The sequence below is a fragment of the Streptomyces sp. NPDC014727 genome (assembly GCF_043083485.1).
Lineage (GTDB): Bacteria > Actinomycetota > Actinomycetes > Streptomycetales > Streptomycetaceae > Streptomyces.
The window spans coordinates 1-42470 of record NZ_JBIBYR010000045.1 but is presented as its reverse complement, the minus strand read 5'-3'; the positions used below and the strand labels follow the sequence as shown (position 1 = coordinate 42470).

General features: G+C 70.4%; 35 protein-coding genes and 1 pseudogene. 13 read left to right on the top strand and 23 right to left on the bottom strand.

Translation table 11 applies throughout. The annotated features are described in order from the left end of the window. Window positions 1-213 precede the first annotated feature (213 nt). The 6 genes from ACF1B9_RS36160 to ACF1B9_RS36135 form a co-directional block, all read right to left on the bottom strand. On the bottom strand, window positions 214-816 hold the full coding sequence (locus ACF1B9_RS36160) for a hypothetical protein (protein ID WP_391746576.1): 603 nt from the start codon (window positions 814-816) through the stop codon (window positions 214-216). A gap of 106 nt (window positions 817-922) precedes the next feature. Further along, window positions 923-5017 carry a hypothetical protein gene (locus ACF1B9_RS36155; RefSeq protein ID WP_391746575.1) on the bottom strand — a complete coding sequence of 1365 codons (4095 nt, stop codon included), beginning with the start codon at window positions 5015-5017 and terminating at the stop codon, window positions 923-925. Window positions 5018-5026: 9 nt separating this feature from the next. Further along, the gene (locus ACF1B9_RS36150; RefSeq protein WP_391746574.1) at window positions 5027-5902 is read right to left on the bottom strand and encodes a carbohydrate ABC transporter permease; all 876 of its coding nucleotides are present in this window, start codon (window positions 5900-5902) and stop codon (window positions 5027-5029) included. After that, window positions 5899-6858, bottom strand: a complete 960-nt coding sequence (locus tag ACF1B9_RS36145) for a carbohydrate ABC transporter permease (protein ID WP_391746573.1) — start codon at window positions 6856-6858, stop codon at window positions 5899-5901. Before ACF1B9_RS36145 ends, ACF1B9_RS36150 begins: the two co-directional genes overlap by 4 nt. Continuing rightward, window positions 6855-8162, bottom strand: a complete 1308-nt coding sequence (locus ACF1B9_RS36140) for an ABC transporter substrate-binding protein (protein WP_391746572.1) — start codon at window positions 8160-8162, stop codon at window positions 6855-6857. Before ACF1B9_RS36140 ends, ACF1B9_RS36145 begins: the two co-directional genes overlap by 4 nt. After that, the gene (locus ACF1B9_RS36135) at window positions 8159-11101 is read right to left on the bottom strand and encodes a family 78 glycoside hydrolase catalytic domain (RefSeq protein WP_391746571.1); all 2943 of its coding nucleotides are present in this window, start codon (window positions 11099-11101) and stop codon (window positions 8159-8161) included. Before ACF1B9_RS36135 ends, ACF1B9_RS36140 begins: the two co-directional genes overlap by 4 nt. 360 nt (window positions 11102-11461) lie before the next feature. Between ACF1B9_RS36135 and ACF1B9_RS36130 the strand changes: the two genes are divergently transcribed. Further along, window positions 11462-12994: an alkaline phosphatase D family protein gene (locus tag ACF1B9_RS36130; protein ID WP_391746570.1), complete on the top strand. Its 1533-nt coding sequence runs from the start codon at window positions 11462-11464 to the stop codon at window positions 12992-12994. A 115-nt stretch (window positions 12995-13109) separates the two neighbouring features. Here the strand turns inward: ACF1B9_RS36130 and ACF1B9_RS36125 are convergent. After that, window positions 13110-14210 (bottom strand): annotated as a pseudogene (locus ACF1B9_RS36125) (cellulose binding domain-containing protein); the annotation flags it as partial. Window positions 14211-14898: 688 nt separating this feature from the next. Between ACF1B9_RS36125 and ACF1B9_RS36120 the strand changes: the two are divergent. Next, the gene (locus ACF1B9_RS36120; RefSeq protein ID WP_391746569.1) at window positions 14899-15294 is read left to right on the top strand and encodes an SSI family serine proteinase inhibitor; all 396 of its coding nucleotides are present in this window, start codon (window positions 14899-14901) and stop codon (window positions 15292-15294) included. 34 nt (window positions 15295-15328) lie between these two features. On the opposite strand, the gene ACF1B9_RS36115 is transcribed toward ACF1B9_RS36120, so the two are convergent. From ACF1B9_RS36115 to ACF1B9_RS36095, 5 genes are all read right to left on the bottom strand, one after another. Beyond that, window positions 15329-15487: a hypothetical protein gene (locus tag ACF1B9_RS36115; protein ID WP_351084817.1), complete on the bottom strand. Its 159-nt coding sequence runs from the start codon at window positions 15485-15487 to the stop codon at window positions 15329-15331. A 66-nt stretch (window positions 15488-15553) separates the two neighbouring features. Further along, a complete protein-coding gene (locus ACF1B9_RS36110; protein WP_351084815.1) occupies window positions 15554-16504 on the bottom strand; it encodes a cytochrome c oxidase assembly protein in 951 nt (316 codons plus the stop codon). A 112-nt stretch (window positions 16505-16616) separates the two neighbouring features. Then, the gene (locus ACF1B9_RS36105; protein ID WP_391746568.1) at window positions 16617-17645 is read right to left on the bottom strand and encodes a 6-phosphofructokinase; all 1029 of its coding nucleotides are present in this window, start codon (window positions 17643-17645) and stop codon (window positions 16617-16619) included. A gap of 143 nt (window positions 17646-17788) precedes the next feature. After that, window positions 17789-18517, bottom strand: a complete 729-nt coding sequence (locus ACF1B9_RS36100; RefSeq protein WP_391746567.1) for a type 1 glutamine amidotransferase — start codon at window positions 18515-18517, stop codon at window positions 17789-17791. 34 nt (window positions 18518-18551) lie between these two features. Further along, window positions 18552-19790, bottom strand: a complete 1239-nt coding sequence (locus tag ACF1B9_RS36095) for a MurT ligase domain-containing protein (RefSeq protein WP_351084807.1) — start codon at window positions 19788-19790, stop codon at window positions 18552-18554. 114 nt (window positions 19791-19904) lie between these two features. On the opposite strand from ACF1B9_RS36095, the gene def reads away from it, so the two are divergent. After that, a complete protein-coding gene (def, locus tag ACF1B9_RS36090; RefSeq protein WP_391746566.1) occupies window positions 19905-20450 on the top strand; it encodes a peptide deformylase in 546 nt (181 codons plus the stop codon). Between the two features lie 12 nt (window positions 20451-20462). Here def and ACF1B9_RS36085 read toward each other — a convergent pair whose 3' ends face one another. Next, a complete protein-coding gene (locus tag ACF1B9_RS36085) occupies window positions 20463-21113 on the bottom strand; it encodes a TetR family transcriptional regulator (protein WP_376221062.1) in 651 nt (216 codons plus the stop codon). 175 nt (window positions 21114-21288) lie between these two features. Here ACF1B9_RS36085 and ACF1B9_RS36080 point away from each other — a divergent pair, with 175 nt between their 5' ends. Continuing rightward, window positions 21289-22515: an acyl-CoA dehydrogenase family protein gene (locus ACF1B9_RS36080; RefSeq protein ID WP_391746565.1), complete on the top strand. Its 1227-nt coding sequence runs from the start codon at window positions 21289-21291 to the stop codon at window positions 22513-22515. A 201-nt stretch (window positions 22516-22716) separates the two neighbouring features. On the opposite strand, the gene ACF1B9_RS36075 is transcribed toward ACF1B9_RS36080, so the two are convergent. The 3 genes from ACF1B9_RS36075 to ACF1B9_RS36065 form a co-directional block, all read right to left on the bottom strand. Beyond that, window positions 22717-23205 (bottom strand): glutathione peroxidase, encoded by a 489-nt coding sequence (locus ACF1B9_RS36075; protein WP_391746564.1) that lies wholly within the window; start codon window positions 23203-23205, stop codon window positions 22717-22719. A 116-nt stretch (window positions 23206-23321) separates the two neighbouring features. Further along, window positions 23322-23900, bottom strand: coding sequence for a GNAT family N-acetyltransferase (locus ACF1B9_RS36070; protein WP_391746563.1), 579 nt, complete (start codon window positions 23898-23900; stop codon window positions 23322-23324). Between the two features lie 49 nt (window positions 23901-23949). Next, window positions 23950-24531: a helix-turn-helix domain-containing protein gene (locus tag ACF1B9_RS36065; protein WP_391746562.1), complete on the bottom strand. Its 582-nt coding sequence runs from the start codon at window positions 24529-24531 to the stop codon at window positions 23950-23952. 157 nt (window positions 24532-24688) lie between these two features. On the opposite strand from ACF1B9_RS36065, the gene ACF1B9_RS36060 reads away from it, so the two are divergent. From ACF1B9_RS36060 to ACF1B9_RS36050, 3 genes are all read left to right on the top strand, one after another. Then, window positions 24689-25126 carry a hypothetical protein gene (locus tag ACF1B9_RS36060; protein ID WP_391746561.1) on the top strand — a complete coding sequence of 146 codons (438 nt, stop codon included), beginning with the start codon at window positions 24689-24691 and terminating at the stop codon, window positions 25124-25126. Between the two features lie 486 nt (window positions 25127-25612). After that, the gene (locus ACF1B9_RS36055) at window positions 25613-26056 is read left to right on the top strand and encodes a DUF6325 family protein (RefSeq protein ID WP_391746560.1); all 444 of its coding nucleotides are present in this window, start codon (window positions 25613-25615) and stop codon (window positions 26054-26056) included. 87 nt (window positions 26057-26143) lie between these two features. Continuing rightward, window positions 26144-26440 (top strand): SHOCT domain-containing protein, encoded by a 297-nt coding sequence (locus tag ACF1B9_RS36050; protein WP_391746559.1) that lies wholly within the window; start codon window positions 26144-26146, stop codon window positions 26438-26440. 34 nt (window positions 26441-26474) lie between these two features. Here ACF1B9_RS36050 and ACF1B9_RS36045 read toward each other — a convergent pair whose 3' ends face one another. Continuing rightward, window positions 26475-26747 carry a hypothetical protein gene (locus ACF1B9_RS36045; RefSeq protein ID WP_391746558.1) on the bottom strand — a complete coding sequence of 91 codons (273 nt, stop codon included), beginning with the start codon at window positions 26745-26747 and terminating at the stop codon, window positions 26475-26477. Between the two features lie 83 nt (window positions 26748-26830). On the opposite strand from ACF1B9_RS36045, the gene ACF1B9_RS36040 reads away from it, so the two are divergent. Beyond that, on the top strand, window positions 26831-27070 hold the full coding sequence (locus ACF1B9_RS36040) for a DUF6011 domain-containing protein (protein ID WP_391746557.1): 240 nt from the start codon (window positions 26831-26833) through the stop codon (window positions 27068-27070). 12 nt (window positions 27071-27082) lie between these two features. On the opposite strand, the gene ACF1B9_RS36035 is transcribed toward ACF1B9_RS36040, so the two are convergent. Both ACF1B9_RS36035 and ACF1B9_RS36030 read right to left on the bottom strand, forming a co-directional pair. Further along, window positions 27083-27955 (bottom strand): acyl-CoA thioesterase, encoded by an 873-nt coding sequence (locus ACF1B9_RS36035; protein ID WP_391746556.1) that lies wholly within the window; start codon window positions 27953-27955, stop codon window positions 27083-27085. Between the two features lie 49 nt (window positions 27956-28004). Next, window positions 28005-30578, bottom strand: a complete 2574-nt coding sequence (locus tag ACF1B9_RS36030) for a DEAD/DEAH box helicase (protein ID WP_391746555.1) — start codon at window positions 30576-30578, stop codon at window positions 28005-28007. 78 nt (window positions 30579-30656) lie between these two features. Between ACF1B9_RS36030 and ACF1B9_RS36025 the strand changes: the two genes are divergently transcribed. Further along, on the top strand, window positions 30657-31448 hold the full coding sequence (locus ACF1B9_RS36025) for a metal-dependent hydrolase (protein WP_391746554.1): 792 nt from the start codon (window positions 30657-30659) through the stop codon (window positions 31446-31448). 28 nt (window positions 31449-31476) lie between these two features. On the opposite strand, the gene ACF1B9_RS36020 is transcribed toward ACF1B9_RS36025, so the two are convergent. Further along, window positions 31477-32535, bottom strand: a complete 1059-nt coding sequence (locus ACF1B9_RS36020; RefSeq protein WP_391746553.1) for a LacI family DNA-binding transcriptional regulator — start codon at window positions 32533-32535, stop codon at window positions 31477-31479. Window positions 32536-32650: 115 nt separating this feature from the next. Between ACF1B9_RS36020 and ACF1B9_RS36015 the strand changes: the two genes are divergently transcribed. The 4 genes from ACF1B9_RS36015 to ACF1B9_RS36000 are packed head-to-tail and all read left to right on the top strand — an operon-like array spanning window position 32651 to window position 36662. Further along, window positions 32651-33946, top strand: coding sequence for an extracellular solute-binding protein (locus tag ACF1B9_RS36015; RefSeq protein WP_391746552.1), 1296 nt, complete (start codon window positions 32651-32653; stop codon window positions 33944-33946). Then, window positions 33943-34854, top strand: coding sequence for a carbohydrate ABC transporter permease (locus tag ACF1B9_RS36010; RefSeq protein ID WP_391746551.1), 912 nt, complete (start codon window positions 33943-33945; stop codon window positions 34852-34854). Before ACF1B9_RS36015 ends, ACF1B9_RS36010 begins: the two co-directional genes overlap by 4 nt. A gap of 4 nt (window positions 34855-34858) precedes the next feature. Beyond that, window positions 34859-35722: a carbohydrate ABC transporter permease gene (locus tag ACF1B9_RS36005; protein ID WP_391746550.1), complete on the top strand. Its 864-nt coding sequence runs from the start codon at window positions 34859-34861 to the stop codon at window positions 35720-35722. Between the two features lie 55 nt (window positions 35723-35777). Next, window positions 35778-36662 carry a nucleoside hydrolase gene (locus ACF1B9_RS36000; protein WP_391746549.1) on the top strand — a complete coding sequence of 295 codons (885 nt, stop codon included), beginning with the start codon at window positions 35778-35780 and terminating at the stop codon, window positions 36660-36662. 287 nt (window positions 36663-36949) lie between these two features. Here the strand turns inward: ACF1B9_RS36000 and ACF1B9_RS35995 are convergent, their stop codons facing one another. The 3 genes from ACF1B9_RS35995 to ACF1B9_RS35985 form a co-directional block, all read right to left on the bottom strand. Next, entirely contained in the window at window positions 36950-38731 is a 1782-nt protein-coding gene (locus ACF1B9_RS35995) for an ABC transporter ATP-binding protein (RefSeq protein ID WP_391746548.1), read from the bottom strand. Then, entirely contained in the window at window positions 38728-40623 is a 1896-nt protein-coding gene (locus ACF1B9_RS35990; RefSeq protein ID WP_391746547.1) for an ABC transporter transmembrane domain-containing protein, read from the bottom strand. The genes ACF1B9_RS35995 and ACF1B9_RS35990 overlap by 4 nt, the downstream gene beginning before the upstream one ends. 140 nt (window positions 40624-40763) lie before the next feature. After that, complete coding sequence (locus ACF1B9_RS35985) at window positions 40764-42218, bottom strand: Gfo/Idh/MocA family protein (RefSeq protein WP_391746546.1); 1455 nt, start codon at window positions 42216-42218, stop codon at window positions 40764-40766. Window positions 42219-42470 lie beyond the last annotated feature (252 nt).

Sequence of the window (42470 nt, the reverse complement as noted above, 5' to 3'; positions counted from 1 at the left end):
ACCAGCGATACGCGGTCTGCGGATGCACACCCTGCGTCTTCGCCCACTCCGTCAGATTCACGCCCTGACAACGACACTCACTCGCACATGGTTACCCTCACCTACCCGACCTCGATGCCCAGCAGTTGAAAACCCCTCCCGCGCTGAGAACGCCGGGTCGGAACACGTGGGCGGATTCGTGCCGGATCGCGGCAGGCGCCTCGAAGAGGCAGCTCATTCGTGGCTCGCGATGCCCTCCGCGACGGGAGCGAACAGGACTTCCCAGTTGCCCGGCAGATGCCGCACCGCGGCGCCGAGGTGGAAGCGGGCCACTGCCCACTCGTCGGGCCGGGCCCGAGGTCCATGCTCCTGGACCGCCCGCAGGCACTGGTCGATGAACTCCGAGTCCTCTTCATCCAGACCCAGTCGCTCGCATGCTCGTTCCGCCTCTGGAGACTCCTCGAACCAGTCGTCCCAGCCGGTGGCCGCGCCCAAGAGGTAGAGCAGGTGGCTCTCAGGGGCCGGCAAGGCACTGCGCAGGCCTTCGGTGGTGAATTCGCACTCCGCGACCCCTGCCAGGTCCGAGCTCCCGGTTGCCGCGGCGACCAGACTCGCCCAGTGGTTCTTGTCATGCGTGCCGGTCGTCTGTCGCATGTGTTCGCTCGCGAAGGCCGCCATCGCCTCCGGGTCGTCGATCAGCGGTGACAGGACGATGTCGCTGCTGTAGTCGAAGCCGAAGTAGTAGCGACGCCCATCGAGTACGAGCGACTCGATACCGCCGACATGGGCGATCCGTCCGGGCAGAGGATCGAAGCGCTGGGCAGATTTCCCTTCCATGGGCACGACCGTAGCGACCGCCACTGACATTCCCCCGGCCGCCGCGGTGGAGGAAGCGCCGGGTACGCCGCTGCCCGCGTTGCTGGGCATGGGCTCCACGACGGTGTCACATCCGCGCCTCGCCCTCCGCGCGACCACCGGTTCGCAGCCGGACGGGACCCAGCAGTCCGCTGACCCGCTGCCCGGGGAAGACGAAGTGGGTCGGGCTCGCCGCGTCCAGGTGAGGTGCCAGCGTCCCGAACACGGTGATGTCGAGGGTGTTGGCCCCGGGCCCGACCAGACCCGTCAGATCGAACACGTACGGGGAACACACCCGCACCCCGGCCGCGACGTCACCGACGCGCACCTCCGCCGTCCCCCGGACCCGTCCGAGATCCAGCGAAACGGCCCCGTCCGCGACGCCTGCGGGCACGTTCACCGATCGGCGGTACCGCACCCCGCCGCTGTACTCGGCGAGGCCGCGCGTCTCCCAGTCGCCGAGGCGAATCCTCCCGGGGCCGACCTCGCAGCGCACCGGACCGGCCAGGGCGGCGCCTCCCTCGCGACCGGGAAGCGTCCGGACACGCAGGGCCGCGGTCCGAGGGCCGGAGGGTGCACCGGTCTTGAGGTCGACCGTGATGGTCCGCATGTCCCGGGCGTCGATGGCGGTGACCACCACATCGCACTCGGAGCCGTCCACGAAGACCGTCGCCTCGCCGTACACGCGGACCGTCAGCCCGACCGCTCCGGGAGGCAGTTCCCACCACAGCCACTCGACCGCTCCCCGGCGCCCCGGTACGGCGAACCGGACCGGCACCACCGTGCCGTCGTCCGCATCCGGGTCCAGCCACGCGGCGCCCGGCAGCGGATGGGGCCGGCGACGCAGATACAGGGCGGCCGGGTCACCCGCCGGCTCGCGACGCACCGCGACCGGCACGCGTCCCCGCCCGCTCCCGGCCCACCACCGGGCATCGCTGTGCAGGGTCGCGACCCGGTCGCCGTTCCCGTCGTCGAAGGCCGCGTCCACCAGGACCGCGCGGTCGCCGCCGCCCGACGCATCGACCGTGATGTCGTTGTCACCGATGCGCAGAGCCGCCGTCACGTCATGCCGTCGCACGCGGGGCACCGTGTGTTCGGCGTACGGATCGAACCCGCCCTGCCTGCCCACGACATGTCCATTGACGCGCAGGAGGCAGGGCACCCGCGCGGCGACCTGGACGACGGCCCGGACGGGGAGGGCCGCCAGACGCAGTGTCGTGCCCATCGTCCCGGCAGCGTGAATCCACTCCGGGCGTCGGTAGCGCCCCGGATCGCGTACGAAGGCCATATGCGCCCGCAGTTCGCAGTCCTGATCAGGGGTCAGTTCCAGTTCGAGCAGATGGCGGCCCGACTCCACTCGCAGCGGGCCCATCGCGAGGTGGCCCCCGTCGTCCAGGGCGACGGGCGCACCGTCGATCCGGACCCGCTTCGCCGCCGCGGCACCGACCGCGAGATGTCCGTCGAAGTCCTCGTCGAGGAACAACTCCGTGCACAGCAGCGCCATCCGTCCGGCGGCCGAGGGGCCGATGAGTACGAACTCCTCCGGCACATGTCCCTTGGGCCCCAGCACGGCACGGTGGACAGGGTCCTTGCGCACTCCCAGGGTGTCGGACCACGCGAGGGCCGACGCGCCGTCGGTTTTGGCGCCGTCGCGGAGCAGCAGCGCGTGCGGACCGAAGGTCGCGTGGACCGTGTCCCCGGCCTGCTCGTCGGCTCGGCCCGGCATGGCCCAGCCCTCCCGTACGCCGTCCTCCCCGGCCGCTTCCACCCGGTGCCGGAAGGTCCGGCACTCGGTGACGGCCGGGCCGCCGGGCGGGCCGGTGGCGGGCCGGGCGAAGTCGCCCCAGGTGTTGTCGAGGGTCGGGACGAGTGTCATGTCCCACTCCGCTTCCGGAGGGATCCCGATGGTGACGGCGGCCGCCGCGACACCGGGTGCCTTGGACACCTCGGTCGGGGCCGCCTCCGGGGCGCGGTCCGGAAACACCAGCAACGCCGCGGGCCCCCGGTCGAAGGGCACGTCGACCTCGACGTATCCGGCGTCGTCGTCGACGGGCCGTACCGGCAACGTCCGGGGCGTACCGCCGAAGGGGTCGACGAGGAGGGCCGGGCCCACCGCGTCCGGCACCCGCACCCGTACCCGTGCGCGGCGCGCGTAGCGGTCGGGGTCGAAGTCGTACCGGGCATCCAGCCAGCCCAGTGCGGCACCGCGCTCGTCGGGTGCCGCGACGGCCGCCCGGGTGGCCCGTGGGGATCCCGCGGTCAGGAACACGACCGTGGCGCCCTCCGCGCGACGCGCGAGTGCGGGGACCGGAGCCCGGACCACCGGGTGCGGTCCCGTGAGCGCGGCGGCCAGTGAACCCGCCGGATCGTCCGTTCCGGTGGCGAAGAGGGCCCTGCCGTCCGCGAAGCACGCGCGCAGCTCGGCCGGCACCGTGTCCGGGCCGGGGCCGACGACGTGTTCGGGGAGGGCGCCAACCGCGATCAACGTCCCACCGGCCCGGACGAATTCGACGAGACGCCGTGCCGTCTCCTGTTCCAGGACCGTGCACGCGGGCAGCACGACCGTGGTGTACGCCTCGTTCGCGACCCTCAGCCGCACGTCGCCGTCACAGGTCGCGACCCGGGCGCGTGCCAAGGACGTGTCGTCGATGACGTCGGCGTCGAGGCCGAGTCGGTCCATGAGGCCCGGACGGGTGCGGAACCAGGCCATGTCGCCGACGAGTTCCAGATACGTCGCCTGGGCCCGCCTCGCCGCGTCCGTGATTCCGTCCGGCGCGGTACCGGCCTGGGCCGTGGTGGTCGGCAGCAGGATCGCGGTGTCGCACAGATGGCGGCCGAGGCTCAGGATCGCGCACAGCCGGGTCACGGCATCGGCGAAGACACGATGGTGGCGCCAGTACGGCTGACGCCAGTCGGTCGCGGGCGGTGCCCACTCCCACCAGCTGCCCTTGGTCGTGTAGTAGACGGCGTGCGGGTTGTAGAGAGTCGCTCCGGCGCGGAGCCACGGCAGCAGCCAGTCGAACGTCTCCTCCGGCGTGCCGCCCCAGCCGGTGGAGTGGAAGGCCTCGATCCAGGTGCGGGGGCGGCCGTGGAGATGGGCGAGCGAGGAGTGGATGCGGGCGTCCCCGTGGTGGTCGGAGCCGGGGGCCGAGAACCAACGGTGCGTGCGGGCGTAGTCGGCGTACAACTGCACGCCGGCGACGGGGTGTCCGGCACGCGCCGGGTCCTGCTGGTCGCAGCCGATGAGCAGGCCGTGCCGGTCGTGCCAGGCGGCCAGCGGCCGGAAGAACGCCTCCTCGGCCAGTTCGGCGCGGGTCACCTGGTAGTCGCGCCGGACCCGGTGGGCGTCCGCATCCGTGCTGTCGTCGTACAGGGTGTCGAGCCGTGCGGTGATGTCGTAGCCGCGCAGACGGAGAAAGGCGTCGGCGAAACCGGGGGACCAGGTGGGCAGGGACGGCAGCTCGTCCTGGAACGAGCCGACGACGACGGTACCCAGCCGGTCGCCCAGCCGGCGCTCGAACTCCCCGTGCACCCGGTCCAGCAGCGCCGCACACGCCCGGGTGCCGAGGTAGTCGAAGCCGAGCGGCACATGATGATGGAGAGTCAGGCGCCACCGGCCCGCGCCCGGCGCCCGTACCACCCCGTCGTCCACCGAGACCGGGACCGCCGGGCCGACGATCCGGCCGGCGGCGTCGACCGGTTCGGCGCGGCCCGCCAGCGGGCGTCCGTCCGGGGGACACCGCAGCACTGCGGTCGGCATCGCCGCGGAATCGACGACGGCACACAGTCGGACGAGCCGACGGCCGGCGTGCGCGGGGTGTTCGTCGACCAGACGCGCCTGCAGGTCCGCGCCGGAGAAGCCGAGCTGGTCGTAGAACCACAGGCTGACGCCGAGTTCGCCGGCGTCGTCGCACACGCCGTCGAGCAGATCCCACCACGCGTCGGACATGAAAGGCGGGTCGTCGGCGTCGGAGCCGAACAGGGGGCCCGACGGCGCCAGATTGAGGAGCACGAGGTTGTGCACGCCGCCTTCCGCGAACCGTTCCAGCTGGGTCCGCAGCCGTGTGCGGTCGAGCCGTTCCCCGCTCCACCACCAGATGGCCGTGGGCGAGAAGGCAGGCGGGGGTTCCGCGAGGATCGCGGCGATGCTCGGGGGGAGCGACGGATGCACCGGGTGTGTCATGAGATGTCCTCAGCCCTTGAGACCGCCCGCGAAGCCCTTGATCACATAACGCTGGAGAAGTACGAACACCACCAGGATCGGCAGCGCCGCCAGTACCAGTCCGGCGAAGACGAGGCCGTAGTCGGAGACGTACTGACCGACGAACGCGAACACACCGACGGGCACGGTCTCCTTGTCGGAGCCGCCCAGGTACAGCAGTGGGGTGAAGAAGTCGTTCCAGACGAACACGGCGTTCAGGATGATCACAGTGCCGGTGATCGGGCGCAGCAGGGGAAAGACGATCCGGGTGAACGCCTGCCGGTGGTTGCAGCCGTCGATGAGCGCGGCCTGTGCGTAGTCCTGCGGCAGAGCCCGGATGAATCCCGTGTAGAGGAAGACGGTGAAGGGCAGTTGGATGCCGGTGTAGAAGAACACCATGCCCTGGTACGTGCCCAGCCAGCCCAGGTCGTCGACGAGTTCGTAGAGCGGAATCATGCCGAGCTGGAAGGGCAGCACGATGCCCAGCAGGAAGAGGATGTACACCCCGTAGCCGAGGCCGCGGGCGCGGCGCGCGAGGCAGTAGGCCCCCGTGGAACCCAGGACGACGAGCAGCAGCAGACTCGCGACGGTGATGATCGTGCTGTTGAGCAGGGCGGGTCCCAGGGACGCGGAGGACCAGGCATGGCCGAAGTTGGCGAAAGTGGGCGGGGAGGGGAGCGAGAGGGGGGAGTCCGAGATCTGCCGGGGGTCCTTCATCGCCAGGGTGATCAGGGCGTACACCGGGAACAGGAACACCACGGCGACCGCGATCATGACCAGTTCGAGGACGTATCGCCCGTAGCGCGGTCGGCGCCCTGCGCGCTCGGGTTTCCGTCCCACGGGTCCTCGGGGCGGTGCGGTGCTCACGCGGTGACCTCCCTCGCGCGCAGATGATGGAGCTGGACCAGCGAGACCGCGGCGACGAACAACGCGAGGACGAGAGCGACGGCGGTGCTGTAGCCGAACTTCCCGTACACGAAAGCTTCCTTGTACAGCACGGTCGACAGCGTCTCGCTCGCGGTGCCGGGGCCGCCGTTGGTGGCGGCGTAGACCTGGTCGAAGAGCTTGAGACCGCCGATGGTGGACAGCATGAGGTTGATCGTCAGGGCCGGGGCCAGCAGCGGCCAGGTGACATGGCGGAAGCGCTGCCAGGAATCGGCGCCGTCGATCCTCGCGGCCTCGTGGAGTTCGGCCGGGACGCCCTGGAGACCGGCGAGGAAGACGACCATCGAGTAGCCGGCGTACTGCCACACGACCATCGCCGCGACGGACCACAGGGCGAGCGAGGGATCGCCGAGCCAGTCCTGACGCAGACCGCCGAGTCCGATCGCACCGAGGACGCCGTTGAGGCCCGCGCCGTTCTCGGGGTTGTAGACGTACTTCCACAGGATCGCGACCATGACGGGGCTGACGACGGCGGGCGCGAAGAAGATCAGCCGCAGCAGTGCGCGCGACCTGATGTGGGTGTGGACGCCGAGCGCGAGCAACAGGCCGACGCCGTTCTGGACGACGACCACGGCGATGGTGAGCAGCAGGGTGTTGCCGACGGACTCCAGGGCCCGGCCGTCGTCGAGCAGGGTGCGGAAGTTGTCCAGCCCGATGAAGGAGAAGCCGCCGATGCCGGACCAGTCGGTGAAGGCGTACATCACCCCGGCAAGGCTGGGGTACAGGACGACGACGCCGTACACGACGAGCGCCGGGACCACGAAGATCCACGGCGGGGTGGAGTGATCGCGGTGCCGGACGCGGCGGACCGGTTCGGCGGGCGGGGCCGCGACCTTGCCGGCCGTGCCGGGGACCGGCCTCTCGGAGGTCCTCGTCACGACTTCTTCCCGTAGGCCTCGTCCATCTGTCCCAGCGCGCCGTCGACATCCGTCCTGCCCGCGAGCAGGTTCTGTACGGCGGCGAAATGGGCAGGCTGCACCTCGGCGTTGGGCCAGCTCTGGTCCATGAACGGGACGGCCCGGTTGTCGTCGATGACGGGCAGGAAGCCGTCGAGGACGGGGTCGATCCTCGTCGACGCGTCGCGCTTGAACGGGATCGCGGCCACGGACTGCGCCCAGCGGTCGACGTTCTTCTGTTCCCCGAGGAATTCGATGAAGGCCTTCGCCCCGGCTGCCTTCTTGGACCGCGCGGAGACACCGAGACCGACGACGATGCCGGCCGGGATCCACAGACGCGCCGCGTCGTCACCGCCGGGGAACGGGAACATGCCGAGATCGTCCGGTGTCCCGGTGGCCTGCCGGAAGTTGGCGAGCACGGCGGAGACCTGGACCGCCATGGCCGCCTTGCCGCTCGCGACCATCGAGGTCTGCTGCTCGTACGTCGTCCCGTTGGGGTTGTCGTTGAAGAAGCCCCGGCGCTGCAACTCCTTGTACTTGCCCATCGCGTCGGCCCACCCGGAGCCGCGGAAATGAGCCCTTCCCGCGGCCATCTCGGCGTCGAAGCCGGGGTTCTTCGCGTAGACCGCGTTGGGCACCAGTGCGTAGGTGATCAGCTGGGTGACCCAGGGAGTCTGTGCGCCGAGCGCGATCGGGATCACGCCCTTGGCCTTCAACCTGGCGCAGACGTCCAGCAGTTCGCCCCACGTCCCGGGCGGCCGGACCCCGGCCTTGGCGAAGGCCTTCTTGTTGTAGATCGCGCCGATGACGCTGCTGCCCGCCGAATACAGATACGTCTTGCCCTGGTACCGGTACGCCGGATGGAAGTTCGCCGGGACCTCCTCGGTCCACGGCTGGCCGCTGAGGTCGGCGAGCAGCCCGTCCTTGGCCAGCTCGACCATGGACATGGCACTGCCGCTGCCCGGATAGAGCACATGCACATCGGGGGCGTTGCCCCCGGCGAGCTGGGTGCGCACCACCGTCTGTACCTGGTCCGTGGGGGCGAAGGAGGTGGAGAACCCGTCGCCGGGACGGGACGTGCGGTACAGCCCGACGAGCTCCTCGATCGGCTTCTGCTGGTCGGCGACGCCGACGATGCGCAGCTTGCCGGAGGCTCCGCTCGAATCGGAGCAGGCCGTCAGCGCGGGGGGAAGAGCGGCGAGTGCCGCGACCCCGCCCCCGATCCGGAGGAATCCCCGGCGTCCGACCGTGCTCCGGCCCGCCTGGCTGTGAGAACCCGTCGTCATGGTGTGTCCTCCTCGTGCGAACGGGCGAACGATGGTTTCGCCGCCGGTCCTGGTGTACGTGGGCTCGGGGTGGGCGACGGTCGAAGACATTCCGCGTGCGGCGTCCCGGCGGGGCCGTCGGCCGGCGGACAGGCCGCGGTGAAGCGGTAGACGCCCGAGGACACGCGATAGAGAACGTGGTCGGGGCGGGTCGCGATCAACGTGACGTGGGGGTCGTCGGCGCTCGGGACCGCCTCCGATTCATGGACCGAGCAGGGGTCCGTGGTCGGCACGTGCACGTCGGCGACGGCGCCGGGCGGCACCCGTACGCGCAGGGTGAGCCGGTCGCCGTTCCTTTCCCAGGCCACCTCGACGGTGCCGCGGACCGATGCGTGACGGGCGCTCGCGTGTCGCAGGGAGCCGGGACGGGGCCGTACCCGCAGATGGCGGTATCCGGTGGAGTCCGGTGCCTGGTCCAGGCCCGCGACACCGCGGTAGAGCCATTCGCCGATCGAGCCGAGCGCGTAGTGGTTGAAGGAGTTCATCGACGGAGCACGGAACCCCGCCCCGGGTGTCCACCCGTCCCAGCGTTCCCAGATCGTGGTGGCGCCGTGCCGCAGCGGGAACCGCCACGAGGGGACGTCGTCGCGGCGCAGAAGAGCATGGGCGAGATCGGCCCGGCCGTGCGCGTCGAGGACGGGCGCGGCGAGCGCGACCCCGAGAAAGCCGGTCAGCAGGGCGGGACCGGCCGACTCGATGAGTTCGGCGAGGCGGCGCGCGGCGGGGTCGACCAGCTCCGCAGGCAGCAACTCGAAGCCCAGCGCGAGGAGATATCCGCTCTGGGTGTCTCCAGCGACACGCACGGCGGGGAGCCCGTCGAGGCCCCGGTCCACGGTGACGAAATGCTCGGTGAACGCGTGGCGGATGTCGTCGGCCAGCCGGTGATAGTGGTTCCCGGCCTCGTTCCGCCCCAGGACATCGGCCGCCCGCGCCGTGAGGCGGGCACTGTGCGCGAAGTAGGCCGTGGCGACGACGTCGCGCGGGGTGGGGGTGCCGGGGGCGAGCCAGTCGGAGAAGTGCGGACCCACCCGCCTGCGCCAGACCAGTTCCGTGTTGTGACGATGAATCAGGTCGACCCAGGCGCACATGCCGGCCAGCGCCCGTTCGAGGAACCGCGGGTCGTCGTAGGTGCGGTAGAGGTGCCACGGGATGATCACACCCGCGTCGCCCCAGCCGGGCGCTCCTTCGTCGGCGACCCCCACGAGGCGCGGGGCGACATTGGTGAAGCCGCCGTCGGGCGTACGGGCGTCATCGACATCGCGCAGCCACTTCGTGAAGAACGCGGCGACGTCGGCGTTCAGCGCGGCCGTGGGCAGGAACACCTGCGCGTCGGCCAGCCAGCCGAGCCGCTCGTCACGTTGCGGACAGTCCGTGGGCACACTGACGAAGTTCGAGCGCTGTCCCCACGCCACGCAGTCGTGGAGTTGTCGGAGCTCGGCGTCCGAGCAGTCGAATTCGCCCGCCCACGGGGTGTCGCTGTGCAGAGCCACGGCGACGACATCGGACTCGGTCAGCTCGGGGACGCCACTGATCTCGGCATAACGGAAGCCGTGATACGTGAAGCGTGGTTCGAACACGATGTCGCGGCGGCCGTCCCCGACGAGCACATCGGTCGCGGCGGCGGTGCGCAGATTGGCCGTGTACAGGCGATGCGAGGCGTCCAGCGCCTCGGCGTGCCGGATCACCACCCGGGCCCCGGGGGCCAGTCGGGCGATCCGCAGCCGCACCCGTCCGGCGAGGTTCTGGCCGAAGTCGACGAGATGGGTGTCCGGTGACGTTCGGGTGACCGAGCACGGGCGCAGTTCGGCCATCGCCCGTACGGGCTCGTCCACGGACGCCACGAGCAATCGGTGATCGGTGCCCGTGATCAGGGCCGGGGGCCATCCGGAGTCGTCGAACCCGGGCAGCTCCCAGCCGTCGGCCGCGTGCCGCAGGTCATGGCACTCGCCCATCAGCAGATCCGCGTGACGGACGACTCCCGTGCCGGTGCGCCAGCTGTCGTCGGTGACGATCGCGGTACTGCGGCCGTCCGGGCCGGTGAGGTGGAGTTCGGCCAGGAACTGGGGGAACGAGCCGTAGTGGGCTCCGGCCCTGCGCGGTTCGAAGCCCACGAATCCGCTCCACCAGCCGTCGGCGAGGGTCGCGGCGAGAACGTTCTCCCCCTCACGCAGCAACTCGCCCACGTCGTACGTCTGGTACTGGACGCGTCTGCGGTAATCGGTCCAGCCGGGTGCGAGTTCGGCGTCACCGACCCGAACGCCGTTGAGCCGGACCTCGTACAGGCCGCGCGCACTGACATGGAGCCGGGCGCGTGTGCCGGGCGAGCCGGTGAAGGTGCGCCGCAGCACGGGGCACGGGGAGAGCCCGTGGTCGTCGAGGGCGAACTCGCCCTCGGTGGGGGCGTCCATGACGTCGACCCGATGCGGGTCGTGAGTGATCCACGACGCCCGCCATGCCCCCGCGTCGGTGAAGGCCGTCTCGAACCAGGACGTCGCCTCGGTGGGCGCGGAGGGGCCGCCCCGCCAGACGGAGACCCGCCAGTGATAGCGCGTGCGGCCCCGGAGCGCGGGGCCGGCGTACTGGACGGCGATCGCGCCGGGGTCGGACACCCGTCCCGTGTCCCAGAGGAGTTGACCGCCTTCGTCCAGGTTCTCGGGGTGTTCGGCGACATGGACCCGATAGGCCACGGGGTCGTCCCCGCGGTGCTCGGAGGCCAGCCGCCAGGAGAGCAGGGGTGCCGGTTCGTCGATCCCGAGCGGGGTGGCGCGGTGCTCGCACCGCAGGCCGAAGGGCCGCAGCGCCCGGTTTCCGGGAGTGTCGGCCGCTGTGCCCCCGGCGGGGCCGGGGGCGGACACGTCCGCCGCCGAGGAACCGGACACGAGCACGTCCTTCCGTCGCACCGATTTTCCTCATGTGAAATCTAACGTTAATTCTGTGGCGTGGAGACTATGAGGCCCCCTCAGAGGTGTCAAGGGTGCTGCCGACCCCTCCCTCGGTCGCCTCGAAGAAGGGGGATGTATCCCCAACTAACCGACTGTGAACGGCATTGTGACCACCCGCGTGTGGTCTTGTGGCACGCGATTCCCCTGTGATATTCAGCCTGTGATTACCACATGGGTGGACGTGAAATCACGTGCCGATCCCACCTCGTACCGGACGGGATCCCGCCCGACGAAGGGACGAGTCTCATGCCAATGAACAGTGGGCCAGGCGGCGCCGGAGGGTTCAAGAGACGGGCGATGCTCGGTGGAACGGTCGGGATGGCACTTGCCGCGGCCGGCCTGTCGGCGGGCAGTGCCTGGGGTGACACGCCCTTCCACGAGGACCCGTTCACCCTGGGAGTCGCCTCCGGCGATCCTTGGCCCGACGGATTCGTGCTGTGGACCCGCCTCGCGCCCCAGCCCCTGGCTCCCGACGGCGCCGGAGGCATGCCGCCGTACTCCGTCGACGTCCAGTGGGAGGTCGCCCGCGACGAACGCTTCCGTTCCGTCGTACGCCGGGGCCGCACCCGCGCGGTGCCCGAGCTCGCCCACTCCGTCCACGTCGAGGTCTCCGGACTCCAGCCGGGCCGGCACTACTACTACCGCTTCCGCGCCGGCGGCGTGCACAGCCCCGTCGGCCGCACCCGCACCGCACCCCCGCCGCACAGCCGCCCCAAGGAGCTCGACTTCGCCTTCGTCTCCTGCCAGGCGTGGTTCGAAGGCTTCTACACGGCCTACCGGCACCTCGCCGAGGAGGACGTCGACCTGATCCTGCATCTGGGCGACTACATCTACGAGAACGCCATCGACGCCATGGGCGGTGTACGCAACGTCCCCGTCGCCGCCGAACTGCGCCCCGAGCCGATGGACCTCGTCCAGTACCGCAACCGTCACGCCCTGCACCGCTTCGACCCCGATCTCATCGCCGCCCACCGGGTCCACCCGTTCGCCGTCGTCTGGGACGACCACGAGGTCGAGGACAACTGGGCACGCGACAAGTCCAAGGCCGACAACGAGCCCGACCAGGACCCGGCGGTCTTCCGGCAGCGCGCCGCGGCTGCCTTCCAGGCGTACTACGAACACCTGCCGCTGCGACTGCCGAACAAACCGAACGGCTTCGAGGCCCGGATGTACCGCCGTCTGCGCTACGGCCGCATGGCCACGTTCCACATCCTCGACACGAGGCTCTTCCGCGACGACCAGCCCTGCGGCGACGGGACGAAGAGCGGCTGCGACGAACGGCTCGAACCCGGCCGTACGATCCTCGGCCCCGAACAGGAGCAGTGGCTCTACAACGGCCTCGGACGTTCCGACACGACCTGGAACATGATCTCCCAACAGATTCCCGTGACCCAGGTCGACACCGACCCCGGCCCCGGCCAGGCCTTCGTGATGGACTTCTGGGACGGCTACGTGGACGCGCGCCGACGGCTGTTCAAGGAGATCACCGACCGCAGCGTGAGCAACCCCGTCGTACTGACCGGTGACATGCACCGCCACCTCGCCGCCGATCTCAAACAGGACTTCGACGACCCCGGATCGCCCACGCTCGGCGTCGAGTTCGTCGGCTCCTCCATCTCCACCACGAAGGACGGGATGGATCTGGACCCCTCCGGCGCCCGACTGCTCGCGGCCAACGAGCACATCAAGTTCACCAACTTCCAGCGCGGCTACGTGCGCTGCTCGCTGACCCCGGAGCGCTGCCGTGCGGACTTCCGGGTGCTTCCGTACGTCACCACCCCCGGAGCCCCCGTCTCGACCCGTACCTCACTCGTGACCGAGGCGGGGCGGCCCGGGATCCAGTCCGCCTGAGACACACCGGTCGCCCCCTGCCAGGGGAGCGGCAGGGGGCGACCGTGCCGGGCCCGTCCCCGGCCCGGTGCCCCGGCCCTGTCGCCGTCCGTCCGGACGGCGACAGGGGACCGGGTCAGGGAGCGGTGCCCCAGACGAGGGTGCCGGCCGTGTAGACGGCGACCTTCGAGGCGTCGGCGTAGGTGGTGTTGGTGGCGTGGCTGTAGTCGTCGGTCTCGTCGAAGTTCGACCAGTCGCTCTTGTTGACCCGCAGCTGGATCTCCCCGGTCGAGGCGCCCGCGGCCAGACTGCCGCTGCCGAAGCCGACCTCCAGGTAGTGGCTGGCCCCCGGGGCCGCAGTGCCCGAGGAGGACACGCCGTGGGTCACATTGCCGCAGCCGAGCACCGCGTAGTCGCACGCGGTGCCGAAGGTGCTCGCACCGGCCTCGGGCGTGAACCAGTACCGCACCTTCACCGTCGACAGATCCACCGCACCCGTCCCGGTGTTGACCAGCTGCAGACCCATCCGGATCTGGTTGTCGGTGGCCGAGGAGTCGGTGTTCTTGTACTGGACCTTGAGCGTGCCGCCGCCGGTGGAGCCGCCCTGGTCGGTCGTGGCCGAGACCGCCGCGGAGGCCGCTGAGACATGACCGGCCGCGTCCCGGGCCCTGACCGTGTAGCTGTACGTGGTCGAGGCCGTCAGACCCGTGTCCGTGTAGGAGGTCGACGCGGAGGAGCCAACCCGGACTCCCGCGCGATAGACGTCGTACGCGGTCACACCGACGTTGTCGGTCGACGCCGTCCAGGACAGCGAGACACTGCCACTCGTCCTTCCCGTGACCTTCAGACCCGTGGGTGCGGTCGGCGCCTGGGTGTCGTCGCCACCGCCGCTGCCGCTCAGCGGCGGGTAGGCGTTGCGCAGCAGTTCCTGGAACTGCGCGGAGAACCAGTGCCCCGCGAGCGGGGAGTTCGGCAGGGCGCCCGTCAGGTTGTTGCCGTTGCGGCCGTTACCGGTGTACGTGGGGTCGCACATCCGGTCGAAGCCCTTGCCCTCGTCGTTGTCGATGGGCTGGCTGTTGCCGTCCGACTCGCCCGGCGGCTTCGCCCAGACATAGGCGTCGATACCGGGCTCGGGGGCGCTGGTCGGCCGCTCGCCGATGCCCGCGCCGCTCTGGTTGCACCAGTTGCCCGCGTGGATGCGCCGGTCGACGCGGCCCCCGTTGACATAGTCGTCCACGCCGGCGGCGACCGTGGCGCCCTCCGATGTCGCGGCGGATTCATCACCGTCGAGGTGCGCGACGGCCGTTGTGTGCAAGTCTTGATTGTGGGAGCGCTCCCAAGATGGCGTGGTGATGCGCACCTGTCAAGAGTCAAACCACAACTGCTTTACGGGTTCGGCAACGTGAAGGCCCGGCGGGGATCGGCCCCCTGGCGTACAACAGCAGGTGGGAAAGGTGGGTCGGGGCCCGTCCTCTGTGTTCCGCCCGCGCGGGGACAGGTGCGCGTCACCGGACGACGAGTCACCCCTTCAGGTACGGGTGAATGGTGCAGATGTACATCTCGATCACGACGACGGCCGGCCTGACGTGGTTCCCCATCACAAGAGTTCCTCGGATCCGGCCGCCGTCGCGGCGGCACCTCGGCCGAACATCAGGGCCGCGCGGCAGGAGAAACGGCAGGCGCTCGGGGGGACGCACCGGCCGAATCCGTCCGGGCGCAGCACTCTCTCGGAGCGGTACTCCAGCCGGACCCGCCGACGGCCCCGGACCGTGGGACCGGCGGCGCGGCTCCTTGCCCGGCGCGGACTTCCGGGATCACCTTGCGGGGGTCCCGAAGCGGGATCTCAGGGTGGCTGGGACGGGCGGCTGAGACGCACCCGGCCCGAGCCCGGACCACCCCGCCCCCCGAGACACAGGAGATCCCCGATGCGCCTGTGCGCGAGCCTTGCCGTCGCCGCCCTGCTCACCCTGACCGTCACGGTGCCCGCTGCCGCTGCCCGGTCCGAGGAACCCGCGTCGGACCGCGGCCTCTTCCTCATGGTCTCGGGCAGCGAGAACACCTGGATCCGTGGTGTCGCGCTGTCCTGCCCGCCCGCCCCGGACGCGCGCCATCCCCACGCGGCAACCGCCTGCGCGGCGCTCGTGGCGGCGGCCGGCGACCTGGACCGTCTGCCCGGCGACCCGCACCTGTGCACCAAGGAGTACGACCCGGTGACGGTCACGGCCACCGGCACGTGGGACGGGCGCCCCGTCAGCTGGCAAAAGACGTTCCCCAGCGCCTGTGAGGCGGACACGCTCACCGGGCCGGTCTTCCGCTTCTGACTCCGGTCGTCCCGAGCCGGGTGGGAGGCCCGGCTCAGGACTCGCGCGTCGCGGCCATTGCGAGGGTGATCAGACCGAGCACCACCCACCCGAACCAGAGCCAGCCGCTGCTGCCCAGCGCCACCGTGTAGCAGGTGACCACGACCAGGGCCACCACGGTGATCATTCCCATGGTCTTCGTGGATCCGGACATGCCCGCACCCTCCTCGCCGGCCACACGGCCGTGGAGGCCATCGTCACCCGGGAGGCATGCCCGCCGCTACTGCCCGCGCGCCTGCAACGAGGCGAGATAGGCGTTGTACGCCTGCAGCTCCTGGTCCCCGTCCCGGTCGGCCGCCCGGTCGGAGCGCTTCGCCGTCCGCTGCTCGGAGCGGTACCACTGGAAGACCAGCGCGATCAGTACCAGCACCGACGGGATCTCGCTGAAGGCCCAGGCGATGCCGCCCGCCCAGTTCTGATCGCTCAGCGCGTCGATGCCGAGCGAGGCCGGCGGATGCTTGTACGTCTCCACCATCGGCGTCGACGCCATCATGAGCGCGATGCCGAAGAAGGCGTGGAACGGCATCCCGGCGAACAGCTCCAGCATCCGCATGACATAGCCGGGCCGGTGCGGCCCCGGGTCGACGCCCATGATCGGCCAGAAGAACACCAGGCCGACCGCCAGGAAGTGCACCATCATCGCGATGTGCCCGGTCTTCGAACCCATCAGGAAGTCGAAGAGCGGGGTGAAGTACAGCGCGTACAGGCTGGCGATGAAGATCGGGATCGTGAAGACCGGATGCGTGATGACCCTCATGTAGCGGCTGTGCAGCAGCATGAGCAGCAGCTCGCGCGGGCCGGTCCGGCCACGCCCCGCGACCGGGAGCGCGCGCAGCGCCAGCGTCACCGGAGCGCCCAGCAGCAGCAGGATCGGTGACAGCATGCTGATCACCATGTGCTGCACCATGTGCACGCTGAACATGACCATGCCGTAGTCATTGAGCTTGGTGCACATGACCAGGGCGATGCTCAGCACACCGACGACGAAGAAGACGGTCCGGCCGACCGGCCAGCTGTCCCCGCGCCCGCGCAGACGCAGCACGGCGTACCCGTACAGCCCGATGGCGAGGACGCAGCCGATGAGGAAGAACGGGTCCGCGGAGAACTGGAGCCCACGTCCCAGCGTGAACGGCGGCATATCCATGTTCATGCCGTGCCCGCTGTGATCCATCTGTTCACTCCCGCTGGGGACATCCCCGTTTCGTGCCGGTTGTCCCGACCAGAGTAGAACCGCCCCCGGCCGCAGCTGCGACCGGGGGCGGTTCGTCGGACAGGGGTGTCGCTCAGAGCACGCACTCCGCCTCGGCGTACCGCTCGGCCGGGACCGTCTTCAGGGTCTCCACGGCCTCGCCCAGCGGCACCATCGCGATGTCCGTCCCGCGCAGCGCCGTCATCATGCCGAACTCGCCGCGGTGCGCAGCCTCCACCGCGTGCCAGCCGAAGCGGGTGGCGAGCACACGGTCGTACGCGGTCGGGGTGCCGCCGCGCTGCACATGGCCGAGGATCACCGGGCGGGCCTCCTTGCCGAGGCGCCGCTCCAGCTCGCCGGAGAGCTGCGTGGCCATGCCGGCGAACCGCTCGTGCCCGTAGATGTCCTTGGTGCCCTGTTCGATCTCCATGGACGTGCCCTCGCGCGGCTTGGCGCCCTCGGCGACGACGACGATCGCGAACTTCTTGCCGGCCGAGAATCGCCTGCCGACCACCTCGGTCAGTTCATCGATGTCGAAGGGGCGCTCCGGCACGACGATGGCGTGCGCACCGGCGGCCATGCCCGAGTGCAGGGCGATCCAGCCGGTGTGGCGGCCCATGACCTCGACGATCAGCACCCGCTGGTGCGATTCGGCGGTCGTCTTCAGCCGGTCGAGTGCCTCGGTGGCGACGCCGACGGCGGTGTCGAATCCGAAGGTCACATCGGTGGAGGCGATGTCGTTGTCGATCGTCTTCGGCACCCCGACGATCGGCAGTCCCGCCTCGGAGAGCAGATTGGCCGCCTTCAGCGTGCCCTCGCCGCCGATCGGGATGATCACGTCGAGAGCGAGGTCGGCGACATGGCCCCTGGCCTGTTCGACGCCGCCCCGCAGATGGGCGGGCTGGACCCGGGAGGAGCCGAGGATCGTACCGCCGCGGGCGAGGATGCCGCCGACCGCGTCGAGGTCGAGCTTGCGGTAGTCGCAGTCGAGGAGCCCCTTCCACCCGTCGTGGAAGCCGATGACCTCGTCGCCGTGGTCGACCACCGCGCGATGGACGACGGAGCGGATGACGGCGTTGAGGCCGGGGCAGTCGCCGCCGGAGGTGAGCACACCAATTCGCATTGCCCGGGAAACCTTTGCAACGTGGGCCGACGACCGGACCACGTCGTCCGGTTGGTTCCCCGCCACCCTACCGGCGCAGGGTGGCGGGACCGAACCGGCCGTCCGCCTGCTGGACGCCGCTCAGCTGAGCTGAATACGCCTCATCAGGCGGGCTGGGTCGCCGAGGCGATGCGCTCGGCGCGCAGTGCCTCGTACCAGCGGTCGTCCGTCGGGGGCAGTGCGTTGACATCGAGCGCCAGCTTCAGCAGCAGATCCGCGATCAGCGGGTTGCGTGCCATCACGGGCCCGTGCATGTACGTGCCGAAGACGGTGTCGTTGTACGCGCCCTCGGTGCCGTCGCCGGTGCCGTTGCCCCGGCCGAACTGCACCCGGGCGAACGGCCGTGCCGTCGGGCCGAGATGGGTGATGCCCTGGTGGTTCTCGAAACCGGTCAGCGGCGGCAGGCCGAGGTGCGGGTCGATGTCGGCCAGTACGTCACCGACGCACCGGGCCCCGTCGCCACGGGTGGAGACCACGTCGAGCAGCCCGAGACCGGGCTCGCGCTCCCCGAGGTCGTTGATGAACTCGTGGCCGAGGATCTGGTACCCGGCGCAGACCGAGAAGATGATCGCGCCGTTGGACGCGGCCCGGCTGAGCCCGCCGTCGCGGCGCAGCCGCTCCGCTGCGAGACGCTGCGGCCGGTCCTCACCGCCGCCGATCAGATAGATGTCGCCGGACGTCGGCACCGGCTGGTCGCTGCGGACGTCGACGCGCTGCACGTCGAGTCCGCGCTGCCGGGCCCGGCGCTCCACCACGAGCGCGTTGCCCTGGTCGCCGTAGGTGCTGAGCAGGTCGGGGTAGACCCAGACCAGACGCAGACCGTTGTTGCTCATGCTTCGTCCTCTCCGGAGGTGGCCGGGGCCGGGTTCAGTTGCCGACACGACGGCGCAGGTCCTGGAAGGCGGTGTAGTTGGCGATGACCTCGATCCGGCCGGGCGGTGCCTGCTGAACGGCCTCGTCGAGGTTCTCGCAGACCCGGAAGTCGAGACCGGCCACTTCGAGACGGACCGCGAGATCCAGCTTGCGGTCACCGAGCACGAAGATCGGGTGACCGGCCAGCTGGGTGTAGTCCACGTCCCACAGCCATGACGTGTCCGTGCCGTCGGCGCCACGGGCGTTGACGGAGAGGATCACCGGGGTGGGCGGCGGGTCGATCAGGGAGAACGTTTCCAGCCAGCCCGCCGGGTTCTTCGCCAGCAGCAGCCGCAGCTCACGGCCGAGGAATCCGACCACGTCGTAGCGGCCCGCGACGGCCTGCACCTGATACATGCGCTCCAGCGCCACCTGCGGCGGCACACCGAAGACGGCGGCCACGGCGGCGGAGCTGGTGGCGTTGGCCTTGTTGGCGCGGCCGGGCAGCTGGAGATGGATCGGCCACGCCGAGCCGTGCGGATCCAGCACGTAGTCGCCGTGCAGCACCCAGCTGGGGGCGGGGCGACGGAATCCGCACTCGCCGCAGAACCAGTCGTCGCCGGGGCGCTGCATCACACCGCCGCAGGACGGGCAGGACCAGGCGTCGTCCTTCCATGCCTGGCCGGCTGCCACCCACACCACATTGGGGGAGGAGGACGCCGCCCACACGATCAGCGGATCGTCGGCGTTCGCGACGATCACGGCCTTCGAGCCGGACAACCCCTCACGCCACTTCTCCGCGAGCATCCGGGTCTCCGCGGCGCGGTCCAGCTGGTCGCGGGAGAGGTTGAGCAGCGCGATCACCTTCGGTGTCGTGTCGCGTGCGACCCCGGCGAGATACTTCTCGTCGACTTCTATGACGCCGTACTTCGCGTCCGAGCCGCCCGCCAGTGCCGAGGTGATGCCCGCCGGCATGTTCGCGCCGAGCGCATTCGACACGACCGGGCCCGCGGCCCGCAGCGCCTCGGCGATCAGCCGCGTCGTCGTCGTCTTGCCGTTCGTCGCCGACACGAGGATCACGTCCAGGTGCTGCGCCAGCCGCCCCAGCAGGTCGGGGTCGAGCTTGAGCGCCACCCGGCCGCCGATCACCGATCCGCTGCCGCGCCCCGCGGCGCGCGACACCGCCGCCGCGGCCTTACCCGCCGTCACGGCCAGCTTGGCCCGCGGCGACAACGGCTCCGTGTTGCCTGCCATCGTCCTAGATCCTCCTTGCATCGGTCCGCGCCCAGCCTATCGATGTCCGGCGCGGTGACCGCACGGTGGCACCGTCGGGAACGCGGAGGTCACGTGGAACGTACGATTGCCGCCATGCGAAACCGCCCGATCCCCGGCAGTTCCGGACTGATTCGTGCCATGAGTCTGCTCGGTGATCCGGTCCTGCGCGATGCCTGCGAACCCGTCACGGACTTCGGTCCCTCGCTCGCACGCCTCGTCGAGGACATGTACGCCACCATGTACGCGGCCCAGGGGGTCGGGCTCGCGGCCAATCAGGTCGGCGTTCCGCTGCGGGTGTTCGTCTACGACTGCCCGGACGACGACGACGTCCGGCATCTCGGACATCTCGTCAATCCGAAGCTGGTCGAGGCGGACGGCATCACCGTGCGCGGCCCGGAGGGCTGTCTCTCGCTGCCCGGTATGGAGGCCGGCACCCCGCGCTTCGACCGCGCCGTCGTCGAGGGCGTGAACGTGGCGGGTGAGCCGGTGCGGGTCACCGGGACCGGTTTCTTCGCCCGTTGCCTGCAGCACGAGTGCGACCACCTCGAAGGCGCGGTCTACACGGACCGGCTCACCGGGCTGCGCCGGGCGAGAGCTCTGCGCGCGGTCCGCCGGGCGCCCTGGGCTCCCGGCCGCTGACCGCACCCTCGCTCAGAACCCGGGGCCCCCGGGCCGGTCGCCCGCGGCGGCCAGCCTGCCCCACAGCAGATCCGCCAGGCTGCGCACCAACTGCTCGCGCGAACAAGGGCGTTCACCCAACCACCAGTCACCTGCGGCATGCATCATGCCGACGATGCCATGGCCCCAGATGCGGGCCATCGCCTCGCTGTCGGGACCCAGGTCCACCCGCTCGGCGATCACCAGGGCGAGCTCCTCGCCGAGCCGCCGCAGCAGCGGCGCGGAGTGCCGGCCGACATCGAAGCCCTGCTCGGTCGAGGGGGCCGAGTCGTCGGACGGGTGCATCAGGAAGCGGTAGACCTGAGGCCGGGCCTCGATCGCCGCGAGATAGGTGTCGAGCGTGGACTCCACGCGTCTGCGGCGCTCGGCGGGCGCGTCGAGCGCGGCCCGCAGGGCGATCAGGAGGGCATCGGTGTGGCGCTTGGCCAGAGCGCGGTAGAGGCCGCCCTTGTCGCCGAAGTGCCGGTAGAGAATGGGCTTGGTGATTCCGGCCTCCGCCGCGATGGCGTTCATCGAGGCCCCCGGCCCGTCCCTGAGCACCACGCGGTCGGCGGCCTCCAGCAGCTCGCGGCGGCGGCTCTCGGCCGCTGTCCGCTGCCGCTCGGCCTGTCGTGTGGTCTCCATGTCGCCCTCTCCCCGCCCCTGGCCGTGCACATTGCGTCCTGCCTGCGCAACGTAACACCCTGCCCTGCGGTGTGCGGATCGGCACCCGGGCGGTTGACAGGGGCTACTTGTCGGTAACAGACTGCGGTTACCGCAAGTAACGAATGGTTTTCCGGGGCAGTACGTGGAGGGGAACATGGCCGAGTTCACGCTCGAACTCAACGACGACCAGAAGCAGGTCCGTGACTGGCTTCACGGCTTCGCCGCGGATGTGATCCGTCCGGCGGCCTCTGAGTGGGACGAGCGTGAGGAGACACCCTGGCCCGTCATCCAGGAGGCGGCCAAGGTCGGCATCTACTCCCTCGACTTCTACGCCCAGCAGTTCTTCGACCCGACGGGCCTCGGCATCCCGATGGCGATGGAGGAGCTCTTCTGGGGCGACGCGGGCATCGCGCTGTCGATCGTCGGCACGGGCCTGGCGGCCGTGGGCGTCCTCGCCAACGGCACCGAGGAGCAGATCGGCACGTGGATCCCGCAGATGTACGGCGACGCGGACGATGTCAAGGTCGCGGCCTTCTGCTCCTCCGAGCCGGACGCGGGCTCCGACGTCGCCTCGATGCGCACCCGCGCGGTGTACGACCAGACGAAGGACGAGTGGGTGCTGAACGGCACGAAGACCTGGGCGACCAACGGCGGCATCGCCAACGTCCATGTCGTGGTCGCCGTGGTGGACCCCGAGCTCGGCTCCAAGGGGCACGCCTCGTTCATCGTGCCGCCGAACACCCCCGGTCTCTCCCAGGGGCAGAAGTTCAAGAAGCACGGCATCCGTGCCTCGCACACCGCAGAGGTGGTCCTGGAGGACGTCCGGGTTCCCGGTCACTGCCTGCTCGGCGGCAAGGAGAAGCTCGACCAGCGCCTGGCTCGGGCCCGTGAGCGCGCCGCGTCCGGTGGCGAGCGGGTGAAGAACGCGGCGATGGCCACCTTCGAGGCATCCCGCCCCGCGGTCGGCGCCATGGCGGTCGGCACCGCCCGTGCGGCGTACGAGGTCGCGCTGGACTACGCGAAGACCCGCACCCAGTTCGGTCGGCCGATCATCGACAACCAGGGCGTCGCCTTCCAGCTCGCCGACATGCGCACCCGGATCGACGCGGCCCGGCTGCTGGTCTGGCGCGCCTCCTGGATGGCGACCACCGGCAAGCCGTTCACCTCGGCCGAGGGCTCCATGTCCAAGCTGTACGCGAGCGAGACGGCGAAGAAGGTCACCGCACAGGCCGTCCAGATCCTCGGCGGCAACGGCTTCACCCGTGAGTACCCGGTGGAGCGGATGCACCGCGACGCGGCGATCTACACGATCTTCGAGGGCACGAGCGAGATCCAGCGCCTGGTCATCGCCCGCACCCTCTCGGGCATGCCGATCCGTTAGTGCTGTGACCGGAGGGTTCACCGGCTCGCGACGCCCGGCACGGCACCTCGCCGCGCTGTCGCATCACCCGGCGTGCATGGTTCGTGCTCGTGCGGCCCGCACCCCGGCGCCGGCTGTCCTCGAATCGCCGGACAGGCTGAAAGTCCAGCCCGTCCGGCGATCGGGCGCGAAGCGGCCGTCCGGCACCGAGGACGGCAACGGTCAGGCGGGCAGCTGGGACTCGATGGCGGCGATGAGCTCCGGGTCCTCCGGCTCCGTGCGCGGGCGCAGTCGCGCGACCGGCTCACCCGTCGGCGAGATGAGGAACTTCTCGAAGTTCCACTGGACGTCGCCGGCCTCGCCGTCCTCGTCCGCGAGGCCGGTCAGCTCGGCATACAACGGGTGGCGCCCCTCCCCGTTGACGTCGGTCTTCTCCAGCAGCGGGAAGCTGACACCGTACGTCGTCGAGCAGAACGTCCGGATCTCCTCCGGCGTTCCCGGCTCCTGCCCCGCGAACTGGTTGCACGGCACGCCGAGCACGGTGAAGCCGCGGTCCTCGTACGCGCTCTGGAGCCGTTCCAGGCCGGCGTACTGCGGGGTGAGTCCGCACTTCGACGCGACGTTCACCAACAGGACCGCCCGGCCGCGGTAGTCGGCCAGGGAGGTGGGCTCGCCGGTGAGCGTGCGCAGGGGAATGTCGTACAGCGCCATGAGGTCTCCTCGTAGTCGGGCTTCCGGGGTCATTGTCCCGCCCACGCGCGTCGTTGATCCCGAGGGGCGGTCCCGAGCGCCGGTACGAGTGAGGCCGCCGAACTCCTGTGCGTCGCCTACGAAGGCGAGGGCATGGGCGTGGCCCGGCCTGCCGCGCGATCCGATGTCTCGGGCGCGGATCCGACCGCCTTCCAGTAGAGGGTCGTCGGCTTCAGAGTCCCCGCCGGATCGGCGGCGTAGTCCGGAATCGATCCGCACTCCGTCCAGTCCGCCGAACGGTAGAGCCGTTCGGCGGGGCTGCCGCTCTCGGTGTCCAGCACCAGCAGCGTGATCCCCGACTCCGCGGCCGACTGTTCGGCGGCGGCGAGCAGCGACCGGCCCACCCCCTGGCCGCGGGCCGACGGACGGACCATCAGCTTGGCCACCTCGGCGCGGTGGCGGGCGTTCGGCAGCGGAGCCCGGACCAGGCCGATGGTTCCGGTCACCCGTTCCGCGTCCCGGGCGATCCACACCTGGAGGTGCCCGGCGTCGACGGCCCCGGCCCTCTCCCGCCACCAGGCAGCGGCTGTGTCACGCTCCAGCGGAGCGAGGAAGCCCACCGACGATCCGCCGTTCACGGTCTCCACCAGCAGGGCGGCCAACTCGTCGGCGTAGGTGACCAGTTCGGGTCCGGAGACCGAAACGATCTCGATCATGAAGCGAGTCCTCTCGCGGCGTTCACGGCGTTCACGGTTCTTGCGGTTCTCATGGCAGGACGATCACCAGTGCGTAGCGGACCTGCTCCGGTCCCGGGCAGTGGAAGTGCGAAGGGCCGGCCAGTCGCAAGCGCAGACAGTCACCGCTGCGCACGGTGTGCGCAATGCCGTCGACGGTGATCTCGGCCGTCCCCTCCAGCACCCAGACATGCTGCTCCACGCCGGGCACGGGTGCGTTCTCGTACGCGATGGAGGCCCCCGCACCGAGCGTGCCCTCGATGATCTCCGCGCGCAGGCCGGTGTGCGGAGGCGAGACCGAGCGGCGTACGAAGCCCGACGCGTCGTCCCGCCATACCGGTTGCCGCGCGGCGGGAACGAGTTGCGGTGGTTCCGCCTCCACTTCCATCAGCAGCCGGGACATGGTCCGCTCGTAGACCGTGCACAACGTGCCGAGCTGAGCGGCGGTCGGGCTCAACTCGCCCCGTTCCAGCCGGGACAGCGTGGAGCGGCTCACCCCGCTGTGCCGGGACAGCTCGTCCAGCGACCAGCCGCGTTCGGTACGCAGTTCGCCCAGCCGCGCGGCGAGCCGGGCGTCGACGGAGCCGGGCTCTGCCGCACCAGATTCTCTCATAATGGAGAGGATATCCCTGATTGGAGAATTCCTGTCGGGGAGACAGCCGGGCGTGGTCGTTCTGCTGACCCGGTACGGACGTGCCACGCTGGTGCGGAGACGCTCGGGCGGGCCCACTCGGGTCCGCCGGATCGCTCCGCTACCCGAGGAGGCCGAAATGGCCAGTACCAGCAACGGGTCGAGTGTGTTGCGTGACACCGTCCCGGGTTCGCACCATCCTTTCCGGTACGGCTGGACCGCTTTCGCCGGAATTCTGATGATCTTCGGCGGGGCAATGGCGATCTTCGAAGGGATCGCTGCCATCGGCAGGGACAGGGTGTTCCTCGCCACGCACAACTATGTGTTCCGGTTCAGCCTCACCGGCTGGGGCTGGATCCACCTCGTTCTGGGCATCGTCATCCTCCTCGCCGGCTGTGCCCTGTTCACCGGGGCCGCGTGGGCACGCGTCGTCGGTATCGTGCTGGCGGGCCTGGGCGCACTCGCCAACTTCGTGTGGCTGCCCTTCTACCCGTTGTGGTCGATCGTGCTCATCGCGATCAATGTCTTCATTCTTTGGGCGCTGTGCGCGAGTCCGCAGGAGGAGAAGGCGGCCTGACGCCGCACCGGCCCTGCCGTCGTCGATGCCCCGGCCCGCCACACCTTCGACAAGATGCTCACGTACGTCACGGGGGACTCAGCAGGACCGACGGTCCGGCCCCCGTCCTGTCAGCCCCGTACCGAAGAGCGCGCGCCCGCGCGCGGCTCCCGCGACGTCGTCGTCCTTCACCCGCCCGGCGGTGCGGGACCGGCAGGATCCGAGCCAGGGGCCGCGTCGACACGAGGAGGACGCCCCGGCGGCCGGAATCCGGGCCCGCCCGGCAGGCCGTCCGGGCGCGACCACCAGCCGTGGCGGCGAGGGACAGGAGGGTCAGGGCTCGCACCGATCGCCCACCGGGGCGACCCGCTGTCCGTCCGATGGCGCACCCGGGCCCGCGCCCACTCGCGTCCATGACCGAGATGCGTTCCGGCCCACCCACTGGTGCAATGGCGAAGGCCGTGGTCTGCGGCGGACCCGGGACAGTCGAGATGCTGAGGAGCTGGCGTGAGCGGCGAGAGCGACGAGACGGGACCGATCGACTACCTGGTGGTCGAGTTCCCGGCGGGCAGACCGATGACGGGAGAAGGACTGCCGATGCTGGTCGACCTCGTCGACCGGGGCATCATCCGCATCCTGGACCTGACCTTCATCAGGAAGAACCCGGACGGCACGGTCGACGGAGTGGAGCTCTCCGAACTGACCGGGGACGACGACGCGCTCACCGTGTTCCAAGGGGCGTCCTCGGGCCTGCTCGGCCAGGAGGACATCGACGAGGCGAGCGCGATCCTCGAACCCGGCAGCGCGGCCGGAATCCTCATCTACGAGAACGTGTGGGCGGGACCGTTCGCGGCCGCCCTGCGCCGCTCCGGAGGCCGCGTCGTCGCCGACGGCCGTATCCCGATCCAGGAGGTCCTGGCCTCGCTCGACGCGGCCGAGGCCAGGGCCTGAGCCGTCCACGGTCTCGTCGGACCGACCGTCCCCGCGCGGCTCGGCCGGGCCGACCGTTCCCGTGGAGCCAGTCAAAGGAGATGCACCATGCCAGGCCTTCTTCGCGGTGTCGCCCGTACAGCGGTGATCGCCGGAGCCGCCACCTCGGTCTCCAACCGGGTCTCCCGGCGACAGGCGGGCCGCTGGGCGCAGCAGGACGCCGTGCGGGCGCAGGCACGGCCCGCCCCCGCAGCGCCTCCGTCTCCCGTGCCCACGTCCCTCGCGCAGGAGGACGAGATGAGCAACAAGATCGCTCAGCTCAAGGTGCTGGGGGACCTCAAGAGCCAAGGAGTGCTGAGCGACAGCGAGTTCGAGGCCCAGAAGGCCAGAGTCCTCGCCCTCTGACCGGTCGGGCCGCAGGACCGGGGCCGCGTCCGGCTCACTTCTGCCCGTCGTCCCACGGAGTGCCCAGCCAGCTGTCGAAGGTGCGGATCAGCGCCGTCAGTGCGGCTGCGAGCCGCCGGTCGACCCATGGCGCGTGGACGTGGATCTCGTCGCCGTCCGACCAGAACTCCAGCGGGATCTCCTGGCGGGCCCGCCAGATGATGCGCCGCGGCCCGCGCGCCACATCGCCGCCGCCGCTCAGGACACTGCCCACGCCGATGGCCACCTGGACGGGGAACAGCAGCCACCACACGTACCACCAGAACATCCGTCCCTTGAGGCCGACGGCCTCGGGGCAACCGGGCTGGGCGACCGTCGCACAGTGGACGGGCGTCCTGCGAAGATCGATCCGTGGACTCCGCCGAAACCCTCCCCGGATCCGGGATCGATCCCCTGCCCGACGACGGCCCGGCCGACCGCACCAGCCGTCGGCGGCTGGTGCGCTGCCGCATGTGCGGCCGCCCGCTCACCGGCACGGATTCACGCCGCACCGGCCTCGGCCCCGCCTGCGACGCCAAACTGCACCCGGCGCCCCCGGACATCCGCACCCGCCGCCACGAGGTCGAGCAGGACCCGCTCCCCGGCATCTGAGCCCCTGCACGGCTACGCGCCCAGGCGGCGGAACAGCCCCTCCTGAACCACGGAGACCAGCAGATTCCCTCCGCGGTCGTAGATCCGGCCGCGCGCCAGCCCCCGTCCGCCCGTGGCGACCGGCGACTCCTGGTCGTAGAGGAACCATTCGTCGGCCCGGAACGGCCGGTGAAACCACATCGCGTGGTCCAGCGACGCCATGTCGAAGCCGCGCGGACCCCAGAGCGGCTCCACCGGGATGCGGACCGCGTCGAGGAGCGTCATGTCGCTGGCGTAGGTCAGGGCGCAGGTGTGCACGAGGGGGTCGTCGCCCAGCGGGCCGACCGCGCGCATCCAGACGGCGCTGCGCGGGTCCGCGCCCTTGACCTCCTCCTCCGTCCAGCGCAGCCGGTCGGCGTACCGGATGTCGAAGGGCTGCCGCCGGGCCATCCTCTCCAGCGCCTCCGGGAGCGACCCGAGGTGCTCGCGCACCTCCTCGGCGACGGTCGGCAGCTCCTCGGGGTCGGGGACCTCGCGGGCGGGCGGCAGCTGGTGCTCGAAGCCCGCCTCCTCCGGCCGGTGGAAGGACGCCGTCAGATTGAAGATCGTCCGGCCCTGCTGGACGGCCGTGACCCGGCGGGTGGTGAACGACCGGCCGTCCCGGATGCGCTCGACCTCGTAGACGATCGGTACACCCGGCCGTCCCGGACGCAGGAAGTAGGCGTGCAGCGAATGCACCGGCCGGTCCCCGTCGGTGGTACGGCCGGCCGCCACCAGGGCCTGTCCGGCTACCTGCCCGCCGAAGACCCGCTGCAGGGACTCCTGGGGGCTGCGCCCACGGAATATGTTGACCTCGATCCGCTCCAGGTCGAGCAGATCGACCAGGTGTTCGGCCGGGTTCCTCATGTGGTTCGCCTCCACTCTCGCAGCGGCGCCGCCCCCACGGCGTACGCGCTCACAGCTGACCGACGGAGGTGACGCGGACCACGGCCCGGCCCTCCTCGTCGGACGCGGCCAGATCGACCTCCGCGCTGATGCCCCAGTCGTGGTCGCCGTTCGGGTCGGCGAAGGTCTGCCGGACCCGCCACAGTCCGTGCGCGGCGTCCTCGTCGATCTTCAGCAGCTTCGGCCCGCGGGCATCCGGACCCGTGCCCAGGTCGTCGTACTCGTCCCAGTAGGCATCCATCGCGTCGCCCCAGGCGTCCTCGTCCCAGCCCGCGTCGCCGTCCAGCTCGCCGAGTTCGCCGACCTTGTCCAGCGCGGCCAGCTCCACCCGGCGGAACATCGCGTTGCGGACCAGCACCCGGAAGGCGCGGGCGTTGGCCGTGACCGGCTTGACCTCGTCGGCCCGCTCCTGCGCCTCCTCGGCGGTCTCCACCTCCGGGTTGGCGAGCTGCTCCCATTCGTCGAGCAGGCTGGAGTCCACCTGGCGGACCATCTCGCCGAGCCAGGCGATCAGGTCCTGGAGGTCCTCGGACTTGATGTCGTCCGGGATGGTGTGTTCCAGGGCCTTGTACGCGCTCGCGAGATAGCGCAGCACGATGCCCTCGGTGCGGGCCAGCTCGTAGTTCGAGGTGAACTCCGTGAACGTCATGGCGCGTTCGTACATGTCACGGATCACGGACTTCGGCGACACCGGATGGTCGCCCACCCAGGGGTGGCTCCTGCGGTACACGTCGTACGCGTGCCACAGCAGCTCGCTCAGCGGCTTCGGGTACGTGACGTCCTGGAGCAGCTCCATGCGCTCCTCGTACTCGACGCCGTCGGCCTTCATCTGCCCGACCGCTTCGCCGCGCGCCTTGTTCTGCTGGGCGGCGAGGATCTGCCGCGGGTCGTCGAGCGTCGACTCGACGACGGAGACCATGTCCAGCGCGTACGAGGGGGAGTCGGGGTCCAGCAGGTCGAACGCGGCCAACGCGAAGGTGGACAACGGCTGGTTGAGCGCGAAGTCCTGCTGGAGATCGACGGTGAGCCGGACGATCCGGCCTTCCGCGTCCGGCTCGTCGAGCTGCTCCACGACACCGCCGTCCAGCAGCGAGCGGTAGATCGCGATGGCCCGGCGGATGTGACGCAGCTGGGCCCTGCGTGGTTCGTGGTTGTCCTCCAGCAGGCGCCGCATCGCCTCGAAGGCGTTGCCGGGACGCGCGATCACGGACAGCAGCATCGTGTGCGTGACGCGGAAGCGGGAGGTCAGCGGCTCCGGATCGGACTGGATCAGCTTGTCGAAGGTGGTCTCCGACCAGGCGACGAAGCCCTCGGGGGCCTTCTTGCGGACCACCTTGCGCTTCTTCTTGGGGTCGTCGCCCGCCTTCTTGACGGCCTTCTCGTTCTCGATGACGTGCTCGGGCGCCTGCGCCACGACGAAGCCCGCCGTGTCGAATCCGGCCCGGCCCGCGCGGCCCGCGATCTGGTGGAACTCCCGGGCGCGCAGCGTGCGGACGCGATTGCCGTCGTACTTGGTGAGCGCGGTGAACAGCACGGTGCGGATGGGTACGTTGACACCGACGCCGAGGGTGTCCGTACCGCAGATCACCTTCAGCAGACCCGCCTGAGCGAGTTTCTCCACCAGACGCCGGTACTTCGGCAGCATGCCCGCGTGGTGCACCCCGATGCCGTGGCGCACGTAGCGGGAGAGGTTCTGGCCGAACTTGGTGGTGAAGCGGAAGTTGCCGATCAGGTCGGCGATCTTCTCCTTCTCCTCCTTGGTGCACATGTTGATGCTCATCAGCGACTGTGCCCGCTCGACGGCCGCGGCCTGGGTGAAGTGCACGATGTACACCGGCGACTGCCTGGTCTCCAGCAGCTCGGTGAGGGTCTCGGTGATCGGGGTCAGCCGGTACTCGTAACTGAGCGGCACCGGCCGGGTCGCGGAGCGCACCACGGACGTGGGGCGGCCTGTGCGGCGGGTCAGGTCCTCCTCGAACATCCTGACGTCGCCGAGCGTCGCCGACATCAGGACGAACTGGGCCTGCGGCAGCTCCAGGAGCGGGATCTGCCAGGCCCAGCCGCGGTCCGGCTCGGCGTAGAAATGGAACTCGTCCATCACGACCTGGCCGATGTCGGCGTACTTCCCGTCACGCAGCGCGATGGAGGCCAGTACCTCGGCCGTGCAGCAGATCACCGGGGCATCGGCGTTGACGGAGGCGTCGCCGGTGAGCATGCCGACGTTCTCCGTACCGAACAGCTTGCACAGGTCGAAGAACTTCTCCGAGACCAGTGCCTTGATCGGCGCGGTGTAGAAGGTGACCTTGTCCTGGGCCAGCGCCGTGAAGTGCGCAGCGGCCGCGACCAGGCTCTTCCCGGAGCCGGTCGGGGTGGAAAGGATCACATTCGCGCCGGAGACCACCTCGATCAGCGCCTCCTCCTGAGCGGGATAGAGGGTGATGCCCCGTGTCTCGGTCCAGGACGAGAAAGCCTCGAAGAGGGCGTCGGGGTCGTCGGTCGGGGGCAGCTGATCGATAAGGGTCACGCCCCCATCTTGCCTGCCTTCCGTCCGGATGAGGGAACCGGACGACCGCACGAAGATCACGGACGATACGCTGCCCACTCAACTCGGCCGTGCCTGGGCGGCAATGGCGGCAGGACGACTTTGGGGGCGGGAAGAACCATGATGGGACCGGCACATTCTCTGTCAGGGGCAGCGGCCTGGCTGGGGGTGGGTGCGGCGGCGGCCGCCGCCGGCCACACGATGCCGTGGCCCGTGCTCGTCGTCGGCGCGCTGATCACCGCCGGAGCGGCGCTCGCGCCGGACCTCGACCACAAGTCCGCCACCATCTCGCGCGCCTTCGGGCCGGTCTCCCGGGGCCTCTGCGAGATCGTCGACAAGCTCTCGCACGCGGTTTACAAGGCGACCCGGATGCGCGGCGACTCGAACCGCAACGGCGGCCACCGGACGCTGACCCACACCTGGCTGTGGGCGGTCCTGATCGGTGCCGGGGCCTCCGGCGCGGCGATCACCGGCGGTCGGTGGGCGGTTCTGGCGATCCTCTTCGTCCACCTGGTGCTCGCCGTCGAAGGACTGCTGTGGCGGGCCGCGCGGATGTCCAGCGACGTCCTGGTGTGGCTGCTCGGCGCGACCAGCGCCTGGACACTGGCGGGCGTCCTGGACAAGCCGGGCAACGGCTCGGACTGGCTGTTCAGCGCCCCGGGCCAGGAGTACCTGTGGCTCGGGCTGCCGATCGTGCTCGGGGCGCTCGTCCACGACATCGGTGACGCGCTGACCGTCTCCGGCTGCCCGATCCTGTGGCCCATCCCGCTGGGCCGCAAGCGCTGGTACCCGATCGGGCCGCCGAAGGGCATGCGGTTCCGGGCCGGCAGCTGGGTGGAGCTGAAGGTGCTGATGCCGGCCTTCATGGTGCTCGGGGGACTGGGCGGAGCGGCGGCGCTGAACTTCATCTGACCGCCGCATCCGGCACCTCCCGGTGCGCTCAGGCGGACTCGCGCGGTACCAGCCGGTGGGCCAGGACGATCTCCCTGGCCGTCCCCGCTCCGTCCCCGTCGAGGCGGTCCACCAGCAGCTGTGCGGCCGAACGCCCGATCTCGCGGGCCGGGTTGAGCACGGTGGTGAGCGCGGGGGAGACCAGTGAGGCCGCCTCGATGTCGTCGTATCCGGTGATCGCCACGTCGTGCGGCACGCGCAGCCCGGCGGCCCGTGCCGTGTCCAGTGCGCCGATCGCGATCAGGTCGTTGGCGCACACCACGGCGTCCGGGCGCTCCGCCGCGTTCAGCACGGTCGCGGCCCCGGCCCGCCCGCCCTCGCGGGTGAAGCCGGTCCAGACGACGAGTTCGTCCGCGACCGGCAGCCCGGCCGATTCCAGGGCCTTGCGGTAGCCCGTGAACCGCTCCCCGCCCGGCTCCACCCCCGGTGTGCCGCCGATGAACGCGATCCGCCGGTAGCCGCGGCCCACCAGATGGCTGACCAGGTCGTGCATTCCCTCGGTCTCGGCGGCCCTGACCACATCGCCGAGCGCCGGCTCCAGCCGCCCTCCGAGCCGTACGAGCTTCGATCCCGACGCCACGACGCGGTCCAGGTCGCGCCTGGTGGCGCCGTACCGGCCGATCACGATGCCGTCGATGCGGCGCGCCACCAGCTGCCGGATCACCGCGGGCAGGTGCGGGCCGTCCATGGGGGCCTCGCAGACCACCGTCAGGTACTCGTGGGCCAGGGCGATCTCCTGCATGCCCGCGGCGATCGAGGTGTTGAACGGGTTGGTGATGTCCGGGACGACCAGCCCCAGGGTGCGGGTGCGCTGGGTGCGCAGGCCGCGCGCCGACGGATCGGCCTGGTAACCGAGGCGCTGTATGACGTCCTCGACCCGGGCGCGGGTGGTGGCCGACACGGGGCGGAGACCGCTCAGCACATGAGACACCGTGGTGACGCTGACGCCCGCCTCGGACGCGACGTCCACGATCTTGACCCGGCTCCCGCCCTGCACCATCGGCCTCCCGCTGTCGTCCAGGAATGTTGTCCTGGTGTTCGAGGTCACTCTATCCATTGTGCAAAACGTTTTGTATGGTGCTTGCGATCGCGCCGCACATGCGCCGTGCCAGGGATGCAAAACGATTTGGAGACTCGATGTCCATTGCAGGCCGGAGAGCCGTATGACGAGCTCTCCAAGCCGCAGAACCGTGCTCGGCGCCGCGCTCGGTGCGGCGTCGGCCGCGGTCCTGGCGGGTTGCTCGGGCGGTCGTCCGGCGGACGGCAGAACAGCGGTACGGTTCCTCGGCCCGGAGACCCCCGAGACGTTCCGGGCGGTCATCCGAGGCTTCGAGCGGGCCAATCCCGACCTGCGGATCGACTACACCCCCGTACCGCCGGACCAACTCGGTGACGTCCTCCAGCTGCGGCTCTCCGCGAAGGACGACGCGATCGACGTGTACGCCGTCGACCAGCCCCGCGTACCGGCACTCAGCGCGCGCGGCTTCCTCACCGACCTCGCCCCGATCGCCGACCGGGCCAGGGCCGCCGTCACCCACGAGCAGTACGGCGTCAGCTCCTGGCAGGGCAGGCTCCGCTCGCTGCCGATCTGGACGTCCACCCAGTACCTCTTCTACAACGCGGACCTGCTGACCAGGGCCGGCGCACCCCTGCCCGGAGCGGCCCCCGCCGACCGCTGGAGCTGGGAGCGGACCAAGAGCGTCGGCCGCCGCACCATGGAACGGGCCGGCGCCGACCACGCCCTGCTGCTGGAACAGACCGACCTCTACTACGGGCTCCAGCCGCTCGTCGAGTCCCTGCACGGCGGCTCGGGCATCACCGGCAAGGACATGCTCACCCCCGCCGTCACCACCCGGGGCTGGATCGACGCCCTCGACTGGTACCGGACGCTCTTCGCTGACGGTTCCTCACCCCGCGGCATCCCCTCGTACCAGCTCTCCTCGCTCTTCACCTCCGGCCGGGTGCCGTTCTTCGTCGGCGGCCCCTGGAATCTCGGCGCCTTCGCCGGACTGAAGGACTTCACCTGGGGCACCGCGCCGCAGCCGAAGTTCGCCGAGGGACGCGCCGTCACCCCCACCGACTCCTGGTCCTGGGGAGTGAACCCGTACGCCCAACACCCCGACGCGGCGCTGCGGTTCATGGAGTACGCCGCGCTCACCACCGGCGGCAGCCTGCAAACCGTCGAGGCGTCCCCGCTCATCCCGTCCAACCGTGCGGCCTTCGAGCGCGACGCGGCGGACCTGGAGCACAAGGCCACCAGGAGCACCGCAGGCGTGGCCACGATCATGCGGTACGAACTCGCGCACACCGCCGTCAGCCGGCCGCGCAGCATCGGCTACACCCAGTTCGAGACCGTCATGGGCTCCGCCTTCTCCGACATCCGCAACGGCTCGGCCGTGGAACCCCGGCTGGTCAAGGCATCCGGAGAACTGGTGCGTACCTGGGAGCGACTGCGATGACCACCACGGCCCCACGGTCCCCGAAGCGCTTCTCGCGCCACCGCCCGGCCTCGCAGGGCCGGACCGCCCTGTACTTCCTGGCACCCGCGCTGCTCGCCCTCGTCGTACTGCGACTGCTGCCCGCCGCGATGGCGGTCATCAGCAGCCTGCGCCACCACAGCCTCGTCGACGACGTCACCACGTTCGTCGGCTTCGACAACTACGCGGACCTCTTCGCCGACAGCCAGTTCTGGCAGAGCGTCCGTGTCACGCTGCTGTTCAGCCTGGTCATCAACCCGCTCCAGGTGCTCATCGCACTCGGTCTCGCCGTCCTGCTGAACCGCCGCTTCGCGGGCGTCCGCTTCTGGCGGTCGCTGGTCTTCGCACCCATCGCCGTACCGCCGGCCGTCTCCGCGGTCATCTGGGGCATCCTCTACCGCCCCGAAGGGCCGCTCAACGCCGTCCTCGGCACGATGGGTATTCCGCCGCAGCCCTTCCTCACCAGCTCGCAACAGGCGCTCTTCGCCGTCATCGTGCTGATGTCCTGGGTCGGCGTCGGCTACTGGATGATGTTCCTGATCGCCGGACTCCAGGACATCCCGCAGGAGTGCTACGACGCGGCCGCGGTCGACGGCGCCACCGCCTGGCAGCGGTTCGTCCATGTCACACTGCCGCTGCTGCGCCGCCCGATCGCCTTCGTCCTGGTCGCCGACACCGTCTCCAACTTCCTGGTGTTCGCCCCGGTGCAACTGCTGACCCGCGGCGGACCCGACGGCTCGACCGATCTCATGATGTACGACGTGTTCCGCCGCGCCTACAGCGTCGGCGACATCAATTTCGCCCAGGCCGAAGTGGTGGTGCTCGTCGCCATCACCCTCGCGGTCGTGGCCGTCCAGTTCCGGATGATGCGGGGCAAGGGCGAGGAGTGAACCGATGAAGACAACCGCCTCCCAGCAGCCGACGGGGCGCCGCCCCTTGGCACTCAGACACATGCCGCTCGTCACCGCCGTCGTCATCGGCGTGCTCTTCGCCCTCCCGCTCCTGTGGGTGCTCACCGGATCGCTCCGCCCCGGCGACAAGGTCCTGGCCGGACTCGACCGGCTCTCCTGGAGCAGCCTGATACCGACCGATGCCACGCTGCACAACTATGTGACGCTCTTCCAGGGCGACTTCGGCCGCGCCGTGCTCAACTCCATCGGCGTGGCCGCCACCACCGTCCTGCTCGGGCTGCTGCTCTCGGCCATGGCCGCGTTCGCGCTCTCGGTCTTCACCTTCCGAGGCCGCGGACTCGTCTTCGCCGTGATCCTGCTCAGCTTCATGATCCCGTTCGACGCCATAGCGATCCCGCTCTCGGACGTCTTCCGCGACTGGGGCCTGCAGAACACCTACGCCGGACTCGTCCTGCCCGGCATCGGCAACGGCCTCGCGATCTTCCTGCTGCGCCAGTTCTTCCTCGCAATCCCGCGCGAACTCGTCGAGGCCGCCCGGATGGACGGGCTCGGCTGGTGGGGCATCTTCCTGCGGATCCACGTGCCCCTGTCGCGGCCCGCGCTGATCGGCGCCGGACTGACCCTGTTCACCTTCCAGTGGCAGTCCTACATGTGGCCGCTGCTCGTCGGCACCGAACCCGACAAGCAACTCGGCCCGATCGCACTCGGCACCCTCCAGGGCCAGATGGTCGTCGACTACGGCCAGGTGTTCGCCGCCGCCGTCGTCCTGACCGTCATCCCGCTCGTCGTCCTGCTGCGCCTGCAGCGGTATTTCACACAGTCGATCGCGGGCAGCGGTCTGAAGTGACCGCCGGCCGAACCGGCCGCCCGACGAAACCCATCCCCACGACCCGAGGAACACCGTGACCCATCCCCTCGCCCACATCCTCCTGGACACCGACATCGGCAGCGACGTCGACGACGCGCTCGCCCTCGGCGTGCTGCTCGGCTCGCCCGAGGCCCGCATCACCGGCATCACCACCGTCTACGGCGACACCCTGCTCCGGGCCCGCCTCGCACACCGGCTCGGCGCCCTCGCCGGCCACGACCTCACCGTCGTCCCCGGAGCCACCGACACCCTCTCCGGCAAGGAGGTCTGGTGGGCCGGGCACGAGGGCAGGGCCTTCACCGACCTGGAGACCGAACCGGTACGCGACACCGTCGCCGCCGACCGCTTCCTCGTCGACTCCGTCCTCGCCCGGCCCGGCGCGACCGATGTCATCGCCATCGCCCCGCTGGCCAACATCGCCCGCGCGATCCGCCTCGACGACCGCTTCGCCGCAGGCGTACGCACCCTGTACATGATGGGCGGCAGCTTCGGGCCCGAGGCCAAGGCCGAGCACAACATCGTCAGCGACATCACGGCCGCCCGCATCGTGTTCGCCTCCGGCATCCGCACCGTCGTCACCGGCCTGGACATCACCACCCGGCTGCGCATCGAACGGCCCGGTATCGAAGCGATCCGGGAAGCCGGCGCCTACGGTGCCGCACTCGCCCGCGAGATCGACGCCTGGACCGGCTTCACCGGCGAACCGTGGAGCGTCCCGCACGACCCGATCACGGCGCTCTCCCTGCTGCGCCCCGACCTCTACACCACCCGGCGCGGCAGGGTCGAGGTCACCGACGAAGGGCTGACCGTCTTCACGGCCGACCCGGACGGCAACGTCGACCTCGTCGTGGACGCCGACATGGCGGCCGTCGCGGAGGAGATCGTCGCCCGCATCGTCCGGGCCTCCCGGCGCGACTGAGCACCGGCCGCCGGGCGCGGCGGAACCGGCAGCGGTGCGGCCGTGGCCGGTTCGGCCGGTGATCCCGGTGGTACGGCCCCCGGCCGTTCGCACCGCGCAGGACAGCGACCGGGCCGCCCGGGGCAACCGGTGCGCGACCCCGCCGACGAGGACCTCGTCGGCGGGGTCGCGCGGGTCCGACGGTCACGGCGGCGAGGTCACCGGGATGAGGGAACGGCCGACCGGTCGGCCGCCGGGACCGGTTCGGCGGACGGGGCTTCGTACGGCACATCGGACGTGATCGCGCCTCAGCCGTGCCAGGACCGCCACAGCGCCGCGTAGGCGCCGTCCGCCGCCACCAGCTCGTCATGGCTGCCCAGTTCACTGATCCGGCCGCCCTCCACCACCGCGATCACATCCGCGTCGTGCGCGGTGTGCAGCCGGTGGGCGATCGCCACGACCGTACGGCCGTCCAGCACCCGGGCCAGCGACCGCTCCAGGTGCCGGGCGGCCCGCGGGTCCAGCAGCGACGTCGCCTCGTCCAGCACCAAGGTGTGCGGATCGGCCAGTACCAGCCGGGCCAGTGCGATCTGCTGTGCCTGAGCGGGCGTCAGCGCCAGGCCGCCGGAGCCGACCTCGGAGTCCAGCCCCTTCTCCAACGCCTTCGCCCAGCCGTCCGCGTCGACCGCCGCGAGCGACGCCCACAGCTCGGCGTCCTCGGCACCGGCCCGGGCCAGCAGGAGGTTGTCCCGCAGTGAACCGACGAACACATGGTGCTCCTGGTTGACCAGTGCCACATGCGTACGTACCTGCTCGGCCTTCATGTGCGACAACTCCGCACCGCCGAGTTTCACTTCACCGGTCCGTGGCGCGTAGATGCCGGCCAGCAGCCGGCCCAGCGTGGACTTGCCGGCCCCGGACGGGCCGACCAGCGCGAGACGTGTACCCGGTGCCACGTCCAGCGACACGCGGTGCAGAACGTCGACCCCGGCACGGTAGCCGAAGCGCACCTGGTCGGCCCGGACGTCCCGGCCGTCCGGGATCACCTCCGCGTTGCCCGCGTCCGGTTCGATGTCCCGCACGCCGACCAGCCGCGCCAGTGACACCTGAGCGACCTGCAACTCGTCGTACCAGCGCAGGATCAGGCCGATCGGATCGACCATCATCTGCGCCAGCAGCGCACCCGTCGTCAACTGCCCCACGGTCAGCCGGCCCTCGATGACGAACCAGCCGCCGAGCATCAGCACCGCACCGAGAACCGTCACGTAGGTGGTGTTGATGACAGGGAAGAGAACGGAACGCAGGAACAGTGTGTACCGCTCCCAAGCCGTCCACTCCTTGATCCGCCGGTCCGACAGCATCACCCTGCGCGCACCCAGACGGTGCGCCTCCACGGTCCGCCCGGCGTCCACGGTCTCCGCGAGCATCGCCGCGACCGCCGCGTACCCCGCGGCCTCCGAACGGTACGCGGACGGCGCCCGTTTGAAGTACCAGCGGCAGCCGATGATCAGGACGGGCAGGGCGATCAGCACCGACAGGGCCAGCGGCGGAGCCGTCGCCGTCAGCGCGGCCAGCAGCAGCCCCGCCCACACCACGCCGATCGCCAGTTGCGGCACGGCCTCGCGCATCGCGTTGGCCAGCCGGTCGATGTCCGTGGTGATCCTGGAGAGCAGATCCCCCGTCCCGGCCCGCTCAAGCACACCCGGTGGCAGACCCACCGACCGTACGAGGAAGTCCTCGCGCAGATCGGCCAGCATCTCCTCGCCGAGCATCGCGCTGCGCAGACGCATCATCCGGGTGAAGACGGTCTGCACGATCAGCGCGAGCGCGAACACTCCGGCGGTGCGCTCCAGATGGAGGTCGGTGACGCCGTCGGAGAGGTCCTCGACCAGCCCGCCCAGCAGATACGGGCCGACGAGCGAGGCGATCACCGCGATGGCGTTGAACGTGACCAGCACGGCGAACGGCCTGCGATGGCGCCCCAGCAGCTCCCGTACATAGCTTCGTACGGTCGCGGGAGTGCCGACCGGCAGGGTCGTCGCCGACTCCGGCGCGGCCGGGTCGTACGTCGGTTCTGCGACGCCGATCATGCCCGTTCCTCGATTTCCTCGATCGTCCTGAGCGTGCCCCGGGAGGCCAGGGCCGCGATCTCGTCGTCCGTCTCGCGCGTCACGACCGCCCGGTAGCGGGCGTCCGTGTGCAGCAGTTCACGGTGTGCGCCGACCGCGGCGACCACGCCCTCGTGCACCAGTACCACCCGGTCCGCCAGGTCGAGCAGCAGCGGCGACGAGGCGAAGGCCACGGTGGTACGCCCCTGGCGCAGCGCCTTGATTCCGGCGGCGACCCGGGCCTCCGTGTGCGAGTCGACGGCGGAGGTCGGCTCGTCGAGAACCAGCGCCTCCGGGTCGGTCACCAGCGAACGGGCCAGGGCGAGCCGCTGGCGCTGACCGCCCGAGAGCGAACGCCCGCGCTCGGTGATGCGTGTCGTCATCGGACCGCCGTCCGTGGTCGCGGACGCCTGCGCCAACGAGTCCAGCACATCACCGCACTGGGCGGCGGACAGCGCGTCCTCGGCGCTCACTCGGCCGGACGAGGGAACATCGAGCAGCTCACGCAGTGTGCCGGAGAGCAGGACCGGGTCCTTGTCCTGGACCAGCACCGCCGTCCGGGCGGAGCCCAGCGGGAGTACGTCCAGCGGCACGCCACCGAGGAGGACGGACGGGGGGTGCTGCGCCGTCGCCATGTCGTCCTCCGCGTCGTGCTTTCCGGCAGCCGGTCCGCTCCGCGTTCCGTCCTTCGCCGTGGCCACGTCCGTGCCCCGGTCCGCTTCCGCATGAGCGTGTCCGCCCAGCCGTTCGGCCAGCCGTCCCGCTTCGTCCGGATCGCCACAGACCACCGCGGTGAACAGACCGGCCGGGGCCATCAGCCCGGTGACCGGGTCGTACAGATCGCCGACCGGGGTGGCGTCGAGGGTCGACGGCCGGTCCGTGCGGTGCAGCGAGAGCACCCGCACCGCACGCTTGGCGGAGGGCCGCGAGAAGGAGTACGCCATCGCGATCTCCTCGAAGTGGCGCAGCGGGAACAGCAACAGCGTCGCCGCGCTGTACACCGTGACCAGCTGACCGACCTCGATCCTGCCGTCGCGGGCCAGCGTCGCCCCGTACACGACCAGCGAGATGAGCAGCACGCCGGGCAGGAGCACCTGGATCGCGGAGATCAGTGACCACATCCGGGCACTGCGCACCGCGGCCTTGCGGACCTCCTGGGAAGCGCGTCGGTAGCGGCCGAGGAACAGCTCCTCACCGCCGATCCCGCGGAGCACCCGCAGCCCGGCGACGGTGTCCGAGGCCAGTTCGGTCGCCTTGCCCGCCTTCTCCCGCTGAAGGTCGGCGCGCCGGGTGGCCCGGGGGAGCAGCGGCAGTACGGCCAGGGCCAGCAACGGCATGGCGAGTGTCACCAGGATGCCCAGCGACGGCAGATAGAGGATGAGCCCCACACAGATCAGCACCAGGGCGGCCGCGGCCGCGGCGAAGCGGGACAGCGCCTCGACGAACCAGCCGATCTTCTCGACGTCGCCGGTGGAGACGGCGACGACCTCGCCCGCGGCGACCCGGCGGGTCAACGCCGAGCCGAGTTCCGCTGTCTTGCGGGCCAGCAGTTGCTGAACGCGCGCGGCGGCGGTGATCCAGTTGGTGATGGCGGTCCGATGGAGCATGGTGTCGCCCAGTGCGATCAGCACGCCCAGGACGGCGATCAGGCCGCCCGCCCATGCGAGCCGGCTGCCCGACCGGTCGACGACGGCCTGCACGGCGAAGCCGACAGCGGGTGGCAGTCCGGCCAGGGAACACTGGTGCAACAGGCCCCAGGACATGGCCTTGAGCTGACCGCCGAGCTGGCTGCGGCCGAGCCAGAGCAGGAAGCGTGGCCCTGACCGGACGTCGGGATCGCCAGGATCCGAGTACGGAAGATCGCGAATGTACATGACGTCCCATGTGTCGGTTTGTTCGTTGAATGACTCAAACCGTGCAAGGCTCTCTCCGGGACGTCCGTCGGAGCAATTGATTTTCTCCGTGAACGGGGTGAATCGCGCCATGGCCGCGAGATCGTCGGGATGTGGGCCGGTCAGCCCTTCTCCGGATTCTCCGAATCCATGCCGGAGCGGGCCTTCTTCCACTCACCGCGCGTGAAGTCCGGGATCTGCTGAGGGGCGCCCTTCGCCTTGATGGACTGATGACTGAGCGGCACGGGCGACGTCCACGTCGCCGCGTCGTACACGTCGAAATCGGGAACGAGGCCGAGCCGCATGCACTGCATCAGCCGGAACACCAGCATGTAGTCCATGCCGCCGTGTCCGCCGGGCGGGTTGGCGTGCTCCTTCCACAGCCAGTGGTCCCACTGGGCGTACTTGGAGAAATCGCCCCAGTTGTCGTTCGTGTGGTCGGGCTCGATGTAGATGCGGGCCGGGTAGTCCTCGAAGACCCCCTTCGTACCGCCGAGGCTGTTGATCCGCGAGTACGGATGCGGAGTGGACACGTCGTGCTCCAGACGGATGACCCCCCCCTTGGCGGTCTGGACGAGGCTGATCGTCCGGTCGCTCTCGATATAGGTCTCCTTCCAGCTCGGATCGCCGGCCGGCATGTTCTTCTCGCGGTACTCGGCGAGCCCCAGGGACGGTGAACCGACGCTGGTGATGCTCACCGCACGGTCGCCGCGGTTGAGGTCCATGTAGTTGGCGACCGGACCGAAGCCGTGGTTGGGGTAGAGATCGCCCCGCAATCTGGTGTGCCACAGCCTGCGCCAGGGACCTTCGTAGTACTTCGGGTCGAACATCAGGCCACGCAGATCGTGGTTGTACGCGCCCGCGCCGTGCAGCAGATCACCGAAGAGCCCGGCGTGCGCCATGCGGAGCACCCGCATCTCGTTCTGCCCGTAACAGCAGTTCTCCAGCTGCATGCAGTGGCGTCTGGTGCGTTCGGAGAGATCGACCAACTCCCAGAGCTGGTCGAGCCGGAGGGCGATCGGACACTCCACGCCGACATGCTTGCCGTTGAGCATGGCGGTCTTCGCCATCTCGAAGTGGAAGTCCCAGGGCGTCGCCACATAGACGAAGTCGATGTCCCCGCGCTTGCAGAGATTCTCGTAGTCGTCCTCGCCGTTGGTGTAGACGGCGGGTGCCGGCTGACCGGCGGCGGTCACCTTCGCCGCCGCTCTTTCGGCCTTGGCCCTGACCGGGTCGCAGACGGCGACGACCTGTACGCCGCTGACGGCGAGAAAGAGGTCGATCATGCTGCCGCCACGGTTGCCGAGGCCGACCATGCCGACGCGGACCGTGGACCGCCGCTCGAACGGCACTCCCACCATGGTGCGCCCCTGGCGTTTCGGAGCGGCCGCCTGTTCCGTGACAGCGGCTTCCGGGCCCCGGCCGGGCGTGGTGGCGGCTGCGGTGCCGCTGCCGAGAGCGCCGAGTCCGAGCCCGGCGCCGGCCACCGAGGCGGTCGTCCACAGGACCGAGCGACGGCTCATCGAGCCTTCGTCGCCGTCCTGCGTACCGCCGTTCTGCTGTGCTGCGTCGTTCATCGATCCTCCAGAAGGGGGGTCTGACGTGCGCGGCTGGTGAATGAACCTCGCCAAGGACCTTGGTAGTCGAGGCTGCTGATGCGCAAGGGGAGTGATTGGACTCCTGCTCCGAAACCATGGACTTTCGTGCACACGCAAGCGCCGGGGGGGGGGGGGCGGCCCCCGCCCCCCCCCCCCCGGGGGGGGGGGGGGGGGGGGCGCCCGCCGCCCCCCCCCCCCCGCGGCGGGGGGCGGCCGGGCGCGCCGGCCCGC

Excerpts from the sequence above, each read along its gene's own strand:
- ACF1B9_RS36075 (WP_391746564.1), bottom strand. The coding sequence starts at position 23,205 with ATGGCGCTGTACGACATTCCCCTGCGCACGCTCACCGGCGAGCCCACC.
- ACF1B9_RS36005 (WP_391746550.1), top strand. The coding sequence starts at position 34,859 with ATGAAGACAACCGCCTCCCAGCAGCCGACGGGGCGCCGCCCCTTGGCA.
- ACF1B9_RS36080 (WP_391746565.1), top strand. The coding sequence starts at position 21,289 with ATGGCCGAGTTCACGCTCGAACTCAACGACGACCAGAAGCAGGTCCGT.
- ACF1B9_RS36065 (WP_391746562.1), bottom strand. The coding sequence starts at position 24,531 with ATGAGAGAATCTGGTGCGGCAGAGCCCGGCTCCGTCGACGCCCGGCTC.
- ACF1B9_RS36155 (WP_391746575.1), bottom strand. The coding sequence starts at position 5,017 with ATGACACACCCGGTGCATCCGTCGCTCCCCCCGAGCATCGCCGCGATC.
- ACF1B9_RS35985 (WP_391746546.1), bottom strand. The coding sequence starts at position 42,218 with ATGAACGACGCAGCACAGCAGAACGGCGGTACGCAGGACGGCGACGAA.
- ACF1B9_RS36100 (WP_391746567.1), bottom strand. The coding sequence starts at position 18,517 with ATGAGCAACAACGGTCTGCGTCTGGTCTGGGTCTACCCCGACCTGCTC.
- ACF1B9_RS36115 (WP_351084817.1), bottom strand. The coding sequence starts at position 15,487 with ATGTCCGGATCCACGAAGACCATGGGAATGATCACCGTGGTGGCCCTG.
- ACF1B9_RS36015 (WP_391746552.1), top strand. The coding sequence starts at position 32,651 with ATGACGAGCTCTCCAAGCCGCAGAACCGTGCTCGGCGCCGCGCTCGGT.
- ACF1B9_RS36050 (WP_391746559.1), top strand. The coding sequence starts at position 26,144 with ATGCCAGGCCTTCTTCGCGGTGTCGCCCGTACAGCGGTGATCGCCGGA.
- ACF1B9_RS36070 (WP_391746563.1), bottom strand. The coding sequence starts at position 23,900 with ATGATCGAGATCGTTTCGGTCTCCGGACCCGAACTGGTCACCTACGCC.
- ACF1B9_RS36110 (WP_351084815.1), bottom strand. The coding sequence starts at position 16,504 with ATGGATCACAGCGGGCACGGCATGAACATGGATATGCCGCCGTTCACG.
- ACF1B9_RS36035 (WP_391746556.1), bottom strand. The coding sequence starts at position 27,955 with ATGAGGAACCCGGCCGAACACCTGGTCGATCTGCTCGACCTGGAGCGG.
- ACF1B9_RS36140 (WP_391746572.1), bottom strand. The coding sequence starts at position 8,162 with ATGACGACGGGTTCTCACAGCCAGGCGGGCCGGAGCACGGTCGGACGC.
- ACF1B9_RS36130 (WP_391746570.1), top strand. The coding sequence starts at position 11,462 with ATGGCACTTGCCGCGGCCGGCCTGTCGGCGGGCAGTGCCTGGGGTGAC.
- ACF1B9_RS36085 (WP_376221062.1), bottom strand. The coding sequence starts at position 21,113 with ATGGAGACCACACGACAGGCCGAGCGGCAGCGGACAGCGGCCGAGAGC.
- ACF1B9_RS35990 (WP_391746547.1), bottom strand. The coding sequence starts at position 40,623 with ATGTACATTCGCGATCTTCCGTACTCGGATCCTGGCGATCCCGACGTC.
- ACF1B9_RS36010 (WP_391746551.1), top strand. The coding sequence starts at position 33,943 with ATGACCACCACGGCCCCACGGTCCCCGAAGCGCTTCTCGCGCCACCGC.
- ACF1B9_RS36160 (WP_391746576.1), bottom strand. The coding sequence starts at position 816 with ATGGAAGGGAAATCTGCCCAGCGCTTCGATCCTCTGCCCGGACGGATC.
- ACF1B9_RS36060 (WP_391746561.1), top strand. The coding sequence starts at position 24,689 with ATGGCCAGTACCAGCAACGGGTCGAGTGTGTTGCGTGACACCGTCCCG.
- ACF1B9_RS36105 (WP_391746568.1), bottom strand. The coding sequence starts at position 17,645 with ATGCGAATTGGTGTGCTCACCTCCGGCGGCGACTGCCCCGGCCTCAAC.
- ACF1B9_RS36025 (WP_391746554.1), top strand. The coding sequence starts at position 30,657 with ATGATGGGACCGGCACATTCTCTGTCAGGGGCAGCGGCCTGGCTGGGG.
- ACF1B9_RS35995 (WP_391746548.1), bottom strand. The coding sequence starts at position 38,731 with ATGATCGGCGTCGCAGAACCGACGTACGACCCGGCCGCGCCGGAGTCG.
- def (WP_391746566.1), top strand. The coding sequence starts at position 19,905 with ATGCGAAACCGCCCGATCCCCGGCAGTTCCGGACTGATTCGTGCCATG.
- ACF1B9_RS36045 (WP_391746558.1), bottom strand. The coding sequence starts at position 26,747 with ATGTTCTGGTGGTACGTGTGGTGGCTGCTGTTCCCCGTCCAGGTGGCC.
- ACF1B9_RS36095 (WP_351084807.1), bottom strand. The coding sequence starts at position 19,790 with ATGGCAGGCAACACGGAGCCGTTGTCGCCGCGGGCCAAGCTGGCCGTG.
- ACF1B9_RS36120 (WP_391746569.1), top strand. The coding sequence starts at position 14,899 with ATGCGCCTGTGCGCGAGCCTTGCCGTCGCCGCCCTGCTCACCCTGACC.